The 55,521-nt window shown below is 66.1% G+C and carries 57 protein-coding genes (1 of these 57 only partly in view); 26 read left to right on the plus strand and 31 right to left on the minus strand.

Annotated features, from left to right (window positions below; all coding sequences use genetic code 11):
• A partial coding sequence (locus Q0982_RS22030) for an MFS transporter (RefSeq protein WP_367575455.1) occupies positions 1-661 on the minus strand: 661 nt, incomplete at its 3' end.
• A gap of 253 nt (positions 662-914) precedes the next feature.
• On the opposite strand from Q0982_RS22030, the gene Q0982_RS22035 reads away from it, so the two are divergent.
• The gene (locus Q0982_RS22035; RefSeq protein WP_299399815.1) at positions 915-1,151 is read left to right on the plus strand and encodes a hypothetical protein; all 237 of its coding nucleotides are present in this window, start codon (positions 915-917) and stop codon (positions 1,149-1,151) included.
• Between the two features lie 199 nt (positions 1,152-1,350).
• The gene (locus Q0982_RS22040; RefSeq protein ID WP_299399817.1) at positions 1,351-2,676 is read left to right on the plus strand and encodes a mechanosensitive ion channel family protein; all 1,326 of its coding nucleotides are present in this window, start codon (positions 1,351-1,353) and stop codon (positions 2,674-2,676) included.
• A gap of 159 nt (positions 2,677-2,835) precedes the next feature.
• On the opposite strand, the gene Q0982_RS22045 is transcribed toward Q0982_RS22040, so the two are convergent.
• The 3 genes from Q0982_RS22045 to Q0982_RS22055 all read right to left on the minus strand — a co-directional run bounded on the left by Q0982_RS22045 (position 2,836) and on the right by Q0982_RS22055 (position 6,713).
• A complete protein-coding gene (locus tag Q0982_RS22045; RefSeq protein WP_299399819.1) occupies positions 2,836-4,416 on the minus strand; it encodes an alkaline phosphatase family protein in 1,581 nt (526 codons plus the stop codon).
• 87 nt (positions 4,417-4,503) lie between these two features.
• The gene (locus Q0982_RS22050; protein WP_299399821.1) at positions 4,504-5,991 is read right to left on the minus strand and encodes an ATP-binding protein; all 1,488 of its coding nucleotides are present in this window, start codon (positions 5,989-5,991) and stop codon (positions 4,504-4,506) included.
• Entirely contained in the window at positions 5,991-6,713 is a 723-nt protein-coding gene (locus Q0982_RS22055; protein ID WP_299399823.1) for a response regulator, read from the minus strand. Before Q0982_RS22055 ends, Q0982_RS22050 begins: the two co-directional genes overlap by 1 nt.
• A 219-nt stretch (positions 6,714-6,932) precedes the next feature.
• Here Q0982_RS22055 and Q0982_RS22060 point away from each other — a divergent pair, with 219 nt between their 5' ends.
• The gene (locus Q0982_RS22060) at positions 6,933-7,463 is read left to right on the plus strand and encodes an EF-hand domain-containing protein (RefSeq protein ID WP_299399825.1); all 531 of its coding nucleotides are present in this window, start codon (positions 6,933-6,935) and stop codon (positions 7,461-7,463) included.
• A 135-nt stretch (positions 7,464-7,598) separates the two neighbouring features.
• Here Q0982_RS22060 and Q0982_RS22065 read toward each other — a convergent pair whose 3' ends face one another.
• From Q0982_RS22065 to Q0982_RS22085, 5 genes are all read right to left on the minus strand, one after another.
• On the minus strand, positions 7,599-8,639 hold the full coding sequence (locus Q0982_RS22065) for a patatin-like phospholipase family protein (RefSeq protein WP_299399827.1): 1,041 nt from the start codon (positions 8,637-8,639) through the stop codon (positions 7,599-7,601).
• Positions 8,636-9,418 (minus strand): 3-hydroxybutyrate dehydrogenase, encoded by a 783-nt coding sequence (locus Q0982_RS22070; protein ID WP_299399829.1) that lies wholly within the window; start codon positions 9,416-9,418, stop codon positions 8,636-8,638. The genes Q0982_RS22065 and Q0982_RS22070 overlap by 4 nt, the downstream gene beginning before the upstream one ends.
• Positions 9,419-9,458: 40 nt before the next feature.
• Positions 9,459-10,202 carry an acetoacetate decarboxylase gene (locus Q0982_RS22075; RefSeq protein WP_299399831.1) on the minus strand — a complete coding sequence of 248 codons (744 nt, stop codon included), beginning with the start codon at positions 10,200-10,202 and terminating at the stop codon, positions 9,459-9,461.
• Between the two features lie 268 nt (positions 10,203-10,470).
• Positions 10,471-10,794: an anti-sigma factor gene (locus tag Q0982_RS22080; RefSeq protein WP_299399833.1), complete on the minus strand. Its 324-nt coding sequence runs from the start codon at positions 10,792-10,794 to the stop codon at positions 10,471-10,473.
• Positions 10,791-11,414, minus strand: coding sequence for an RNA polymerase sigma factor (locus Q0982_RS22085; protein WP_299399835.1), 624 nt, complete (start codon positions 11,412-11,414; stop codon positions 10,791-10,793). Before Q0982_RS22085 ends, Q0982_RS22080 begins: the two co-directional genes overlap by 4 nt.
• A 353-nt stretch (positions 11,415-11,767) precedes the next feature.
• Between Q0982_RS22085 and Q0982_RS22090 the strand changes: the two genes are divergently transcribed.
• Complete coding sequence (locus Q0982_RS22090; RefSeq protein ID WP_299399837.1) at positions 11,768-12,454, plus strand: flavodoxin family protein; 687 nt, start codon at positions 11,768-11,770, stop codon at positions 12,452-12,454.
• On the opposite strand, the gene Q0982_RS22095 is transcribed toward Q0982_RS22090, so the two are convergent.
• Genes Q0982_RS22095 through Q0982_RS22105 form a run of 3 tightly spaced genes read right to left on the minus strand, consistent with a single transcriptional unit; the run spans position 12,451 to position 15,688 of the window.
• Positions 12,451-13,500, minus strand: a complete 1,050-nt coding sequence (locus Q0982_RS22095) for an ABC transporter substrate-binding protein (protein ID WP_299399839.1) — start codon at positions 13,498-13,500, stop codon at positions 12,451-12,453. The two genes, Q0982_RS22090 and Q0982_RS22095, sit on opposite strands and share 4 nt — an antisense overlap.
• Positions 13,500-14,915, minus strand: coding sequence for a sensor histidine kinase (locus Q0982_RS22100; RefSeq protein WP_299399841.1), 1,416 nt, complete (start codon positions 14,913-14,915; stop codon positions 13,500-13,502). Before Q0982_RS22100 ends, Q0982_RS22095 begins: the two co-directional genes overlap by 1 nt.
• A gap of 59 nt (positions 14,916-14,974) precedes the next feature.
• Positions 14,975-15,688: a response regulator transcription factor gene (locus tag Q0982_RS22105; RefSeq protein ID WP_299399843.1), complete on the minus strand. Its 714-nt coding sequence runs from the start codon at positions 15,686-15,688 to the stop codon at positions 14,975-14,977.
• 218 nt (positions 15,689-15,906) lie between these two features.
• Here Q0982_RS22105 and Q0982_RS22110 point away from each other — a divergent pair, with 218 nt between their 5' ends.
• The 10 genes from Q0982_RS22110 (at position 15,907) to Q0982_RS22155 (ending at position 27,178) form a co-directional block, all read left to right on the plus strand.
• Positions 15,907-16,896 carry a tripartite tricarboxylate transporter substrate binding protein gene (locus tag Q0982_RS22110; protein ID WP_299399845.1) on the plus strand — a complete coding sequence of 330 codons (990 nt, stop codon included), beginning with the start codon at positions 15,907-15,909 and terminating at the stop codon, positions 16,894-16,896.
• 134 nt (positions 16,897-17,030) lie between these two features.
• Positions 17,031-17,486 carry a tripartite tricarboxylate transporter TctB family protein gene (locus Q0982_RS22115; protein WP_299399847.1) on the plus strand — a complete coding sequence of 152 codons (456 nt, stop codon included), beginning with the start codon at positions 17,031-17,033 and terminating at the stop codon, positions 17,484-17,486.
• Positions 17,487-17,490: 4 nt separating this feature from the next.
• Positions 17,491-19,029, plus strand: a complete 1,539-nt coding sequence (locus Q0982_RS22120; protein ID WP_299399849.1) for a tripartite tricarboxylate transporter permease — start codon at positions 17,491-17,493, stop codon at positions 19,027-19,029.
• Positions 19,030-19,126: 97 nt separating this feature from the next.
• Positions 19,127-20,770 (plus strand): GMC family oxidoreductase, encoded by a 1,644-nt coding sequence (locus Q0982_RS22125; RefSeq protein ID WP_299399851.1) that lies wholly within the window; start codon positions 19,127-19,129, stop codon positions 20,768-20,770.
• Positions 20,771-21,013: 243 nt separating this feature from the next.
• Positions 21,014-22,387, plus strand: coding sequence for an oxygen-independent coproporphyrinogen III oxidase (gene hemN / locus Q0982_RS22130; protein ID WP_299399853.1), 1,374 nt, complete (start codon positions 21,014-21,016; stop codon positions 22,385-22,387).
• A 158-nt stretch (positions 22,388-22,545) separates the two neighbouring features.
• Positions 22,546-23,307 carry a hypothetical protein gene (locus Q0982_RS22135; RefSeq protein ID WP_299399854.1) on the plus strand — a complete coding sequence of 254 codons (762 nt, stop codon included), beginning with the start codon at positions 22,546-22,548 and terminating at the stop codon, positions 23,305-23,307.
• 176 nt (positions 23,308-23,483) lie between these two features.
• Positions 23,484-24,302: a hypothetical protein gene (locus Q0982_RS22140; RefSeq protein ID WP_299399856.1), complete on the plus strand. Its 819-nt coding sequence runs from the start codon at positions 23,484-23,486 to the stop codon at positions 24,300-24,302.
• Between the two features lie 62 nt (positions 24,303-24,364).
• Positions 24,365-25,426, plus strand: a complete 1,062-nt coding sequence (locus tag Q0982_RS22145) for an isocitrate/isopropylmalate dehydrogenase family protein (protein WP_299399857.1) — start codon at positions 24,365-24,367, stop codon at positions 25,424-25,426.
• Positions 25,427-25,612: 186 nt separating this feature from the next.
• Positions 25,613-26,374: a hypothetical protein gene (locus Q0982_RS22150; RefSeq protein WP_299399859.1), complete on the plus strand. Its 762-nt coding sequence runs from the start codon at positions 25,613-25,615 to the stop codon at positions 26,372-26,374.
• 63 nt (positions 26,375-26,437) lie between these two features.
• Complete coding sequence (locus tag Q0982_RS22155; RefSeq protein ID WP_299399861.1) at positions 26,438-27,178, plus strand: hypothetical protein; 741 nt, start codon at positions 26,438-26,440, stop codon at positions 27,176-27,178.
• Here Q0982_RS22155 and Q0982_RS22160 read toward each other — a convergent pair.
• From Q0982_RS22160 to Q0982_RS22190, 7 genes are all read right to left on the minus strand, one after another.
• Positions 27,175-28,152 (minus strand): RDD family protein, encoded by a 978-nt coding sequence (locus Q0982_RS22160; protein ID WP_299399862.1) that lies wholly within the window; start codon positions 28,150-28,152, stop codon positions 27,175-27,177. The genes Q0982_RS22155 and Q0982_RS22160 overlap by 4 nt on opposite strands.
• Positions 28,139-29,155, minus strand: a complete 1,017-nt coding sequence (locus Q0982_RS22165; protein WP_299399864.1) for a stage II sporulation protein M — start codon at positions 29,153-29,155, stop codon at positions 28,139-28,141. Before Q0982_RS22165 ends, Q0982_RS22160 begins: the two co-directional genes overlap by 14 nt.
• Before the next feature lie 67 nt (positions 29,156-29,222).
• Positions 29,223-30,533 carry a DUF58 domain-containing protein gene (locus tag Q0982_RS22170; protein WP_299399867.1) on the minus strand — a complete coding sequence of 437 codons (1,311 nt, stop codon included), beginning with the start codon at positions 30,531-30,533 and terminating at the stop codon, positions 29,223-29,225.
• Positions 30,530-31,486, minus strand: a complete 957-nt coding sequence (locus Q0982_RS22175) for a MoxR family ATPase (RefSeq protein ID WP_299399869.1) — start codon at positions 31,484-31,486, stop codon at positions 30,530-30,532. Before Q0982_RS22175 ends, Q0982_RS22170 begins: the two co-directional genes overlap by 4 nt.
• Positions 31,401-32,693, minus strand: a complete 1,293-nt coding sequence (locus Q0982_RS22180) for a DUF4350 domain-containing protein (protein WP_299399871.1) — start codon at positions 32,691-32,693, stop codon at positions 31,401-31,403. Before Q0982_RS22180 ends, Q0982_RS22175 begins: the two co-directional genes overlap by 86 nt.
• Complete coding sequence (locus tag Q0982_RS22185) at positions 32,690-33,361, minus strand: DUF4129 domain-containing protein (protein ID WP_299399873.1); 672 nt, start codon at positions 33,359-33,361, stop codon at positions 32,690-32,692. Before Q0982_RS22185 ends, Q0982_RS22180 begins: the two co-directional genes overlap by 4 nt.
• A 221-nt stretch (positions 33,362-33,582) precedes the next feature.
• Complete coding sequence (locus tag Q0982_RS22190) at positions 33,583-34,626, minus strand: hypothetical protein (RefSeq protein WP_299399875.1); 1,044 nt, start codon at positions 34,624-34,626, stop codon at positions 33,583-33,585.
• A 308-nt stretch (positions 34,627-34,934) separates the two neighbouring features.
• Here Q0982_RS22190 and Q0982_RS22195 point away from each other — a divergent pair, with 308 nt between their 5' ends.
• Complete coding sequence (locus Q0982_RS22195; protein WP_299399877.1) at positions 34,935-35,858, plus strand: PfkB family carbohydrate kinase; 924 nt, start codon at positions 34,935-34,937, stop codon at positions 35,856-35,858.
• Complete coding sequence (locus Q0982_RS22200) at positions 35,855-36,802, plus strand: pseudouridine-5'-phosphate glycosidase (RefSeq protein ID WP_299399879.1); 948 nt, start codon at positions 35,855-35,857, stop codon at positions 36,800-36,802. Before Q0982_RS22195 ends, Q0982_RS22200 begins: the two co-directional genes overlap by 4 nt.
• A 7-nt stretch (positions 36,803-36,809) precedes the next feature.
• Here Q0982_RS22200 and Q0982_RS22205 read toward each other — a convergent pair whose 3' ends face one another.
• The 5 genes from Q0982_RS22205 to phnF form a co-directional block, all read right to left on the minus strand.
• Positions 36,810-37,487, minus strand: a complete 678-nt coding sequence (locus Q0982_RS22205; protein WP_299399881.1) for a class I SAM-dependent methyltransferase — start codon at positions 37,485-37,487, stop codon at positions 36,810-36,812.
• A gap of 64 nt (positions 37,488-37,551) precedes the next feature.
• Complete coding sequence (gene phnE / locus Q0982_RS22210; protein WP_299399883.1) at positions 37,552-38,379, minus strand: phosphonate ABC transporter, permease protein PhnE; 828 nt, start codon at positions 38,377-38,379, stop codon at positions 37,552-37,554.
• Positions 38,380-38,428: 49 nt separating this feature from the next.
• Positions 38,429-39,250 (minus strand): phosphonate ABC transporter ATP-binding protein, encoded by an 822-nt coding sequence (locus tag Q0982_RS22215; RefSeq protein WP_299399886.1) that lies wholly within the window; start codon positions 39,248-39,250, stop codon positions 38,429-38,431.
• Complete coding sequence (locus Q0982_RS22220; RefSeq protein WP_299399889.1) at positions 39,250-40,134, minus strand: phosphate/phosphite/phosphonate ABC transporter substrate-binding protein; 885 nt, start codon at positions 40,132-40,134, stop codon at positions 39,250-39,252. Before Q0982_RS22220 ends, Q0982_RS22215 begins: the two co-directional genes overlap by 1 nt.
• A gap of 267 nt (positions 40,135-40,401) precedes the next feature.
• Complete coding sequence (gene phnF / locus Q0982_RS22225) at positions 40,402-41,124, minus strand: phosphonate metabolism transcriptional regulator PhnF (RefSeq protein WP_299399892.1); 723 nt, start codon at positions 41,122-41,124, stop codon at positions 40,402-40,404.
• Between the two features lie 222 nt (positions 41,125-41,346).
• Here phnF and phnG point away from each other — a divergent pair, with 222 nt between their 5' ends.
• The 8 genes from phnG (at position 41,347) to Q0982_RS22265 (ending at position 48,396) form a co-directional block, all read left to right on the plus strand.
• Complete coding sequence (gene phnG, locus Q0982_RS22230) at positions 41,347-41,790, plus strand: phosphonate C-P lyase system protein PhnG (protein ID WP_299399894.1); 444 nt, start codon at positions 41,347-41,349, stop codon at positions 41,788-41,790.
• Positions 41,790-42,458, plus strand: a complete 669-nt coding sequence (gene phnH, locus Q0982_RS22235; RefSeq protein ID WP_299399896.1) for a phosphonate C-P lyase system protein PhnH — start codon at positions 41,790-41,792, stop codon at positions 42,456-42,458. Before phnG ends, phnH begins: the two co-directional genes overlap by 1 nt.
• Positions 42,459-42,461: 3 nt before the next feature.
• The gene (locus Q0982_RS22240) at positions 42,462-43,559 is read left to right on the plus strand and encodes a carbon-phosphorus lyase complex subunit PhnI (RefSeq protein WP_299399898.1); all 1,098 of its coding nucleotides are present in this window, start codon (positions 42,462-42,464) and stop codon (positions 43,557-43,559) included.
• Positions 43,556-44,527, plus strand: a complete 972-nt coding sequence (locus tag Q0982_RS22245; protein ID WP_299399900.1) for an alpha-D-ribose 1-methylphosphonate 5-phosphate C-P-lyase PhnJ — start codon at positions 43,556-43,558, stop codon at positions 44,525-44,527. Before Q0982_RS22240 ends, Q0982_RS22245 begins: the two co-directional genes overlap by 4 nt.
• Positions 44,528-44,532: 5 nt before the next feature.
• Positions 44,533-45,303 (plus strand): phosphonate C-P lyase system protein PhnK, encoded by a 771-nt coding sequence (gene phnK / locus Q0982_RS22250; protein ID WP_322097092.1) that lies wholly within the window; start codon positions 44,533-44,535, stop codon positions 45,301-45,303.
• A 68-nt stretch (positions 45,304-45,371) separates the two neighbouring features.
• Positions 45,372-46,061, plus strand: a complete 690-nt coding sequence (phnL, locus tag Q0982_RS22255; RefSeq protein ID WP_322097089.1) for a phosphonate C-P lyase system protein PhnL — start codon at positions 45,372-45,374, stop codon at positions 46,059-46,061.
• Positions 46,058-47,203 (plus strand): alpha-D-ribose 1-methylphosphonate 5-triphosphate diphosphatase, encoded by a 1,146-nt coding sequence (locus Q0982_RS22260; RefSeq protein ID WP_299399906.1) that lies wholly within the window; start codon positions 46,058-46,060, stop codon positions 47,201-47,203. Before phnL ends, Q0982_RS22260 begins: the two co-directional genes overlap by 4 nt.
• Positions 47,203-48,396 (plus strand): alpha-D-ribose 1-methylphosphonate 5-triphosphate diphosphatase, encoded by a 1,194-nt coding sequence (locus Q0982_RS22265; RefSeq protein WP_299399908.1) that lies wholly within the window; start codon positions 47,203-47,205, stop codon positions 48,394-48,396. The genes Q0982_RS22260 and Q0982_RS22265 overlap by 1 nt, the downstream gene beginning before the upstream one ends.
• Before the next feature lie 11 nt (positions 48,397-48,407).
• On the opposite strand, the gene Q0982_RS22270 is transcribed toward Q0982_RS22265, so the two are convergent.
• Positions 48,408-48,956: a GNAT family N-acetyltransferase gene (locus Q0982_RS22270; RefSeq protein WP_299399910.1), complete on the minus strand. Its 549-nt coding sequence runs from the start codon at positions 48,954-48,956 to the stop codon at positions 48,408-48,410.
• Between the two features lie 262 nt (positions 48,957-49,218).
• On the opposite strand from Q0982_RS22270, the gene Q0982_RS22275 reads away from it, so the two are divergent.
• Both Q0982_RS22275 and Q0982_RS22280 read left to right on the plus strand, forming a co-directional pair.
• Positions 49,219-50,262, plus strand: coding sequence for a hypothetical protein (locus tag Q0982_RS22275; RefSeq protein ID WP_299399912.1), 1,044 nt, complete (start codon positions 49,219-49,221; stop codon positions 50,260-50,262).
• A 52-nt stretch (positions 50,263-50,314) separates the two neighbouring features.
• Positions 50,315-50,797, plus strand: coding sequence for a GNAT family N-acetyltransferase (locus Q0982_RS22280; protein ID WP_299399914.1), 483 nt, complete (start codon positions 50,315-50,317; stop codon positions 50,795-50,797).
• A gap of 7 nt (positions 50,798-50,804) precedes the next feature.
• Here Q0982_RS22280 and Q0982_RS22285 read toward each other — a convergent pair whose 3' ends face one another.
• The 6 genes from Q0982_RS22285 to phnC form a co-directional block, all read right to left on the minus strand.
• A complete protein-coding gene (locus tag Q0982_RS22285) occupies positions 50,805-51,194 on the minus strand; it encodes a Crp/Fnr family transcriptional regulator (protein WP_299399916.1) in 390 nt (129 codons plus the stop codon).
• Between the two features lie 90 nt (positions 51,195-51,284).
• Positions 51,285-51,941: a DapH/DapD/GlmU-related protein gene (locus Q0982_RS22290; RefSeq protein WP_299399918.1), complete on the minus strand. Its 657-nt coding sequence runs from the start codon at positions 51,939-51,941 to the stop codon at positions 51,285-51,287.
• An 18-nt stretch (positions 51,942-51,959) separates the two neighbouring features.
• Positions 51,960-52,829, minus strand: coding sequence for a phosphonate ABC transporter, permease protein PhnE (gene phnE / locus Q0982_RS22295; RefSeq protein ID WP_299399920.1), 870 nt, complete (start codon positions 52,827-52,829; stop codon positions 51,960-51,962).
• A gap of 9 nt (positions 52,830-52,838) precedes the next feature.
• Positions 52,839-53,732 carry a phosphonate ABC transporter, permease protein PhnE gene (phnE, locus tag Q0982_RS22300; RefSeq protein WP_299399922.1) on the minus strand — a complete coding sequence of 298 codons (894 nt, stop codon included), beginning with the start codon at positions 53,730-53,732 and terminating at the stop codon, positions 52,839-52,841.
• Positions 53,733-53,854: 122 nt separating this feature from the next.
• The gene (gene phnD / locus Q0982_RS22305; protein WP_299399924.1) at positions 53,855-54,784 is read right to left on the minus strand and encodes a phosphonate ABC transporter substrate-binding protein; all 930 of its coding nucleotides are present in this window, start codon (positions 54,782-54,784) and stop codon (positions 53,855-53,857) included.
• Between the two features lie 113 nt (positions 54,785-54,897).
• Positions 54,898-55,521 carry the 3' portion of a phosphonate ABC transporter ATP-binding protein gene (phnC, locus tag Q0982_RS22310; RefSeq protein WP_299399926.1) on the minus strand. Its footprint extends 264 nt past the window's final position, so the window shows 624 of its 888 coding nt (coding positions 265-888); its start codon lies beyond the right edge, outside the window; its stop codon occupies positions 54,898-54,900.

Here is a 55,521-nt window from a genome sequence, read left to right on the forward strand (position 1 = left end):
CGCGCACGGTGCGCAGCGCCGAGAGGGTGTTCTGCAGCGGGGCGAAGCGATAGGGCGCGGCATCCGGCGCCGGGCGCGCGCTGGGTACGAAGCGCGCGATGACGGAGGCAGCAATCGCGATGCCCAGCAGGCAGGCGACGACCCCTTCGATCAGGCCCTTGGCGGCCAGGAACCCGCCGAAGAGGGTGCCGCCGAGGATCGCAACGAAGGTCGAGGCCTCGACCAGCGCGTTGGCCTTGATCAGCCGGTCCTCGGGCAGGTGCTGCGGCAGGATCGCGTACTTCGCCGGGCTGAAGAAGGCCGACTGGCTGGCGTAGGCGAACATGGCCAGCAGCACCAGGGCGGAGTTGCCGGTGAAGAGCGCGGCGCCTGCGAGCAGCGCCAAGGGGATCTCCGCAAGCCTTGTGACCCGTACGATCGTCGCCTTGTCGCAGGCATCGGCCAGCCTGCCGGCGCTGCCGGAGAACAGCAGCAGCGGCACAACGTAGGCCGCGGTGCCGATCATCAGGGAGATGGCCGGCGGCGCGCCGAAGAGGGAGAGCCCCTGGAAAGCGACCAGGAAGGCAAAGGCGCTCTTCAGCAGGTTGTCGGTGAAAGCCCCGAAGGCCTGGACGCAGAACAGCGGCAGGAAATTGCGGCTCTGCAGAATCGACGCGACCATGACAGTTCCCCTGTTGCGTTGCTGCGGCGCCGGCCGCTGGCCGGAACCGCCGAACCCCCTGGGCCAAACGGTTAATTGAACATCGTTCATTTATTTAGGGTCGAAATGAACGATGTTCAATAAAAATCTTCCAGGCACGTCAATAACTTTAAGATATTGATTATATTGATATCTATAGAGCATTAGAAAATGCTGTTTCAAAGGCCAAGGGCTCGCGCGGGCAGCCGGAGCCCGCTGGATTGGTGGCCGGGGCTTGCTGTCGACCGACGAGCGGGTCGCCGAGACCCCGATGATCAAGGATGCCTGGAACCGTGGTCAGCCGTTGGAGATCCACGGTCTGATTTACGCCGTGAGCGACGGGCACCTGCGCAACCCCGGCTGCAGCCGGCCAGCAGAGCACAACGCCCGGAGCAGCATTCCCGGGAACGTTCTGGTTCATCAGTTTCCCGGCGCCTCTATTCAGACCGGTTGGCTGCCCCTTCTGTCATAGTGGAGAGTGGGGTCACACGAGCCACTTCGGCAGTGGGGTCTGGTTTCATCCCGGCGCCGCCTTCGCTTGCGCCATCCGTTTTTGCCAGATTCCGGCTGCAGCCCGCGCGTGGACTTGCGTGGTCCGGCCCCGGTTATGATGGCGGGGTTGCAGGAGGCGGGGTTGCAGGAGGCGGGGTTGCAGGAGAAGGACACAGCCAATGGAACAGTTTTTCGACCACAGTCGGATCACCGCTGAGCTTCAGGCCCTTGCCGACTGGTTTCTGCACGACGTGGCCAACTTCTGGTCGCTGCTCCAGGTGGTGGTCCTCCTGATCCTGTTTGGTATCGCCGCCATTCTCGGGCGCCGCCTGCGCCCGGTGGTGGCAGCATGGCTCGAGCGCACGGCCATTCCTCCGCGTTTTGCCGCGCAGGTGAGGTCGCTGCCTGCAGTCCTGACGCCGCTGATCTACCTGATCATGCTGTGGCTGGCCATCGGGATCATGCAGCAGAGCACTTGGCCGAGCCGCAGTTATCTGCTGAGTGTCGTTGCCAGCCTGCTGACGGCCTGGGTGGTCATCCGCCTTTTCACCACTTTCGTGCGCAATCCCGCGCTGGCAAAGACCCTCGCGGTCTGCGCCTGGACCATCGCGGCCCTCAACATCACCGAACTGCTCGATCCGACCGTTGCCCTGCTGGATTCACTTGCGATCGCCTTTGGCGAGTTGCGGGTTTCGTTGCTGACGGTCGTCAAGGGTGTGCTGACGCTGGCCGTCTTTCTTTGGGGCGCCGCGGCGCTGTCCCGCTTTCTGGAGAAGCGGATCAACCGTGTCTCCGACCTCACGCCCTCGGTGCAGGTTCTGCTCGGCAAGCTGCTGAAAATCACCCTGATCACCCTGGCGGTCGTCATCGCGCTCAACTCGGTCGGAATCGATCTGACGGCCCTGGCGCTGTTCTCCGGTGCTGTCGGTGTCGGCATCGGCTTTGGCCTCCAGAAGGTGGTCTCCAATCTGATCAGCGGCGTCATCCTGCTGCTCGACAAGTCGATCAAGCCGGGCGATGTCATTGAGCTGGGACCGACCTTCGGCTGGATTTCATCCCTGGGGGCGCGCTACGTCTCGGTCGTCACCCGCGACGGCAAGGAGTATCTGATCCCCAACGAGGATCTGATCACCCAGCACGTGGTGAACTGGTCCTTTACCGACGAACTCGTGCGCATGGAGATCACCTTCGGCGTTTCCTACGGCTGCGATCCGCACGAGGTTCGCCGGATTGCCCGTGAAGCCGCGGCAGCGCCGGAACGGGTGGCGCGGGACCAGCCGCCGGTCTGCCACCTGACGGGCTTCGGCGACAGCTCGCTGGACTTCGTGCTGCGCTTCTGGATCACCGATCCTCAGGACGGTGTGGCCAACATCAAGGGCCAGGTGCTTCTGGCGGTCTGGGATGCCTTCAAGCAGCACGGCATCGAGATCCCCTATCCGCACCGTCATATCATCATCAAGGACGCGGTCCCGCTGGAGACCCGGGCGCAGCCTGCCAGAACCTGATGCCGGAACCTGATGCCGGACCTGATGCCGGAACCGGTGCTGGAACCGATGCTGGACTGGGGCGATCCGGCGCGGGGCCGAGCGGCCCGGTGATCCTTTCCGCCGGCCTGCGCCTTCCTTAGGCCACCACCCGATTGCGGCCCTCTACTCTGCGGCCCTCTACTCTGCGGCGCGCGGGAGGTGCTCCCGTTCGCCGACCGGCATCGCAACGCCGCCGACCCGATGATGCAGGCCGCCTTCGGCGAAGTAGCCGGTCAGGCTGCGGTTGGCATGGGCCAGGCGGCGGGACAGCATGCGCTGCGCCATCTCTGCGACGAATTCCGCAAAGGCCGGATCGCCGGCCAGGTTGTCGAGCTCGTGGGGATCGTTCTCCAGGTCGAAGAGCAGGGGTGGCAGAGCGGCGAAGTGGACGTACTTCCAGCGCTCGGTCTGGTAGACCGCCAGATTGCAGGCGTCCATCTCGATGCCGAGCCGCTGTTCCACGCTCGGGTCCAGCACGTCGCGGAAGTCGAATTCGTAGAGCACGCCGTCACGCCAGCGCTCCGGCTGCTCGCCTGCGCAGAACGGCAGCAGGGAACGGCCGTCGCATTGCCGCGGAACGGGCTGACCCAGCCACTCGAGGATCGTCGGCATCACGTCGACGGACTCGGTGAAGGCCTCCACCACTGCGCCGCGCTGGGCCGGATCGCCCGCCGGATCGCAGACGATCAGCGGAATGTGATAGCTCTCGCGGAAGTATCCCGTCTTGCCGAGCAGGTGGTGATCGCCGAGCTGCTCACCGTGATCGCAGGTGAAGACGATCAGGGTGTTGTCGATCTCGCCGCTCTCTTCCAGTTCGTCCAGGACGCGGCCGATGTTGTGATCGGCCTCGGTGATCAGGCCGTAGTAGTGGGCGCGGACCTGGCGGATCTCGCTTTCGTCCAGCGCGGCAGCGGGCCCTTCTCTGTTCTGCATGAACTTCTTCTGATTGATCCGGTCCAACAGCATGCGCAGAAGCGGATGCTGCTGCGCCTCTGCGGCGCGGTCGCCGGCGCGGACCGGTCCGTCCAGCGCCGCCGCGTCATAGAGTTTCAAGTACTCTTCGGAGGCGCAGAAGGGCGGGTGCGGCCGATAGAGGCCGTAGTGGAGAAACCAGGGGCGGCCGCGGGCATGGCGCAGATAGTCGAGCGCACCATCGGTCATCCAGGCGGTGTCGCTGTGCTGGCTCATGATGAGGGAGGGCAGGTCGAGGCGGCCCTCCACGGACTCGGCGCGCAGCTCCGGGCTCCAGAGGTCTTCCTGGTTCTCCGGAACCGCATAGCCCAGCTGCCGCAGCCAGGAGAAGTAGGGGTCCTTGTTGGGCGTCAGCGAGCGCAGGACGCGCCAGTCGTCCATCAGGTCGCCGTTGGACCGGTAGCGCGGATCGGTGGCGGCGGTGAAGCGCGGGTCCGGGGTCGTCGTGGTGTAACCGGTCAGGGCCGGGTCGTAGCCTGCCCGGCGCAGTTCGCGGGGCAGGGTGGTCAGCATGGCATCCAGCGGCGCACCGTTGCGCACCACCCGGTGGGTCATCAGGTAGGTGCCGGTCAGCAGCGAAGCCCGCGCCGGGCCGCAGGGCACGCCCTGGCAGTAGTGATTGCGGAAGGTGGTGCCGCGGGCCGCCAGGCGGCTGATGTTGGGAGTCTTCACATGGGGATGGCCCAGATGGGCCAGGGTATCCCCGCGCCACTGATCCACGACAATCAAAAGAACAGACTTGCCCATCACAGAAACGACTCCCCTTGGCGAAAACAAAGACAAAGATACAAGAGTAACGCCGATCGGCGGCCGTTTTGTGACAGCTCTGCGGCGTCAGGGCGTGTGTCCGGGCCTTGTACCGTGTCTTTTCTCAGCCGCCTCGGCCGGCAAGGTCAGCCGCGCAAGCAACCCGCCCTCCGGCCGGTTCTCCAGAACCAGATCCCCTCCGTGAGCGTGGGCGATGGAACGGGCGATGGCAAGACCCAGCCCGACCCCGCCGGTCTCCTGGCTGCGCGATCCTTCGATCCGAAAGAAGGGGTCGAAGACCTGCTCCAGGTGTTCGGCTGGGATACCGGGCCCCTCGTCCTCAATCGTGATGAACAGAGCCTGGTCTTCGCGGATCAGCGAGACACGGGCCGCACCGGCATAGCGCAGCGCATTGCCGATGAGGTTGTGCAGCAGGCGCTTCAGGGCGGTGGGGCGGCAGCCATAGCTGAGCGTGCCCTCAATGCCCGCGGTCTGGAACGTGACCTTCTCGCCCTGGTCGGCCAGATCATCGATCTGGCTCTGGATCAGGGCGACCAGGTCGACGCGCCGCGTGGCCTCCGCCGTGGCTTCGTCGCGGGCAAAGCCGATGACGGCTTCGATCATGCCGCTCATCTCTTCCAGGGTTTCCAGGATCTTCTGGCGGGTTTCCGCGTCCTCCACGAACTCGGCGCGCAGCCGCAGCGCGGTGATGGGCGTGCGCAGGTCGTGGCTGATGGCGGCCAGCATGCGCGTGCGGTCCCGGACGAAACGGGTCAGCCTCTGCTGCATGGCGTTGAAGGCCCGTGTGGTGCGGCGCACGTCCGCCGGTCCGGTCTCGGCCAAAGGTTCCAGGGTCTCACCGCGGCCCAGGCGTTCGGCGGCGCCGGAAAGCGCGCGCAGCGGCCGCGTGATGCGCCTGACGGAAAAGATGACGATGGCCAGAATGGCGAGAGCCATGATGCCCATGGAAAGCAGGGGGAACCAGGTCCAGCCCCGGGGCGGCTGCGGCAAGGCGGTCTCCGCATTCAGCCAGCGCCCATCGGTCAAAGGCACCGAAGCCAGGAAGCTGACGGGCAGATTGAGACGCCGAACATGGCGGTGATGATCGTCGTCGTCTTCCTCATCATCCTCATAGTCGCCTGAAGCCCGCCGGATGTCGTCGTTGCGGCTCCAGCGGCGGTGTTCCTGCCAGTTCCGCAGCGACCAGGGCTCGCGGGCGACCAGGCGCACCCGGGCGTCGCGTCCGTCGCCGATGAGATCGCCCATGCGTTGGGCAAGGCGCCGTTCCATCCGGCCGCCGGGGCCCGGCGCCACGGTGCTCTCCGTCGAGACGCTGTAGAAGAGCCGGCGCGAGGAGGCCGCGGCGAGAAGTCCGTCATGCAGATGCGGCGGCGTCTGCTCCAGCAGCCGCACGAGAACGGCAGTGCGCGCCAGCACCTGATCGCGGCTGGCGGCGCGCAGGGCGAAGTGACGCTCGTCGGCGAGGATCAGCAGGGTCGCCACCTGCGACAGAACCAGGGCGATCAGCAGCAGCGCAATGAGCTGCCCGGCCAGGCTGCGCGGGATGAGGCGCACTAGCTTCCCTCCCCCACTGAGGCGGCGAAGAGATAGCCGCCGCCCCAGACCGTCTTGATCAGCCGCGGCTGCTTCGGGTCGGCCTCGATCTTCCTGCGCAGGCGGCTGACCTGGTTGTCGATGCTGCGGTCGAAGACCTGCGCCGCCCGGCCGCTGGTCAGATCGAGCAGCTGTTCGCGCGACAGCACCACGCCCGGGCGCTTCAGGAACGCGGAGAGCAGGTTGAATTCCGCCGTGCTGAGGGGCACCGCGAGGCCGTCCTCAGCGAGCAGTTCGCGCCGTTCCGGATCCAGCAGCCAGCGGTCGAAGCGCAGGCGCCCCTCCGGCAGGCGGTCGCGCGCCTGGGGCACGGCGTTGCTGCGCCGGAGCACGGCCTTGATGCGCGCCAGAAGCTCGCGCGGATTGAACGGTTTGGTGACGTAGTCGTCGGCGCCGATCTCAAGGCCCACCACCCGGTCCATCTCCTCGGTCATGGCGGTCACCAGGATCACCGGTACCGTGGAGGTGGCGCGCAGGTCGCGGCAGAGCGCCAGGCCGTCCTCCCCCGGCATCATGATGTCCAGAACCACCAGGTCGATGGCCGCGGCCCTCATCAGGCGCCGGGCCATGGCAGCGTTTTCGGCCAGGCTCACCCGCAGCCCGTTCTTGGCCAGGTACTTGCCCAGAAGGTCGCGGATGTCGCGGTGGTCGTCGACCACCAGGATGTGCGGTGTTGGCTCCATCGGTCCTGATCAATGCCCGGGTTTGCAACAGTTTCACGAATACCTATAGGGCGGCACGGCGCCGGGGGCCCGGAAAAAGTGTAACGAAGTGTGTCAACGACCGCTTCTGACACCGCTTGCGACAGAGAGGCCGCGGGGCTGGCGAACTTTTGCGACATCCGGGGCTTATCTAGAGAGCAGCCCAATGATCCCGAAAGACCAGAAGTGAGGATGTTCTCGATGAAAAAGGCTACCAAAATCGCCGTTGCCAGTGCTGTTGTTCTTTCCCTCGGCGCCGCCGGTGTCGTTGCCAAGGCCTCCGACGGCTGGCGCGGCCACGGTGGCCCCGCCCAGTTCAGTCAGCAGGCCTACGGCGGCGGGCACGGCTTCAGCGGGCATGGCCGTCGCGGCGGCATGCGCATGATGCTGAATTACTTCGACGGCAACAACGATGGCGCCGTCAGCCGTGCCGAGATCGAGCAGGTGCGCGACAACAGCTTCGCCACCTTCGATACCGACAACGATCAGGCGCTGAGCCTGGCGGAGTTCGAAGGCCTCTGGCTCGACTTCATGCGCGAGCGCATGGTTGACGGCTTTCAGCGGTTCGACGCCGACGGCGACGGGCAGATCACCCTGGCCGAGGTGAACCGGCCGTTGGACAGAGCCATGCAGAGGATGGACCGCAACGAGGACGGGGTCATCGACCGCTCCGACTTCAAGCGCGGCCGCTGGCAGGATGACGACGACCACGACGAAGACGATCGTTCGTAAGGCGGAAGGACCGGTCTCAAGGCGCCCGGGGGCTGCCCCCCTCTCCCCATGAGCTCTCTGGCGCCAGACGCCACGCTGTTTCCCCTTAGACAGCGTGGCGTCACCGCCGTCGCGCGGTTCCTTTGCTTTCCGGTCTCAGGTCTCCCCCTGGTACATGGCCGGCAGGTCGACGGTGGCGCGCTCGCCGAGGTGGTCGAAGTTCTCTTCCAGCCAGGCATCGGCGCGGCGGTAGCCGATCTCGAAAAGGTGCTGCAGAAAGACCCACTCCGCATTCAGTTTGCTGGACGCGCCGAGCGGTTTGATTTCGTCTTCGCCCTCGATTCGGTGCACGAGGACATGCTTGTAGTCCGCCGGGTCCAGCTTGCCCTCGTCCAGCAGGCGCGAGACGAAGTTGATGGCGCGGAACTCCCGCAGCAGGCTGGAATTGAAGGTGATTTCGTTCACGCGGTTGAGGATCTCCCGGGCCGAGCGGGGCGCCCCCTTGCGCATCACCGGGTTGAGCTGAACGATGACGACATCGCTGGAAAGACAATTGTTGAAGAAGGGGAAGAGCACCGGATTGCCCATGTAGCCGCCGTCCCAGTAGGGCACACCGTCGATCTCCACCGCCTGGAACAGGAAGGGCAGGCAGGCCGAGGCCATGACCATGTCCGCGGTCAGCTGCTTGCGGTCGAACACCTTGACCCGCCCGGTCTCCACATTGGTGGCGGAGATGAAGATCTTCATGCGATCGCAGCTCCGCACCCGCGCGAAGTCCACCGTCTCGTCGATCAGATCCTGCAGGGGATTGAGGTTGAGGGGGTTCAGTTCATAGGGCGATGCCAGGCGGCCCAGCAGGTCGAAGAACAGGTAGCTGGGCGAGGTGTCGAGGCTCCAGTTGCCCATGAAGACGTCGACCGGATTGCGCTGGATCGGGCTTGAACGTCCGGCATCGCTGACCGCTTTCCAGAAACGGCGCAGACAGCGGCGCGCACCCTCAGGCCCACCCTCCATAATGCCGTCGGCAACCACGGCGGCATTCATGGCGCCGGCGCTGGTACCGGAAATCGCCTCGATCTGCAGGCGGTCGTCCTCCAGGACGCGGTCCAGAACGCCCCAGGTGAAGGCGCCGTGCGCGCCGCCACCCTGGAGCGCCAGATTGATGGAGCGCCGCCCTTTCCCGGCGGCGGCGTTCATTGCGCGGTCCAGCCGCCGTCCACCGGCAGGGCGGTGCCGGTGATCGACGCGGCAGCGTCCGTGCAGAGGAAGACCGCCAGGCCGCCGAGCTGCTCGGTGGTGACGAACTGCTTGGTCGGCTGCCCGCCGAGAATGACGTCCTTCACGACGGCCTCCTCGCTGATCCCCCGCGCCTTGGCGGTATCGGGAATCTGCTTTTCGACAAGGGGCGTCAGCACGTAGCCGGGGCAGATGGCGTTCACCGTGACACCGTGTTCGGCCGCCTCCAGCGCCACCGTCTTGGTGAGCCCCAGCATGCCGTGCTTGGCCGCGACGTAGGCCGACTTGAAGGGCGAGGCGACAAGCCCGTGAGCCGAGGCAAGGTTGATCACGCGACCCCAGCCCCGTGCTTTCATGTCGCCCAGGGTCAGGCGGATGGTGTGAAAGGCGCTGGTCAGGTTGATGGCCAGAATGGCGTCCCACTTGGCGGTCGGAAACTCCTCGATCGGCTGAACGTTCTGAATACCGGCGTTGTTCACGACCACGTCCACCTGACCGAAGGTGCTGACGGTCTCTTTCACCAGCGCCTCGATCTCCTCCGGCTTGGTCATGTCGGCACCGTTGTAGGCGACCTTCACGCCGTGGCTCTCGGCAAGGCGGCTGCGCAGGGCCTCGATTTCTCCGGCATCGCCGAAACCGTTGAGCATGACGTTCATGCCGGCCGCCGCCATGGCCTCGGCAATACCCAGGCCGATGCCGCTGGTGGATCCTGTGATGATGGCGTTTTTGCCTTGGGTCATGGGTGCTTACTCCTGAAAGGTAAGGGCGCCGAACCGGCGCTTAGGCGAGGTAGTCGTGGACAACGCGGCCGAAGGGCAGCGTCAGATCCGCTTTGTAATGGCGGCCGCCGACGATCTTTCGGACCGGCAGGTCCGCCACCGGGGCATTCACATGGGGAACGAGATGCAGGCGCGCCGGCCCGCCGTAGTGGAACTTCACGTCGATGTCTTCCAGATTGTATGCGACGAGCTGGGCGACCAGGGGCTTGCCGGTCACGCAGGGCAGCAGCTTCAGGTTTACCTGCGTCTTCTTCAGGGCCTCGTTGCGCTTGGCGGGGTCCTTGATGAGGTTCTCATGCTTGTAGCCCATGGTGCCGAGGGCGACCAACTGGCCGGCATAGTGCAGGCTACCGGTCAGGGTGTCGGTCTCCACGCGCAAATGCGGCTCTCCCCAGCGCTTTGGAAATCCCCAGATCTCACGACCTGCCGAGATCGGCGGCTCGTCGTTCAGAAACATCATGGCGGTGTAATTGACCGCCTCGCCCTGGAAACGGCAGGGGATCACCACGCCGGACTCCACGTAAGAGCCGAACCCCGAGCTGTCGGGCATGTTGATCCATTCGTAGTAGACCTGACCGGAGCCGTCGGGCTCCAGCGGTTCCGGCACCAGACGGCGGATCGCTTCGGGATCGCTTTCGTAGATGATCACGAAGTACTCGCGCGAGACAAAGCGGTAGGGACCGGTCGGATAGCTCGGATTGCCCGGCGGCATCGACGGCAGGGCCAGGATCTCATCGGGTGTCATCGGGATCTCCCATAACAGGCGCATCAAGTCGAACGTCAGGGTCCCGCGGACGTTCCGCGGGCGCTCCGAAGGGCAAGATCCTCCTTCTGCGGCCCGCCTTGGGAGCACGGGCTTCTGATGGATTGTGCCGGCGGCAAGTCAGATGGCAGAGCCGCATGCCGGGTTACATCCGGTATTCAAGCCTGGCGCAACGCCCGATACAACGGCTTCCGGCCTGCTGGCCCCCGGATTGGGGTTCAATGACAGTCAGATGACAGGGGTCCCCGGGCTATTTCTCGGAATCCGGGTGCCGCGCCTCCATAACCGCCGTGATCAGGTCCTCCGGCACAGTCTGTGGCAGGACAGCCGCTGGGTCGTCGAAGGCCCGTTTTCCGAGCGCCATGGTCTCCTTGTAGGCCGCCAGATAGTCGCGGCACTCGCGGCAGATCGCCAGGTGAAGGTCGAAGATCCTGCGTTGCCCGCGCGGCAGGTTGCCCTCCAGGTAGTCGAGAAGGAAGTCCTCGAACTCCCGGCAGGTGATCATCAAGGGCAGGTTGCGCAGCATGAGCCCTTTCATGAAGCGCAAGGCCCTGCTTCCGTAGCTGGGCGTCATGGCGCTTCTCCCCGTAGAAGGGGCTCGAGGAGCTTTTTCAACGCGGAGCGGGCGCGGTGCAGGCGCACCTTCACGTTGCCCTCCGTAATACCGAGAGCCTCGGCCACCTCTGCCGTATCAAGCTCTTCGATGTCGCGCAGAACCAGCACGATACGGTAGCTCTCGGGCAGCTCGTCGATCTTCGACAACACCAGCGCACGCTGCTCCGCCTGGCTAAGAATATCCTCTGCTGACAGGCGTTTCGGCCAGGGTGCTTCCAGACGGCAGGCATTTTCGTCGAAGTCGGGCAGCAGAGGATCGATGAGATCTTCCGCAAGGCGCTTGCGGCTGCGCAGCACCATCAGCGCCTCGTTGACCGTAATGCGGTGCAGCCAGGTCCTCAGTTTGGCGCGGCCCTCGAAGCGGTCGATGTTCTTCAGCGCCTTGATGAAAGCCTCCTGAACGCAGTCCTCGGCCAGATCCTCGTCCTTGACCAGGCGCGCCGCCACGGCCCGCATGCGGCCGATGTTGTCGGCGACGAAGCGGGAAACCGCACCACGCTCCCCGCGTTTCAGGCCCGCCAGGAGGTCTTCCTCGTCGTTGAAAGGCCCGTCGCCCCCCGGCTCTTTCTGCAACACCACCCCGGTCCGCCGTCTCGGCTCATTGACTAACCCCGCCGGACAGCCTAGCCCGCAAGACCGGTGGAGAAAACAGCCCAGGCTGATTAGCTGCGTCAGGCCATGGCCGGGATCTGCGGCCGTCGTCGTTCCCGGCCCGGGTTTGCGGTGTTCCGGGTTTGCGGTGTTCCGGGTTTGCGGTGTTGAGGTGTTGCGATGCCGCGGGGCTGCGATGTTACTGTAACCGCCCACAGAGCCGGTGCATCAAGCCGGGGATTCCCCCGCATTAATCAGATCGACTGGGAAAGGGACGGCGGACCATGCTGAACGACCTTCAAGAAAGCTGGTGTGATCAAAAAACATGGGATTTCAGCGGTTTGAAGGCGCTGTTCCTGAACTGCACGTTGAAGCCCAGCCCGGGCCTCTCCCACACCCAGGGGCTCATCGACATCTCCCGCGCGATCATGGAAAAGAGCGGTGTCGGTGTCGAGGCGCTGCGCCCGGTCGACTACGACATCGCCTATGGCGTCTATCCGGATATGACCGAGCACGGCTGGGACAAGGACGCCTGGCCGGAGATCTATGCCAAGGTCGAGGCCGCCGACATCCTGGTGCTGACCACGCCGATCTGGCTGGGCGAGAAGTCCTCTGTCTGCACCAAGGTGATCGAGCGGCTCTATGCCTCCTCCAGCGACCTCAACGAAGCCGGCCAGTACGCCTACTACGGCAAGGTGGGGGCCTGCCTGGTGACCGGCAACGAGGACGGTGCCAAGCACTGCTCCATGAACATCCTCTATTCGCTGCAGCACCTGGGCTATTCCATCCCGCCTCAGGCCGATGCCGCCTGGCTGGGCGAGGCGGGACCGGGGCCTTCCTATATGGACGAAGGCTCCGGCGGGCCGGAGAACGACTTCACCAACCGCAACACCACCTTCCTCACCTGGAACGTGATGCACCTGGCGCGCCTCTTGAAGGATGCCGGCGGCTTCCCCGTGCACGGCAACCAGCGCTCCCTCTGGGACGCCGGCTGTCGCTTCGACTACCCCAATCCGGAATACCGCTAGCGCCGCTCCGTCACCGCGCTTTCCCACTCCGAAAGGAAGGCGCGGCGCTTCATGCCGTCGAGGAAGACCAGCAGGCCGGGGCCGAGGCGCACCGGAATCAACGCGCCGTCGTCGCCTTCCGGCAGGGCCGGGGCCAGGCTCACCTCGCCGGCAATGACGCGCTGGCCCTCCGGCGAGACGAGAAAGTCGATGAAGCTGCCGGCGTCGCCGGGGTTGTCGCTGGTGGTGGGAATGAGCGCCGTGCGCACCATCAGGAGGGTGTAATCCTCCGGATAGACGATGGCGATCGGTGCCCCGGCGTCCCGCCGCGCCTGGGCGTAGGAGCCCAGGACGTTGTAGGCGACCGTGATCTGGCCGGCCTCCAGCATGTCCAGCATCTCCCCCGAGCAGCAGGACAGCCGGGCGGAAAGGTTGCCGAAGACTTCCATCAGCCGCCAATAGGTCTCCGACTGCAGGCTGTCCTGGGTGGCGAAGAGGTAGCCGAGGCCGCTGACCTTCGGGTCGTAGGTGGCGATCCGTCCGGCAAAGCGCCCTTCCTCGCTGCGCAGCAGGCTGAGGAGTTCGAAGCGCGACTGCGGCGGAGCAGCGGCGAAGGCGCGGCTGTCGTAGGCGATCACCGCCGGCTCCCGGGTAAAGCCGAAGATGCGCTCGCGCCAGCTCGCCCAGCGTGGCAGCCGGGCGGTGGCGGCGGAGCGGTGCAGCCGGGCATGGCCGTCGTTCACCAGCTTGATCTGCAGGTCCATGGCCGAGGAGATGGCCAGGTCGTAGGGCTCGCCGTCAGCGGTCTCCGCCTCGGTCACGGCGCGGTAGACGTCGACGCTGGTGGCCTGGTGGTAGACAATGGCGACGTCCGGCTGCTGGGCGCGAAAGGCGCGCACCAGGCCGTCCATGGCATCGGCATCGGTGGTGCCGACGACATGCAGCAGGCTGCGCGGCGTTCCCTCCTGTAGGGCGGGATAGTTGCGGATCTGCTCGATCTCGATCGCCTGTGCTGCTTGCGGAAGGGCGAAAAGCGCGATCAGCGCCGTGAGAACCGCACAACGCATTAAGAACTGGCCTCTCTGGACGGATTGCGGGAGCGCGCCGGCGGAAAGACCAGGCGCGCTTTCAGGCCCTGCGGTACATTCTCCTCCAACCGCACCCGGCCGCGGTGCGCGCGCATCACCTGACGGACGATGGAGAGCCCGAGCCCGGAGCCCAGGGTCTCCGCCCCGACGCTGCCGCGGCGGAAGCGTTCGAAGACCAGATCGCGGTCCCTGCGCGGCACGCCCGGTCCGTGGTCGGCAATGCAGATCTCCGGCGCCGGGCCGGCTGTCACCGTGACGGCGACGAAGTCGTCCGGCGGCCCGTACTTGATGGCGTTGTCCAGGAGGTTGCGGATCGCTTCCAGCAGGGCGATCTCGTCGCCCTCGATCCGGGCAGCGTCGTCGAGGTTCATGCGGAAATCGATACCGCGCATCTCGGCGGCCACCTCCAGGTCGCGGGCGGCGGTGCGGGCCAGCGCCGCCAGGGACAGGCTCTGGCGCTGCGCCCGCTCGGCCCGGTAGGCCACCATGGCCTGAGTCAGAAGCTGGGTGGTCAACTGCGAGGTCTCGTCGGCGGCGCGCACCATGCGGCGCAGGCTTTCGTCGCTGGCTGCCCCGGCGCCGGCCTTCAGGCTCACCTCTGCCTGGGCCTTAAGGGCGGCAAGCGGCGTGCGGATCCGGTGGGCCGCCTCGGCGATGAATTGCTGGCTGGTGTCGAGGGTCAGGCGCAGGCGTTCGACGAAGGCGTTGATGGCATCGACCAGTGGCAGGATCTCCCGCGGCGCAGCGGTTTCGAGCGGCGAGAAGTCGTCGGAGGCCCGGGCAGCGATGGCGCGCTCGATCTCCTGCACCGGTTTCAGGGCCCGGGCGATGGCGATCCAGGCCAGCAGGCCCGCCAGGGCGAGGAAGCCGCCGCCCACCGCGGCTGCTGACAGCGCGATGCTGGTGGTCAGCGCACCGTGGGCTTCGCGGGTCTGGGCGACGGTGATCAGCACGGTCTCGCGCCCGCTGCCGGTGAGGATCGAACGGCGCGCCGTGGCAGTCCTTACCGTATCGCCCCGGTACTGCTGCGTGAAGAAGACCGGCGCTTCTTCGCTGAGCGGCAGCGCTGTGCCGCCGGGAAGGTCGCCATAGCCGGTGATGACCTGCCCGCGGCCGTCGGCGATGCGGTAGAAGACCCGGTCTTCGCCCGCAAGGCCCAGCATCTCCAGCGCTGCGTATGGCAGGTCGACGATGATCTCTCCCTCGGCAACACGCACCTGCTCGGCGATGGCAATAGCCGAGGCGCCCAGGATGTTGTCCTGCGTCGCATCGGCCGCGCGCCCGGCAACCGCCTGGACGGAGAGGTAAAGCAGGACAGCCAGACCGGAAAAAACCAGGAGGAGCTGGCCGAGCAGGCGGCGGCGCAGCGACCAGGTGGCGCCCGCGCCCCCCAATTTCGGTGAGGCCGGCTTTGATGAGGCCGGCTTTGAGGGGGAAGGCGTTCCGATCGAGGTCACGGCTGTTGCCTCTGCGTCTTCTCGCGGGCGTCTTCTTGTACGGCTTCGCGCAGGCGATAGCCCAGCCCACGCACCGTCTCGATCACCACGCCGCTGTCCTGAATCTTCTTGCGCAGCCGCCCGATGTAGACCTCGATCGCATTTTCGCTGGCATCGTCGGCCAGACCGAAGAGCTTGTCCATCAACTGGCCCTTGCTGAAAACCTGGCCGGGCTGGGCGATCAGCACCTCCAGCAGCCGCAGTTCGCGGCTGCGCAGGTCGAGCGGCTGGCCGTCGGCGGTTACCCGCGAGGCCGCGGCGTCCAGTTCCAGGGCACCGACCTGAACCAGGCTCTGAGACTGCCCGTGGCGGCGGCGCACCACGGCGCGGCAGCGCGCGTCCAGCTCGGCCACGTCGAAGGGCTTGGTCATATAGTCGTCGGCCCCGAGATCGAGCAGGTGCACCCGGTCGGTGACCTGGGAGCGCGCGGTCAGCATCAGCACCGGCAGATCGTCCTCCCGCGCGCGGATCTGCTGCAGGATCTCGCGGCCGTCGCCGCCGGGCAGCATGATGTCCAGGATCACCAGGTCGTAGCCGCCGGCCTCGGCGCGCAGGTAGTCTTCGGCCTCCGGCGCGCTGCGGGCCCAGTCGACCGCATGGCCGCTGCCGCGGAAATGGCGGTCCAGGGCGTCGCCCAGATCCTCGTTATCCTCCACTAAGAGCAGCCTCAAAAGCGGGCCCCTTCGTTCTTTTTTGCCGCCACGCCCCCCGGTCGATCCCCCGGTCGATCCCCCGGTCGATCCCCCGGTCGATCCCCCGGTCGATCTCCTGGCCGATTAGGCGTATTTGCCTGGCAGTATCGCGACAGGTTGGCGTCAGGTTCCCGCGCTATGGTCCTCTTCGGGTAAGGCGGGCAATCAACCCGTCGATAATGCATTGGGAGGAAAGAATGCGAAAGTTTCCCATGACCCGCCGCGCCTTTGCGGCGGCGGCCGGTGCTGCTCTGGCCGCGTCCCTCGGTCTGGCTTCGGCCCAGGCGCAAGAAATCGACAAGCTGCACTTCCTGATCCCCGGCGGCGCCGGCGGCGGCTGGGACGGCACCGCGCGGGGCACCGGCGAGGCCCTGACCAAGGCGGGGCTGGTCGGTTCGGCATCCTATGAGAACATGTCCGGCGGCGGCGGCGGCAAGGCCATCGCCCACCTGATCGAGACGGCGGAAAAGCAGGAAGGCACCCTGATGGTGAACTCCACGCCGATCGTCATCCGCTCGCTTCAGGGCGTCTTCCCGCAGTCCTTCCGCGATCTGACGCCCATCGCCTCGACCATCGGCGATTATGCGGCCATGGTGGTGAACAAGGATTCCGACGTTCAGGATTTCGCCGGCCTGGTTGCGGCCTACAACGCCGATCCCACGAACGTCGCCATCGGCGGCGGCTCGGTTGCCGGTGGCATGGACCATCTGGTCGCCGCCCTGGTCATGAAGGGTACGGGGGCAGAGCCCACCGCGGTGAAGTACATTCCCTACGATGCCGGCGGCAAGGCCATGGCCGGCCTGCTCTCCGGCGAGATCAAGGCACTCTCCACCGGTTTCGGCGAGGCCATCGAGCTGGCCAAGCAGGGTGAGGTGCGCATTCTCTGCGTCACCTCCATGGATCGCCTGGACGCGGCTCCGGACGTGCCGACCTGCGATGAAGCCGGCTCCAAGGGCACCCAGTTCGTGAACTGGCGCGGCTTCTTTGCCGCCCCCGGTCTCTCGGAGGAAAAGAAGGCCGCCTATGTCGACGCCTTGAAGAAGATGTACGACACGCCGGAGTGGGAGACCGTCCGTGCCCGCAACGGCTGGGTTAACATCTACAACCCCGATGCGGAGTTTGTCGGCTTCCTGGAGACCCAGGAAAAGCAGATCGGCGATCTGATGAAGGAACTGGGCTTCCTGTAAGCGCCTGAGGCGCGTTCCGGAAGTATCCGAGAAGGGGGAGCCCCCGGACCCCGGCTCCCCCATTTCTCCTTGCCGCAGGCCGGTGCTGCCCGGCACAGTTTTCCGGCGCGTGAGCCGGATGGGGGGATCTGGACATGTTGACCCGCGACCGCATCGGCGCCCTGCTGATGCTCGTCTTCAGCCTCTTCTACTGGTTGCATATCGACGATATCAGGGTGCTTCCCTTTCAGGCGTCCTCCGCCATGACCGGACAGACGATCCCCGAGATCCTGGCCGTGCTGGGCATCGGCCTTTCGGTGCTGGCGCTGCTGCGCCCATCCAGTTCCGAAAAGCTTGTGCTCACCGGCTTTCAATGGCGCCGCGCTGCGCTGATCTGCCTGCTCATGATCGCCTATGGCTTCACCGTCCGGCCCGTCGGCTTCCTGATTTCCACGAGCCTCTTTCTGATCGGCAGCATCGTGGTGCTGGGCGAGCGCCGGCTCTGGGTCATCCTGGTGGCTTCGGTGCCGCTGGTGGTTCTGTTCTGGGCGCTGATGACCCAGGTGCTGGGGGTCTTCATCGAGCCCTGGCCCGAGTTCCTGGGGGAGTAAGGCCATGCTCGAAGGCATCTGGTCCGGCCTGACCACCGCCGCCTCGCCCATCAACCTGCTGATGGTGGCGGTCGGCTGTTTCGTCGGCACCTTCATCGGCATGTTGCCGGGATTGGGGCCGATCTCAGCCATCGCGCTGATGATTCCCATCACCTACGGCTTCGATCCGGCCACCGGGCTGATCCTCATGGCCGGTGTCTACTACGGCGCCATTTTCGGCGGTTCGACCTCCTCGATCCTGATCAACGCGCCGGGTGTGGCCGGTACGGTGGCGACCGCCTTCGACGGCTATCCCTTGGCGCGCCAGGGCATGGCCGGCAAGGCGCTGGCCATCGCCGCCTATTCCTCCTTCTCCGGCGGCACCATCGCCGCCATCCTGCTGCTCATCGCCGCGCCGTCGCTGGCGGTGGTGTCGCGCGCCTTCCAGTCGACCGACTACTTCGCGCTGATGGTGCTGGGACTGACGGCGGTGGCGGCCTTTGCCGGCAAGGGCAACGTCATCAAGGCGCTCTTGATGACCGTGGTCGGCCTGATGCTGGCGACGGTGGGCAGCGACCCCAGTATGGGCGTGCCGCGCTTTACCTTCGGCATGATCGACTTGGCCGACGGCATTTCCTTCCTGCTGCTGGCGATGGCGACCTTCGCGCTCTCCGAAGCGCTGATGGGAATCATCCGGCCGAAGTCGGACGCCGACCGCCTGCGGGAGATGGAGGCCCAGAAAAACCTCGGCTCCATGAAGGTGGAAAAGTCCGAGATCAAGGAAATGGCGCCGGTCATCGGCCGCTCCTCGGTGCTCGGCTTCTTCGTCGGCGTGCTGCCCGGGGCGGGCGCCACCATCGCCTCTTTCCTCGCCTACGGCATCGAGCAGCGCCTCGCCGGGCCAAAGAAGGGGGCGCTCTTCGGCAAGGGCTCGGTGCGCGGCCTTTCGGCGCCGGAGACAGCGAACAACGCGGCCTGCTCCGGTTCCTTCGTGCCGTTGCTGACCCTGGGCATCCCGGGCTCCGGCACCACGGCGATCATGCTGGGAGCGCTGATTTCCTACGGCATCCAGCCGGGCCCGCAGCTCTTCGAGCGCAACCCGGAGGTCTTCTGGTCGGTCATCATCTCGATGTACATCGGCAACGTGATCCTGCTGGTGCTGAACCTGCCGCTGATCCCCTACATCGCGCGGGTCCTGGCCGTGCCCTCGACAGTGCTGCTGCCGATGATCGTGTTCTTCTCGCTGATCGGCGTCTACTTCGTCTCCTTCAACACCTTCGACATCCACCTGATGGTGCTTTTCGCCGTGGTGGCGGTGGCGCTCAGGCTGCTCGATTTCCCTATGGCACCGATGCTGCTGGGCTTCATTTTGGGCGGGATGATGGAGGAGAACCTGCGCCGCGCCCTGTCGATCTACAACGACAGCTGGTCCTTCCTGTGGGAGCGCGGCCTGACCCTTTCCATCCTGATCATCGCCGCGCTGGTGCTCTTCGTGCCCATGATCGGCCCCAAGATCACCGCCGCCCTGGCCCGCCGCAAGGAAACCGCCGGCGAGGGGGGGTGACGCCAGGGACTCATGGCAGGGGCTGACGGGGGGCTGTACCCCGGTGCTATAGTCCCGCTCCAACAACGAAGAGACTTCACAGGGGCGGGACCGGCTTATGGCGGCGGAGACGGAGCGGCAGGACGCCGGAACCTATGACTATGTGATCGTCGGCGCGGGCTCGGCCGGCTGCTGTCTGGCTAACCGGCTTTCCGCCGATCCCGACGTCTCGGTGCTGCTGCTGGAGGCCGGCGGCAAGGACTCCTGGCACTGGATCCACATCCCCGTCGGCTATCTCTACACCATGAACACGCCGCGCACCGACTGGTGTTTCAAGACCGAGGCGGAGGCGGGGCTGAACGGGCGGGCGCTGGCCTATCCGCGCGGGCGGGTGCTGGGCGGCTGTTCCTCCATCAACGGCATGATCTACATGCGCGGCCAGGCGCGCGACTACGACACCTGGCGCCAGGCGGGCAATGTCGGCTGGTCCTGGGACGAGGTCCTGCCCTACTTCAAGCGCTCCGAGGATCACTTCCAGGGCGGCGACGACCATCACGGGGGTGAAGGGGAGTGGCGCGTCGAGGAACAGCGCCTCTCCTGGGAGATCCTGGATGCCTTCCGCGAAGCCGCGGCCCAGTCCGGCATCCCCCCGACCGAGGACTTCAACCGCGGGGACAACGAGGGCTGCGGCTATTTCCAGGTCAACCAGAAGAAGGGCGTGCGCTGGAACACCGCCAAGGCCTTTCTGCATCCGGTTGCCGGGCGCCCCAACCTCACGGTCCTCACCCATGCCCAGGCCGAGCGCTTGGTGCTGGAGGGCCGGCAGGTCACCGGCATCGACTTCGCCCAGGCCGGGCAGCCGCGGCGCGCCACCGCCCGCGGCGAGGTGATCCTGGCCGCCGGCGCCGTGGGCTCGCCGCAGCTTCTGGAGCTTTCGGGCATCGGCCAGGGCGCGCTGCTGCAGAGCCAGGGCATCGCCGTGGCCCACGACATGCCGGATGTTGGGGAGAATCTGCAGGACCACCTGCAGATGCGCATGATCTTCCAGGTGGAAAACACAGTCACCCTGAACCAGCGCGCCGGCAGCCTCATCGGCAAGGCGCTGATGGGGGTGGAGTACCTGCTGTTTCGCCGCGGGCCGCTGGCCATGGCGCCCAGCCAGCTGGGCGCTTTCGTCAGGTCCGACGCGGCGCGGGAGACGCCGGATCTGCAGTACCACGTCCAGCCGCTCAGCCTCGACAGGTTCGGCGAGCCGCTGCACGACTTTCCGGCCTTCACCGCCTCGGTCTGCAACCTGCGCCCGGAAAGCCGCGGCAGCATCCATATCGGCAGTGCCGACTACCGCGCGGCGCCGGTCATCAAGCCGAACTACCTGACCGCGCCCGGCGACCGCGCCGTGGCGGCCTCCGCGATCCGCCTGACCCGCCGCATCTGTGCGGCCCCGGCGCTGGCGCGCTTTCGCCCGCGCGAGTACATGCCCGGGCCGGAGATCGAGGGCAACGAGGAGCTGGCGCGCGCTGCCGGGGATATCGGCACCACCATCTTCCATCCGGTCGGGACCTGCCGGATGGGCGGCGACGACCGGGCGGTGGTGGACGCCCGGCTCAGGGTCCGGGGCCTCGGGGGGCTCAGGATCGCCGATGCCTCGGTCATGCCGACGATAACCTCCGGCAACACCAATTCCCCCACCATCATGATCGCCGAGAAGGCCGCCGACATGATCCGCGAGGACCGGCGCGCCGCCGCCGCCTCGGCCGCCTGACCATAGCGGGAGTCCTGGAATCTCCGGCGTCCCATGCTTCGAGACGGGCCTGCCGGCCCTCCTCAGCATGAGGCGGGAAGCAGGCAAGGGACTCCGTCCTCATCCTGAGGTGCGGAGCGAAGCGCAGCCTCGAAGGATGGGACACTTGGCGCCGTCTCGGCCCCATCGGCGTGAACCGCCCTTCGCCGGCTGGTCTTGATCGAGGTCAATGGCGCGGGCTTTCAGGGGCCTTAGTGTGCCGGAATGACCAGCATTCCGACCCGCCTGGCCGAAGCCCAGGCCCCGCGCTACACCAGCTATCCCACAGCGCCGCACTTCAGCGGGGCCGTCGATGGCGCGGCCTATCGGCGCTGGCTGGCGGCCCTGCCGCCGGAGACGCCGCTGTCGCTCTATCTCCATGTGCCCTTCTGCCACCAGCTCTGCTGGTACTGCGGCTGCCACACGGGGGTCGCCAACGACTACAAGCGCGTGGCCGCCTACGTCGACCTGCTGCAGCAGGAAATCGGGCTGCTGGCCAGCGCCCTGGGCCAGAAGGGAACGCCGCGCCGCCCGGTGACGGCGCTGCACTGGGGCGGCGGCACGCCCTCCATCCTCTCGGCCGAGGACTTCGCGGCGGTGATGGACCACCTGAAGCAGGTCTTCGACTTCCAGCCGGGCGCCGAACTCGCGATCGAGATCGATCCGCGCCACCTGACGGCGGAAAAGGCTGCGGCGCTGGCCGCGGCGGGGATCAACCGGGCGAGCCTCGGCGTGCAGGACTTCAACCCGCACGTCCAGGAGGCCATCAATCGGGAGCAGTCCTTCCAGACCACCGTGGATGCGGCGCGCCGGCTGCGCGCAGCGGGGATCGAGGCGCTCAACGTCGATCTCATGTACGGCCTGCCATATCAGGGGCTGAACGACGTAAAGCAGACGGCATCCCTGACCGCCGACATCCGGCCCGACCGGGTCTCGGTCTTCGGTTACGCCCATGTGCCCTGGATGAAGAAGCATCAGCGCATGATCGACACGGCGGCCCTGCCGGGCGTCGAAGAACGGCTGGCTCAGGCCGATATGGCCGAGCGGGTGCTGCTGCTGCGCGGCTACCGGGCCGTCGGCCTCGACCACTTCGCGCTGCCGGGCGACCCGTTGTTCCGGGCCGCCGGCGAAGGAGAACTGCGCCGCAACTTCCAGGGCTATACCACCGATCAGGCTGAGGTGCTGCTGGGGCTCGGCGTTTCCTCCATCGGCACCCTGCCCCAGGGCTACGCCCAGAACGAGAAGGATCTCATCGCCTACGCCAAGGCCTTGCGCGCCGGGCGCCTGCCGGTGGTCCGCGGCGTCGCCCTCTCGTCGGAAGACCGCCTGCGCCGCGACATCATCCAGGCGCTGATGTGCGATTTCACCGTCGATCTGGAGCGCCAGGCCGCGCTCCACGGTCTGCCCGGCTTCGACTTCTCTGAGGATCTGGCGCGCCTGCGGCCGCTGGCCGCCGAAGGTCTCGCTGCCGTCGAGGGCGCCCGGGTGCAGGTCAGCGCCGAGGGGCGCCGGGTGGTCCGTCTCATCGCCGCCTGCTTCGATGCCTATCTCGGCGCCGCCAAGGCCGGCGGCACCCAGCGCCACAGCCAGGCGGTCTGAGGCGGCAGTAAAAGAGAATTCTTGGCGAGTTTTATCTACCTTTGATTGCGGTTTGTTAACGCCTGCGGGTGCAGACTTCGGCTCCATTCGGCTGAGCCGGAGGGCGGGCCCTTTGTGGCAGACCCTCCCGGCGCAGGCGTGGGGAAGGAGGAGCCGCAATGAAACTTGCCGTCTTCGGAACGCTGGCCACGACTTTCATCTTCGGCCTCCGGCATTTCCCCGCTTTCTACCTGCTGTGTCTGCTGACCAGCGTTCCGCGCTATCTCTATGGCGCCCTCTCCGGCCGGAGCCTCGAAGATCAGCTCGCGACTCCGGCAACCTGGGGCGACGATCTTCTGACCGCGGTGGAGGTCGTGCTCGCCGGCTTGGTGACGGCGGTGATGGTCTGGACTCTCATCCGCGATCAGAGCGGAGAACGCTGGACGGTGATTCCGGCTTTTCGGGACGTCTTCGAGCACCTGCCCATGATCTTCGGCGTGGGCGGCTGCGTGGCTCTGATCTCCATGCTGTTTTCGGTGATGTTCGATCTCGCGATTGCCCTGGCGCCGCTTGCGATCATTGTGCCTGCACTGCTGATTGCCGTTCTGGCATTGGTCTTCGCCGTGGTGCTGCCCTGCGCCGCCGTCAGCGAGTCCGGTATCCTGGAATGCTTTGCGGAAAGTGCGGCGCTGACGGCAGGATCGCGCCTGCGCATCCTGATGCTCTATGTTCTGGTTTCGATTCCCCTGGTCATCGTGAGTTTTCTGGCGCTCGTGATCCTGCAGCCCGACGCCCGGACCGGCCTGCCTGCGGAGTGGGCTTTCCTGGGAATGGCAGCCCTCAACGTCTTCCTCTTTGCAACCCCGGTGGCGATCCACAACGCCCTGGCCGAACCCGACAGCGGCGGCGTCCTCGTGGAGACCGCGGCGGTTTTCGACTAGGCGCTCCGGAGCACTTGCCTCGCTCTGAGAAGCATAGATGTTGCTAATTTGTTCTTGCATCAATAGCGTTTATGTTGTTCCATTTCGGCAGTTTTTCATTTTCTGGTTGATTGATCCCGGACCGGGCGGGGACGCGTAGTATGGCTCATAAACAGAGGGTTGGAAGCGGCCAAGGGATGAGGCGGCTCGAGATCTCAGCTTCGATCTTCGGGGCCCTCGGCTTTGGCCTGCGCCATGTCGTAGCCTTCTTCGTGCTGGGCCTATTGCCGGGACTGCCGAAGTACCTGCACAGCTTCCTGCCTCGCGAAGATCTCGGCGCGCAGTTGCAGGAGGTCTGGCCGCAGGGGCAGGCCTTCCCGGAGGGCATGCGCAGCTTCCTCCTGCCACGCCCGGAATGGGAGACGGAGTTCGCGGTGCCGCTGGCCGAGACTTTTCTGTTCGGTATTGCTTTGGCGGTGGTCGTGCAAACCTTGGCGGGCGACCGGCGCGGCGCGACCTGGTCGGTGTTTTCAGCACTTGGCGCCGTTCTGCGGCACCTGCCGACAGTGCTGGGCGTCAGCCTGGTCTGCGCCCTTGCATTGGCCACCGCCAACTACCTGAGCGCTGTCATCCCCTATGCCGCACTCCCGCTTGGGCTTTTCGCGCTTTTTCTGAGCGTTGTCTTCTGCGTCGTGATTCCCTGCGCGGCCGTCGAGAATCACGGGATGGCAGATTGCATTGAGTACAGCGCCGAGTTGAGCAACGGATCGCGCTGGCGCATCGTCGCAGTTTTCGTGCTCAGTTTCCTGCCGATCTTCGGCGTCGGTTTTGCGACGGCTCTCGTCCTCCAATATGCGTTCGACGTGAGAAGTCTCGACATTGCGCCGCATTGGCGCCTTGTCGGCGGCGCCCTGTTTGCCGTCTACTTCCTCCCCCTGATGGCCGTCATCCACGAGGCCTTGGTTGCGTTGAAGGAGGGGCCGGACCCTGGTGCCGCCGCAGCGGTTTTCGACTAGGGCCGCCGCGCGCCGCCCCCTATAGTGCGGGCCGACTGCAATACGGGTGATAGGGAGCGGCGGTGAAGATTCTGGTTATGCCGGGCGATGGGATCGGCGAGGAAATCACCCGGTCGACCCTGACGGTGTTGGAGGCCGCCGACCGGCGCTTCGGCCTGGGCTTGGTTTTCGAGAAGGCGGAGATCGGCCTCAAGGCCCTGGCGCATCATGGCACCACCCTGCCGGAAGGCGTGCTCGAACGCGCCCGCGCCAGCGACGGCATCCTGCTCGGCCCCATCTCCCACCTCGACTACCCCCCGGCGCAGGACGGCGGGATCAACATCTCCGGTGTGGTGCGCGTCCAGCTCGACCTCTACGCCAACGTGCGCCCCGCGCGCACCCGGCCCGGCCTGCCCAACAAGGCCGGCGACTTCGACCTCGTGATCATGCGTGAGGCGACCGAGGGCTTCTATCCCGACCGTAACATGTATGCCGGCAACGGCGAGTTCATGCCCGATCCGGACACCGCGCTTTCGCTGCGCAAGGTCACCCGCCGCGCCTCCGAGCGCATTGCGCGCCGGTCCTTCGAACTGGCGGCCAAGCGGCGCGGCAAGGTGACCGCGATCCACAAGGCCAACACCTTTCGCATCACCGACGGCCTCTTTCTGGAGGCGGTACGTGCGGTGGCCTCGGACTATCCCGCGATCGAACTGGAGGAGGTCATCGTCGATGCCATGGCCGCGCTGCTGGTGCGCGAACCGCAGCGCTTCGATGTGGTCTGCGCCACCAACTTCCACGGCGATATTCTCTCCGACCTGGCTTCAGAGCTCTCCGGCGGCCTGGGCCTCGCCGGCTCGGTCAACGCCGGCGACGATCTCTGCTGTGCCCAGGCCCAGCACGGCTCGGCGCCCGATATCGCCGGACAGGACCGCGCCAATCCCACCTCGCTCATCCTCTCCGCCGCCATGCTGCTCGACTGGCTGGCGCGCCGGCACGGGATGCCGGCCCTCGGAGAGGCGGCGGCGGCCATCGAGCGGGTGGTGGACCAGGCCCTGGCGCGGCCCGAGACCCGCACCGCCGATCTCGGCGGTACGCTCGGGACCCAGGCCTTTGCCGCCGCCATCGCCGAGTCGCTCGATGGGTGAGTCGGCTGGGCCCGGCACCTCTTAATGGTGCCCGGTCGATCAGCCGTCGAGGGATCGACCCGAGATTGCACTCCCGCTATAATTGATGCGGCCGCCGAGGCGGTCTCGCGCGCGGGTTCCGGGGGGACAAGCAGGCAATCCGCTGGTGATCTGAAAGCAACCAACGTCTTTTGGGGGATTCATTTCATGAGTGATTCGACAGCTGCCGGTGGCGGCGATCCCGCCATCGCCATTTCCATCGGCGCCGTGGTGAAGCGCAGCTTCGCCATTTTTTTCGCCAATCTCATACCCTTCGGAGTTCTGGCGCTTATTCTTCTTTTGCCGAACCTTTTCTTCAATTTCGCCCTCTTAAGTCCTGTGGGCGTTGGCGTAAGCGGCGTACAGATATTCCTCTACCTCGCCGTCTACCTGGTTCTCTACTACTTGCTGATGGGAACCTTGGTCTATGGGACGGTGGCGCAAATGCGCGGTCAGCCAGCCGGTATGGGACTGATCGTCTCCCGGGGTCTGGCGTCGCTTCTCCCGCTCGTTGTCATTGCCGTTGCAACCGTTGTGGCCACGCTCATTGGCTTCATGCTTTTGATCGTTCCCGGCATCTTCCTGATCGTTGTTCTTTCTGTGACCATCCCTGCCTACGTCGTCGAGCGACCGGGTATCGTCAACAGCTTCAAAAGAAGCATGGAACTGACCAAGGGGAATCGCTGGCGGGTTCTCGGTGTTTTGGCGGTGCTTGTTGTCATCTTCGCGGTCGTTGGTTTCGTGGTCTCCTTCGTCACAAACATCCTCGCCGCGATCGGTCTTGGGCTGACCCTTGGCGTCATTGCGAACTATGTTGTTTCGGCCCTCACGACGGCCGTTGGGGCGGTTGCGGCGGCGGTGCTCTACCACGACCTTCGGATTGCCAAAGAAGGGGTAAGCACCGACCAGATCGCGGCCGTCTTCGACTAGCCGGGATGCAGCGCAGGCCGGGCACGGCACCTTTCCAACACTCTCGCGCGGACGGTGGCTAGGATGGCCGCCGCCGCGCCGAAGGAGCTTCTTGGCATCGGGTCCGTGCTCGGCACCTCCCTGAAGGTGCTGGGCAGCAACCTTCTGCCGTTCTTCACCATTGCGATCCTGACGATCTCCCCGGTCTACCTCTTTCTCTACTGGTGGGCCTGGAGCGAGAGCGTCTTCGTCTCGCTGAACCTCTGGCAGCTGGAAATCGGCATCGTCCTGGGCGAGATCCTGCTCGGCTTCGTCACCCATGCTGCGGTGGTCTACGGCACCTTTCAGCAGCTCCGGGGGCGGCGAGCGGGCTTTGTCGAGATCGTCCTGACCGGGCTTCGCAATGCTCTCGCCGTGCTGGCTGTGGCCGTGGTCTCAAGCATGCTCGTGATGCTGGGGTTCCTGGCGCTGGTGGTGCCGGGCATCATCCTGGCCACCATGTACTGGGTCGCCATCCCGGCGGCGGTTGTCGAGAAGACCGGCATCGCCGACAGTCTTGCACGCAGCTCCGATCTGACCAGGGGGCACCGCTGGCCGGTGTTCGCTCTCTTTCTGATCTTCTGGGTCGGTCAGGGCCTGTTCGACAGGCTGGTGGAGTCCATGTTCGATTTTGATGGCGACTACAACTTCGCCTTGGCCGTGACCTGGCTGATGTCGGCGGCCATAACGGCCCTGGGCGCCGTCGTCAGCACGGTGACCTACTACCACCTGCGCCGCCTGAAGGAAGGCATCGGTATCGACGAGATCGCCGCCGTTTTCGACTAGCCTTCACCGCCGCCCGCGGGCGGCGCCTTGCGGTCATGCTGGCTCTCGCGCCGCTCGCCGAACAGCATGCGCGATTCCAGGTGGGCGCGCAGCGCTGCATAGAAGGCTTCGAGGAAACGGCGGGGCGAGGGGTCTTCCACGCCGGTCCAGCCGATCTTGCGCTGAATGCGCTTGGTAACCTCCTGCAGCGTGTCCTCGGTTTGCGGTCCCTTCTGGCGCAGGACCTCTTCCAGAGTCTGCAGTTCGTAAATGCCGTAGATCTCCAGCTGGCTGCGGCTGAAGGCGAACTCCGGGTCGACCGCCTGATGGCTGCCGGCCGGGGTCTCGGCCTTGGCAGCGACATCGGTCAGAAGAACGGTTTTCGGCGCCGAGACGACCCAGGTTCCGGCGACGATGTCGCCTGCCCTGAGGCGGTCCTTGTTGAAGAACGGCAGCAGGACGAAGACTCCCAGCCAGCCGAGGGTCAGCAGGTGCACCCAGCCGGCACTGCCGCCTTCCGGCCCGGCGAGCAGCAGGAGCGCGGGCAGGAACAGTTCGACCTCGCGCATAATGTTGCGGGCGAAGACAGAGTCCGGTCGCAGGTAACCGCCCTTGCGGTCGATGACGCGCAGCCCCAGCGCCCGCTTGCCCGGCGTCGCGCCTTGCCAGCGCAGTTCGAAGTAGATGAAGTAGAAGGTCCTGATCAGGAAGAAGGTCAGCAGGATCACCGCAACGGCGATCTCGGTAATGCCGATCTCACTGAAAATGAAGACGATCGCCAGCACCAGAAGCGTGATGGCCACGGCCATGATCACCAGGTCGATCAGCACCGCCGCAGCGCGCTCGCCGCGCTCGGCAAGCTGAAAGGTCAGCGCCACACCCTCCGGCGTAACGATGCGCCGCTCACTGCGCGAGGCTGTCGTATTGGGCGCCTTCTTCTTGGGATCCGGGGCGGCGCCGGAATTGGCGGGCGGTGCCGTGCTAGTCGTCGCCATGGTAACCGCCCTCGTGGCGTCCACGCCCGGCCAGCGTGAAATAGGTGATCCAGAACACCAGGAAGGTGCCGCCGATCACGTACCGGGTCGTGATGTCGGTGACCAGTTGGCGGGCGAAGCCCTCCAGCAGGCCCGCGACCAGCAGCATCACCACGGCGCCCACCGCCAGGGTGCCGGCGGCGCGTCCCCGGCGGGCCAGGCTGTCCAGGCGGCTGTGCTGGTCCGGGAAGACAATGGCGCGGGCCAGTACCAGACCGCCGCCGCCGCAGAGGATGATGGCCAGCAATTCCGTTGTGCCGTGCACCGACAGCCAGGCCGCCAGTTCCCACACCAGCCCCCGGTCGTCGTAGAGCGCCAGAAAGGCGCCGAGGATCAGGCCGTTGTAGAACATCAGCAGGATGGTCGGCACGCCAAGCGCAAACCCCAGAGCAAAGGCCATGAGCGCGACGCGGGAGTTGTGGGTGAAGAGGTAGGTCGCGAAGGTGTAGAGCCGCTCGGCCGTATCGGCCCCGTCATAGAGCGCGCCCTGCAGGCTTTCTGTGGAACTGGCCGGCGTGCGGCCGCCGGCCAGATCGCTGGGAACGAAGCTGTAGAACCACTCGCCCGAGGCCTGCACCAGGAAGAACCCGACGGCGGACCCCAGTACCATCCAGAAACCGGCAATCACGATGGGCCAGAAGGCGGCGCGCACGGCCGCGGGGAAGCTGTGCGAGAAGAAGCCGCCGACCGCTTCGAAGAAGTTGGCCCGCGAGCCATAGACCTGAAAATAGGCGCGCGCACAGAGGCTGTCCAGATAACTGACCACGTTCTGGTCGAGCGAGATGCTGCGGGCGACCGACAGAGACGAGAGCGCGGCCCGGTAAAGGCTGGGCAGCCGAAGAAGCTGTTCCGCCTGCAGCGACTTCAGACCGCTCTTTTCGGCCTTGGCGATCAGGGTCTCGAGTTCGCGCCAGCTCGCCTCGCGTTCGCGGCGGAACTCGTAGCTCTTCAGAGGAGCGGACATGGCATCCCTCCTGGCCAAAGGCGCTGCTGCGAGACTGCGATCCCAGTCCTCTTCAAGTGTGCTGTCATCAGATCAGTTCCCGCCGCTTGATCTCAAGATAGCGGTTGATGATCTCGGGGCCCATCTGCTCGGCGGTTACATCCAGGCAGAGCACGCCCATGCGCCGCAACCGCTCCATCACCAGTCGCCGCTCCCGCAGAAACTCGTCAGCAATGACCGACTGCGACATGGCATTCACCGTGAAGGGCTCCGCATCGACGGTTGCAAGCAGGCCGGGGTCCTGCAGGCAGACGAAGAGCACCAGGTGACGTGACGCGAGGCGTTGCACGTTCTCGACCATCAGCTCTGCGGTAATGGTGTCGACGAACTCGGTCTGCAACACCACCAGGGAACGCCGATCCAGTCGCCCTGCAAGCGCGGAAAGGCCGAGGGTGAAGTTTGTCTCGTCGTCGCTGTAGTCCAGCTCGGCGGCCGCCTTTTGAAGGCGCCAGAAAGTGCCGACGCCGCCGCTCGGGCGGCTGAAGAGCCGCACGCGCGAATCGAAACCGAAGACCCCGATCCGATCGCCGGCGCGCAGGGAGACGTAGCCGAGCTGCAGCCCGGCGTTGACCGCCAGATCCAGCTTGGTGATGCCCTGAAGCGGCTCCTTCATCAGATAGCCGGTATCGAAAGCCAGGATGATCTGATGGTTTCGCTCGCTGTGATACTCCTTGCAGACAAGGCTGCGGTGCCGGGCCGAGTGTTTCCAGTCGATCGAGCGATGATCGAGCCCCGGCACATAGTCGCGCAGCGCTTCGAACTCCGAGCCCTCGCCCTGTTGGCGCTGCGGTTTGACACCGTGCATGGCGTTGGGGTCGGAGAAGGTGACAGCGGTCTGGCGCACGGCGCGGATGTTGGCCGTCACGGTGACCGGCTCCTCGATGGGAACGACATGCACGCGGCTCATCAGGCCCATGGGCCCGCGCCAGCGCAGCCACAGCCGCTCGACCTGAGCGACGCCGCGGCGCAATGGCCGCAAGGGGATGGGCAGCAGGGCCTCCCCCTCGGCGTTCAGGGCGGCGCGCAGCCGCGGCGGGCGTTCCAGAAGATCGCCGAGATCGCAGGCGGCTTCCAGCACGGTGCGCCGCTGAGAGCCTGCTGCGATCCGAACCAGCAGCACATCCTCCTCGCCGATGTAGAGAACCTTCGGCACCTTGGCATCGATGGTCACCCGGGCCGGCGAGAGCATCAGCAGAAGGTCGGTCAGCAGCGCAAAGCCGCAAAGGAAAAGAAGCGCGATGGTAAAGGGCCAAAGCGTCTCGTCCGTCAGCAGAACAGCAAAGCCGACCGGGATGCTCGCAGCGAAGACTGCGACGGCGCGGAAGGTGGGACGGATCATCTGGGCGCCGGCACCTGATCCAGGATCTGCCGGGTCAGAACGTCCGCCTGCAGGCCCTCGATCTCCGCACCGGGTGCCAGGACGATGCGATGGCGCAGGGCCGGCATGGCGATGAACTTCACGTCATCGGGGATCACGTAGTCGCGTCCGTTCATCGCGGCATAGGCCCTGGATGCGGTGGCGATCATGTTGGCCGAACGCGGGGAGGCACCGAACTCCAGCGACTCGTGCTCGCGGGTCGCCCGGACGATGTCGACGATGTAGTCGATGATGTCGTCCGACAGACGCAGTCCGGCAATGGTCGCGCGCATGCTGGCAAGCGCCGCCGGGTCCGCCACCGGCTCCAGCCCGAAGCTGGCAACCTCCGGCATCACACTGCGGTGCCCGTGGCGGGTCACGATGGCGCGCTCCTCGTCGCGCGCGGGATAGTCGAGAATATGCTTGAAGAGAAAGCGGTCGAGCTGCGCTTCCGGCAGCGGATAGGTGCCCTGTTGTTCAATCGGGTTCTGCGTTGCGATGACCATGAAGTTCTCACCCAGGCTATGGGTCTCGCCGTCGATGGTGACGGCACGCTCGTGCATGGCCTGCAGCAGCGCCGCCTGGGTTTTCGGCGGCGTCCGGTTGATCTCGTCGGCCAGCAGGATCTGGGTGAAGATGGGACCTTTGGTCAGGACGAAGCCGCTGGTCTGAAAGTTGAAGATGTTGGTGCCCAGGACATCGCCGGGCATCAGATCGGGGGTAAACTGAATGCGGCCGAAGCTCAGCGAGACGGCGGCGGAAAAGGATTGCGCCAGAAGGGTCTTCGCCGTGCCCGGCACGCCTTCCAGCAGGACATGCCCTTCGGAAAGAAGGGCGGCGATCATCAGATCAAGCGCGGCGTCCTGGCCGACCACGGTTTTGCGGACCTGCTCGCGGATCTGAGCGCAAACCGTCTGAATCGGCGCGATGTCCATGAATCATCTCCTGTTTCCATCGATAAAGGCGCCGCGCGGCGCGTAGAAAGTGTGGCAGCGGCGGGTTCAGCTGCTGCTGCGAGGCGGCGGCCTCGCTGTTGACCTCGCTGTAGCGCAGGTTTGTGCCGCGTGCTTCACCGACCCGGTCCAGCCAACGGCTCCGCCCCGGCGGGTCCAGGTCGCGCGGAATGTTCATATAGCGGCCCAGATCGCGCAGGCAGGCATCGTGGTAGCGGCGCAGAATGTCCGGCAGGTCGCCGGCATACTCGAACAGGCTTGCCGTATTCTCGATCAGGCCGCGTTTGCCCGCCTCCAGCCGCTGCGCTGTCGGCCTCGGCGCGCCAAAGCGTCCGGCGGCTGCCCAGACCAGGATGCCGACGGCGGCGAGCATCTGCAGGGCCGCGAGATTGAGCGGAAAGGTGAGCAGCGCCCGCCAGAGATCCGGCGCCGAGGTGAAGCCGTGGATCGCCTCGTCGAAGATCACTGTTCCGCCGGCGGGCGTGAGGGTCTGTGCCAGCGCCACCGCCAGCAGGGCATTGTCCCCCTCGTCGATGCCGCTGTTGGAGATCACGTCAGGATCCGAAAGGATCCAGTAGGTTGTCCCTTCGCTCCAAAACTCCCCCAGGAGGACACCGTCCTTGCCCTCGATGACCGGAGTCAGGGCGGCGGAGAGAATCAGTTGAGGGTCGGCGATCTCGGGCATGATGTCCCAGTCGGAACCGCGCCAGTCCTGCGGATCTTCGCTGCGGACCACGACCGCCTCGTCCAGAACCTGTTCCAGGACGCGCTCGACCGCCGAGGTCTTGATGAGGCGCATGTCCGCGAGCCACTGCCGCCTGCGGAAGTCCGGCAGGCCCTCCCACTTGGGCAGGACCAGCAGCACGGTCCAGGCTTCCGGCATTTCCCCCATAACCTCGATCGCCTCTGCGCTGTCGTGCGGCTGGGCGATCACCAGGAGGTTGTCGCGGCCCGCCCTGAGCGCGGAGTCCTTGCGGCTGATGACGACCGGCAGATCGGAGTCCCGCAGAATCTCGGTCCAGGCCTTATGGCCGATGGCGGAGTGGGAATAGGCGTTGGCGCCGAAGCTGTTTTCGCTCTGCGGGTCGGAGAACACGGAGATCAGCGCCGCTGCCGTGAACGAGAGAATGCCGACGATCACCAGAATCGCCACCGCGCGAAATGAAAACGTCCCCACGCCCTCGTTCATTGCGGCGCCTGCCCGCTGAAGCGGAGAAAATCCGCGCGGCACTGATCATAGTCGGGTGCTGCGGCATCCCGGCCGCCGAAATGCTTGATCTCCGACAGCGAGACCATGCGCTCCAGCGGGGCCGCCGCTGGGGCCGGGACCGGCGCCAGCCGCAGAACCTCGCGGCTGGTCAGGGCGGGCGGAACCCGGGCTCCCAACTCGCGGCGCAGGCGATCCATTGCGACCAGAAGGAGCAAATGGATGGCTTCCGCGAAGCGCCCCTCAGCCGCCAGCTTGTCCGCTTCCTCCAGAGTCCGGCTGTCGATTGCCCTTTGCCGCGCGCCCAGCGGCGTCTCAACGGTTATCGACTCTTCGTTGCGCCGGTCGCGGTTGAGCCTGAGGCCGGAGCGGTTTTGCAGGGCGTTGTAGAGGAAAATGCCGATCATGACGGCTACGATGGCGGCCACAATCCAGAGGATCGTTTCGATCAGCCACCCGGGAATTGTCATCGGCGTGCGGACCGGCTCTACCTCCGGCGGCGTCGGGCGTTCGGTCTGATAGCGCCCGGCGTCCAGCACCCGGTCACGGGTCTCCTCGACTGCCTGTGGCTCTTGCAGGACTTGGGCAGGCACCGGCCTGGCGAACAGGAGCGCACCGAACAGGGCCGGGCAGACAAGCAACAGCGCCATTGCGGCGGCCCGTCTCCAGCCGAACCCTTTGCGGCGCCCGGCACGGCTCCGGTCAGGCGGGGTGTTCAACTCATAGTTCATCGACTGTCGGATATAACCCGGCGCGCCGCGGCAGGCTATCGCGAAGTTCGGCCCGTGGCCGTCCGGGGCTAGGAAATGGCGCACAACCATCTTCAGCGGCGGCCATCTTCAGCGGTGGCCGTCTTCAGCAGTGGCCGTCTTCAGCAGTGAAGGTCCTGGATCCCCTGTAGGCCGTGGCGAAGATCGCTGAGGATAAACTCCACCTGTCGGCTGGGGCCGCAGGCGCGGTGGTTGGGAAAGCGCCTGGTCCAGGCATCCATCTTCACGGTCACCGCACAGAGGGCGCCACCGACCTTCGTCTGGTAGCCGATAACCATGTCTTCCATCTCGTGGAAGGAGTCGGCGGACATGTCGTCCCACATGTCGGCCGTACGCAGGCGGAACATCTCCAGGATGTTGCTGACGTCGTAGATGACTCCGCGAAGCTTGTCATCGAGCTCCTTCAGGATCTCCAGGAGCGGGCGGTCCTGCCGTACAATGGTGTCCTGCCGCAGATCTTCCAGACTGCCCAGAAAGTCGGATACCCGAACCATGTTTTCGTCCAGGCACCACTGGTAGTAGGCGAGCGAGAGGTAAACGTCGCCGTAGTCTTCCAGGAACTTCGGGATCGCGGTCACGGGGATCCGCAACTTTCGCGCCAGGCGGTTGAGGTTGCGGCGCGCCACCGCGGCGTCCGGGTCCATGAACAGCGCGAAGAGATCGCGGATGTTCTCGCTGTCCTGCTGGCCTCTGCCGTAGACCGCGGCCACCAGGGGGCGGGTGAAGGCGCGCATCTGGGGCGCCAGTTCGCGCACCTTCGGTTCCGAGAGCCGCAGGTGGCTGTGGGCGTCGATCTCGATTCCCAGGCGGCGCATCTCGACCCTCAGGCTATAGACGTCATAGCTTGAAAGCTGGCTGAGGATCTTTACAAGTTGCACGTCTTTCTGGTTTCGCGAGTCGAACTCGAAGATCCCGGGCAGATCGGTCGGGGCGATCTGCCCGCTGCCGGTATGGGTGCCGGCGAAGAGCTCGACCATGCCTTCCAGTTTGGCGTTCTTGACCAGCCGCGCCCGCCTCAGCCCGGGCGTGACAAGCGGCACGATCGAAAGGGGAAGGATATGCAGCGAGTCCCGGTCTTGCGCTCCTTCCGCGCTCTCTCCGGCGAAGGTTGGTCTGGTCTGCTGGGTGGCGAGGGGACTGTTCATCGGGTCCGGTTGGGCGCTGAAGGTGTCGGTGAACAACCTATTGGAGAAACTTCGGGTCCAGAGAGGCTGAATTCCCGGTTGCGGGGTGCTGACAGGCTGCCACGGCACGGGTCCCTGGATCTCAGGGGATACCGCGGTCTTTGGCGGTGTTCGCGTCTTACCGGGCCAAAGCATAAGGACGACATGGTTAACGTTTTCTTTCTTTGCCGGCCGCCTGTATCAACTGAAGCGCTAGCACGACCGTGCCGCCGGCGCGGGGCCGCCGCCTGTGAGGGCTCTCGCTTTTCGATTGGGCAGGATTTTCGGTTTTGAACGCACCAAGTCCGCGGGTCCTCTGTATCGGTGGCTGCCATGTGGACCGCAAGGCCTCCGCGGCCGTCACGGTGCAACTGGCCGTCTCCAACCCGGTTTCAATCTCGACCTCTTTCGGCGGGGTCGCCCGCAACGTGGCGGAAAACCTCTGTCGTCTGGAAACCGCGGTCACGCTGGTCAGCCGGGTCGGCGCCGACAGTGACGGAGCGGCGATCCTGGAGGCCCTGCGCCGGCTTCCGCTTCGGCTCGACCATCTCGGCATCGCTCCGGACAGGCCGACCGCCTTTCATCTGATCGTGCTGCAGCCCGATGGCGAAATGCTGGTCTCCGTTGCCGACATGCGCATCTACGATGACCTCACGCCGCAGCGCCTGGCCGCGCTGCCGGCCGGCATCTGGGCGGCGGACGCCGTCTTTGCCGATTGCAACCTGCCGGCCGAGAGCCTGACTTACCTGGCCGGGCAGCGCAGCGCCGAGCGGCGTCTCGCGGTCAACGCCGTGTCGCCGGCCAAGGCCGTCCGGGCGGAAGGCATTCTGCCCGCGACCGACTATCTCTTCGTCAATGCTGCGGAGGCGGCCGCCTTGATTGGGCTAGGCCAAGGGGACCCTGGCCCTGAGGCTGCGGCCGGCGCCCTGCTGGAGCGCGGCGTCGGCGAGGTGGTTGTGACGCTGGGCGCCGAGGGGCTGCTGGCGGCGACGCCGGACGCAGTCCTGCATCTCCAGAGCCTGCCCGGCCCGCTGTGCGACGTGACGGGTGCGGGTGACGCTCTGGCGGCCGCCTTTCTCGACGCGCGGCTGCGCGGCCTGTCCCTGGATGCCGCGGCGCGGCGGGCGCTTGGCGCGGCGCGTCTGACGGTCGAGTGCGCGCAGAGCGTAAACGCGACCCTTACCCCGGAAACCCTGGATCAGATGATGTCATGACAGAGCGCAACGGCAGGCCCGACGCAATGCAGTTTCTCGAAGTCTCACCGGAGGTCGCTTCGGCTCTGGCGGAGCGGCGGCCGGTTGTGGCTCTCGAGTCCACCATCATCACCCACGGCATGCCCTTTCCGCGCAACCTGGAAACGGCCCTGGCGGTGGAGGGAGATATCCGCGCCGCCGGCGCCGTGCCGGCCACGATTGCGGTTCTTGAGGGCCGCATTCGCGTGGGGCTGGACGAGGCGGCACTGGAGGCACTGGCGGAGCGGGCCGAGGTCGCCAAGGTCAGCCGGGCCGATCTGCCGGCGGTGCTCAACGGCGGCGGCGCCGGGTCCACGACCGTCGCGGCCACGATGATCGCCGCCGATCTCGCTGGCATCCGGGTCTTTGCCACCGGCGGCATCGGCGGTGTCCACCGCGGCGCCGAGAACAGTTTCGACGTCTCCGCCGATCTGCAGGAACTGTCCCGCACCCCTGTGGCGGTGATCTGCGCCGGCGCCAAGGCGATCCTGGACCTGCCGAAGACTTTGGAGGTTCTGGAAACGCTCGGCGTCCCGGTCGTCGGCTTCGGTTGCGACACCCTGCCGGCCTTCTACAGCCGCGACAGCGGCTTGCCGTTGGCCCTGCGCTGCGATGCCGCTGCCGAGGTCGCCGCGTTGATGATGGCTCAGTGGGATCTCGGCCTTGGCGGCGGGCTCGTCGTGGCCAACCCGATCCCTATGGCCGACGAGATCCCGGCGGCGACCATGGAGGAGAAGATTGCCGAGGCGCTGAGCGAAGCAGCGGCGCAGGGGGTACAGGGCAAAGCGGTTACGCCCTTCCTGCTGCAGCGCCTGGAGGCACTCACGAAGGGTGCCAGTCTCGATGCCAACGTCGCCCTGGTGCGCAACAATGCCCGCCTGGCGGCCGCGGTCGCCGCCGCCTACGCCGAACGCCCCGCGCCCTAGATCAGCTTCAGGGCCGCTCGGCCACCAGATGCCAGTGGTAGGACCCGGGGCGGCTGTGTTCCTTGTCGGCGAGGCTGAGCAACTCGAAGTCCTCGAACAGGCGCAGCAGCTCAGTGGCGTTGCAATAGAAGTGCGGATGGTTCTTGTCCCCGTCGCCGGAATCCGAAGTGACGAAGGTGTTGGGGGCGATCTCGGTACCGACACCGCAATTGGCGTTGCGCTTCGACAGCATGGTGCCCTGGAACATCCCGCCCGGTTTCAGGACGCGGTGGATCTCCGCAATGGCCCGGGACACGACGCCGCCGTCACCGTGATAGATGACGTTGAAGGAAAGGACATAGTCGAAGCTGCCGTCTTCGTAAGGCAGGTCGGTCATCAGGCCTTCGCGAAAATCGATCGCAAGCCCGTGGTCCTTGGCCTGCCGTACCGCGAACTCCAGGCCGGCGGGGCTGGCATCCATGCCGTGAACACCCAGCCCTTGGCTTGCCAGATAGCAGGCGTGACGGCCGACGCCGCAGCCGAGGTCGAGCGCCCGCAAAAGACCACGCGCTTTCAGCGTCGGAATCAAGGCCGCGACGTCAGGGTCGGGGTCCAGCCAGTCCGCCCGGCCGCTTTCGCTCTGCCAGCGGTGGTCCCAGGCGCGGTGGGCCGTTGCCGAGTCGTCTGAGGGAAGAGTGCTGGGCATCGCGGGCTGTTCCTCCAAGGTAATGATGGGCAAGAGCGGCGGCCGCCTTTCGTTGCGGCTCTGCCTAGATGATGCGGTGGCGCAGGTAGCTGCTGAGGCGCTCGACCAGCAGAACCAGCGCGAAGATGCAGATGATGATCGTCGCCGCCGTCGGGTATTCGAAGAGGTCCATGGCGACTTTCAGTTCGATGCCGATACCGCCGGCGCCGACCAGCCCGAGGACCACCGAGGACCGTGTCGCCTTTTCCAGGCTGAAGAGCGCGGTGTTGATAAAGGAGGGCAGGGCGGCCGGGAAGACCGCGGAGCAGATAACGCCGCTGCGGCTGGCGCCGAGGGCGGAGAGCGCTTCCTGCGGTCCCGGTTCGGTCTCCTCCATCGCCTCGGCGAAGAACTTGCCGCAGAACCCCATGGTGTCGACCATGAGGGCCAGGGTCCCGGCGAAGGGGCCGAGGCCGACGGTCACCACGAAGAACAGCGCCCAGACGAGGTCGGGTACCGTGCGGAACCAGGAGATCAGGCCGCGGGCGAGATAGTAGACGGCAGGGTGGGGGGAGAGGCGGCTGGTCGCACAGACTGCCAGAGGCAGGCTGAGCGCCACGCCCAGCGCCGTGCCCACCAGAGCCATCTGGAAGGTCTCCAGCAGGGCCTGCCCGATGGGCGCGATGCGGCTGAGGTCCGGCGGGATCATGCGCACGAAGAGGTCGCCCATGTGGGGCAGCCCTTCCAGGAAGCCGGTGACCGAGATCCTGGAGCCTTCGATGGCCAGTACGAAGAACGCCAGCGCCACGACGTAAATCAGAAAGGCCAGAGCCCCGGGGCGTTCGAAGCGGGGCGGCAGCGCCGCCGTCGGGCGCGCCGCCGCTGCCGCCGGGATCGGGCCGCCGGGTGTCAAAGCGCTGCTCCGGTTTGACGGCGTCCAATGGGGTTCACGCAACGCGCGATCATGTGTAGATCGCCTTCAGCGCCGCCATGTCATGGTCGCTGCTGGCGCCGTCGATCACCTTGCGGCCGCCGCGCAGCGCAACCAGGTGGTCGGCGTAGTCGAGGGCATGGCGCAGGTGGTGGGAGGTGAAGAACAGGGTGACGTTCTTCTCGCGCATCAGGTCGCTGAAGAGCTTCATCACCTCTTCGCCGGCGGCGGGGTCGAGACTGGCGACGGGTTCATCGGCAAAGACCATCTGCGGCCGCTGCATCAGGGCCCGTGCGATGGCCACCCTCTGCGATTGCCCGCCGGACAGCCGGTCGGCGCGCTTGCCCGCCTGGTCGGCCAGGCCGACCCTTTCCAGGCAGTGCATGGCTTCGTCCCGCAGCGTTCTGGGAGCAAGGCCCTGATACCAACAGCGCGGGCCGCCGTGGCGCGCCTGGGCGCCGTGCAGTACGTTGGTCAGGGCGGAGAGCCGAGGCACCAGGTTATGCTTTTGAAAGACGAAACCGACCCGCGCACGCAGCCGCCGCAGCGGCGCACCGCGCAGCGCCGTGATCTCCTGGCCCAGCAGCGCAACGCTGCCTTGGCTCGGCTCCAGCAGCCGCAGACAGCAGCGCAGAAGGGTCGACTTGCCGGAGCCGTTGGCGCCGATCAGCGCCGTCGAACAGCCCGCGGTGATATCGAGGTCGACGCCCTTCAAGACCTCCGCCGCCCCAAAGCGCTTGGCGAGGCCACGAACGGCCAGATCGCGTGCAGTCTTGTCCGAACCGGGACGAGCGGTCCCCGTGGGGACCGCCCGGACCGCGACCTCTCCGGCATCGACGGCGGTAAGCGCCATCAGTTGCCCACGAAGTCGGAGTACTGGGGATAGCCGATGGTGGCATAGGCATCGCGGATGTACTGGTAGTCGGCATCCTGGACGCCGGGCAGGAACTTCATGCCCGCGTACTTCTGGTTTTCTTCGCCTTCCAGGATCGCAGCCACCAGCGCGTCGGACTGCTCGCCGAAAACCGTGCGCACCTTATCGACCACGGCCTTGTCCACATGGGGACCGGCCACGAGGACATCGTTCGGCAGGTCCGGGCCGCGGGCGATCACCTTGAAGGCGCCGGCCGGCAGGTCCGGGTCCTTCGCGCGCACCTTGTCGGTCCAGCTGCGGTAGTTCACGCCAAGGCCGGCGACATCACCGCGCTTGAGGGCTTCATGGCCGACATTGCGGTGGACATGCAGGGGTTTCAATTCCTTGCTCGGGTCGAGGCCGTAGTCGGCGAGCAACTGCATCGGTCCGAGATGTCCGGAGGTGGAACCGACGTCGCTGAAGGCCACGGACTTGCCTTTCAGATCCGCCGGCGCGTTGATGCCGCTGTCGGCCATGACAACGATGGCCGAGAAGTAGTCGGGCCGGCTGAAGGCGACGACGGGAAAGGCCTCGGTCAGCTTGCGCATGACCACGTATTCGGCCGGACCGGTGAGGACGAAGTCGACTTTCTCAGCCCGCATGGCTTCGGCGGCGGCAGTGCGGCTGGTGACCGGAAAGAGTTCGACCTCCATGCCGCTTGCTTCGCGCAGCACGTCGGCGAAGGGGCCGTACTCGCGCTGCAGCATCTCCAGCCCTTCGACGTCGGTGACGGCGAAGCGGACGGTCTCCGCCGCCTGTACGGAGGTTGCGGAGACGGCAATGGCCGTGGCGAGACCGGCGGCCTTTAGGACTGTTTTCAACATGGCGGAAACTCCCCCTGCTTTCGACATGGCCAGGTTGCGCTTCGGCCCGGGGTCGGCCCAGGGTCGGCCCGGGGCTGCGGCGCGGCGGAGCTTGCAGCCCGACAATGCGGGCTTTGCCTGACCGTTGACGTCAATTCCAACGCAAGGGCGATGACGCGCGCATGATGCGGCCGTGAAGCTGCCGTTACAAAAGCTGGACGAAGCCCGCCATTGGTCGAGGCCTTGGTCGGGGCCGCCGCGCGGGTGTAGGGCGGGAAGGCTTTGGTTTTAGGGCTGGACGACCAGTTGGGCGCGCTCGGCCGCCATGCGGCCCCAGCCGTATTCGATAACCCGTCCTTCCGGATCGATGTTGACCGACTCGGTGACCAGGACCGGCTGGCTGCGCGGCAGTTCGAGAAGCCGGCTCTCCGTCGTCGTCGGCAGCCGCGCCGTGATACGGGTTTCCTTGCGGGTGTAGTCCGTAACGCCGTACTGCGCCAAAGCCTTGGTCACGGACTGTTCGCGCTTGTACGCCTCGATGATGTCGGGAAAGCGCTTGGCCGGGAAGTGGTGGGCGGCAATGGAGATGGGACGGCCGTCCACCTTGCCGACACTTTCGATCAGGGCGACCTGCGCGCCCTTGCGCAGGTGCAACTGCTTGGCCACGGTGGCATCGGCGGGAATGAGCTGGGCCCTCACCAATTCACCGGAGGGGATCCGCGACTGCTTTTGGATGTTCTCGGTGAAGCGGGTGCGCTTGCCCAGCTTGTAGTCGACGACGCGCTCCTGGACGAAGGTACCGCGGCCCTGCTCCACCCTGACGATGCCTTCCTGTTCCAGAAAGGCGATGCCGCGGCGCACCGTGTGGCGGTTGACGCCGAAGCGGCTGGCGAGCTCGGCCTCCGTAGGCAGTCTCTTGCCGCGGTCGAAGACCTCTTCCTTGATGTCCGACTCGATGGATTCGGCGATCTGTCGCCAGAGAGCGACGCCCGCGCGGCGCTGCAGTGTCATGCTCTCTCTTCTCCTGTCACGCAAGTTTCACCAAGTAGCCCTTTACAGGGTCATGAAGGGTATTCTAACCTCCGGATGTATCAACGTCTAGACAAATTGTGGACTTGTCTAATGACAATGCGTTCCGAGAACGGCGCCGGGGTAGGGGCTCCTGCTGAAGGTGCCGGTTTGGAGTCTTTGCCCGGATCGGGGTCTCCACCGGGTGGAGTCCCCGCCGAGGCGGTGCAGGCCGAACGCCAGCGCTGGATGTCCGTTTTGGCAAAGGCGCAGCTTTCCGAGCTGGAGCAGGCCTGGGATCAGGTCGAAGAGCGGCCGGCCTTTCAATGGCTGCGCCCGCCCGAGATCGGCATGGTCATGGTGCGCGCGCGCAGCGGCGGGACCGGCGGCCAGTTCAATCTCGGCCAGATGACCGTGACGCGCTGTGCTCTGCGTGTTGACAGCGGCGCCACCGGCCTGGGGTACGTCCAGGGGCGCTCGAAGCGCCATGCGGAGTTGGCCGCGATCTTCGATGCCCTGCTGCAGGATGGCGGCCGCCGCGCGGTACTGGACGAGGAGGTCATCCGGCCCCTGGCTGCGGCCTACGACCGCCGCCGCGACGAGCGCAGCCGCAAGGCCAATTCCACCAAGGTCAACTTCTTCACCCTCGTACGCGGGGAGAACGACTGATGGCACTCACTTCAACACCGAACGGCACCACGGTTGATAAGACCACGGTCCTGTCCAGCGGTGCGCGGGCGGGCATCGATACAGCGGACCTGAAGCCCGGCCTTGCCGACCCGGTTCACGAGTCCCAGACGCTCTTTCGGCATCTTCTGGACGCGATGGCGCGGCCTGGACGGGCGGTCGACCTGGAGACGGCGCTGGATGCGCCGACCCCGCTGGACCCTGCGACGGCGGCTGTCGTGCTCACCCTCTGCGACTACGACACGCCGCTGTGGATCGACTGGATCGCCGATACCCCGCCGGTGCGCAGCTATTGCCGCTTTCACTGCGGCAGCGCCCTGGTGGAGCGCCCGGACGAAGCGGCCTTCGCGCTTGTCAGCGATGCGGAGAACATGCCGCGCCTCGGCCTCTTTGCCCAGGGCATCGACCAGTATCCGGACCGCTCGGCGACCCTCGTGGTTCAGCTGCCCGACCTGGAGGGCGGACCGGAGCGGGTCCTGAAAGGACCGGGCATCGCCACGCAGGCAGTCCTGCGGGCGGGCGGCCTTCCGGACTGGTTCTGGAACGACTGGCGTTTGAACGCCGCGCAGTTTCCGCTCGGCGTTGACATCTTTTTCACCTCGGGGCGCCGCATCGTCGGCCTGCCCCGGACCGTTCTCGTGGAGGGCTAGGCCATGTACGTCGCAGTCAAAGGGGGCGAGCAGGCGATCCTCAACTCTCACAAGGTGATCGCCGAGGAGCGGCGCGGCGACCCGGCAGTGCCGGAGTTGACGCTGGCGCAGGTCAAGGAACAGATGCAGCTAGCCGTCGACCGCGTGATGACCGAAGGCTCGCTCTATGACCGGGATCTGGCGGCGCTCGCCATCAAGCAGGCCCAGGGCGACCTGGTGGAGGCGATCTTCCTGCTCCGCGCCTACCGCACGACCCTGACCCGCTTCGGTGCGACGCTGCCGATCGACACCGCGAAGATGGCGGTGCGGCGCCGCATCTCAGCCGCCTATAAGGACCTGCCCGGCGGCCAGGTCCTGGGGCCGAGCTACGATTACACCCACCGCCTGCTGGACTTTGCCCTCGCGGCAGAGGAAGGGGTCGGTGCACCGCAGGTGGATATGGCGGAGGAGCCGGTGGACGAAAGCATCCCGCGCGTCACCGACATCCTCAACCACGAGGGCCTGATCGAGGAAGAGGTGGCGGCCGACGACGAGGCGCGGGTCGCGGACCTGACCCGCGAGCCCATGGAGTTCCCGGCCGAACGGGACATGCGGCTACAGAACCTGGCCCGCGGCGACGAGGGTTTTCTTCTCGCGCTCGGCTACTCGACCCAGCGCGGCTACGGGCGCAACCACCCCTTTGCCGGCGAGATCCGTTTGGGCGAGGTCGCGGTGGCGTTCGAGCCGGAGGAACTGGGCTTTCCCATCGAGATCGGCGAGATCACCGTCAGCGAATGCCAGATGATCAATCAGTTCGCCGGCTCCGCCGAGCGTCCGCCCCAGTTCACCCGGGGATACGGGCTGGCTTTCGGCCACTGCGAGCGCAAGACCATGGCGATGGCGTTGGTTGACCGGGCGCTGCGCGCGCGCGAGCTGGATGAGACCGTCGACTATCCGGCGCAGGACGAGGAATTCGTGCTGTATCACTCCGACAACGTCGAGGCTTCCGGCTTCGTGCAGCACCTGAAGCTGCCGCACTACGTCGACTTCCAGTCGGAGCTGCAGCTCATCCGCAGCCTGCGCCGGCGCCACGACGAAGAGCAGATGGAGGCCGCGGAATGACCGGCACACAGACGGCCGCGGTTGCCGAAACGGCGGCCCCGGCCGCCGCAGAGACCACAGAGGACGGCTACAACTTCGCCTATCTGGACGAGCAGACCAAGCGCATGATCCGCCGCTGCATCCTGAAAGCGGTGGCCGTGCCCGGCTATCAAGTGCCCTTCGGCGGGCGCGAGATGCCTTTGCCCTATGGCTGGGGCACCGGCGGCATGCAGGTCACCGCCAGCATCATCGGTGCCAACGACACCCTGAAGGTCATCGACCAGGGCGCCGACGACACCACCAACGCCGTGAACATCCGCCGCTTCTTCGCCCGTACGGCTGATGTGGAAACCACCGAGACCACGGGCGAGGCGAGCATCATTCAGACCCGCCACCGCGTGCCGGAAGACCCGATGACGGAAGACCAGATTCTGGTGCTGCAGGTGCCCCAGCCGGAGCCGCTGCGCAGCCTCGAGCCGCGGGAGATCGAGTGCCGCAAGATGCATGCCTACAAAGAGTACGGGCTGATGCAGGTCTCGCTCTACGAGGACATCGCCCGCTTCGGCGAGATCGCAACCTCCTACTCCTATCCGGTGATGGTGAACGACCGCTACCTGATGTCGCCGACGCCGATCCCCAAGTTCGACAACCCGAAACTCGACTCCTATCCGGCCCTGCAGCTCTATGGCGCCGGGCGGGAGAAGCGGATCTACGCCATCCCGCCCTACACCAAGGTGAAGAGCCTGGATTTCGACGACCACCCCTTCCAGGTGCAGCAGTGGGAGGAGAACTGCGCCCTCTGCGGGGCCGAGGATACCTTCCTGGACGAGGTGATCCTGGATGACCGCGGCGGCAAGATGTACGTCTGCTCCGACTCCCACTACTGTGCGCGCCGGCGGGCGGAGGGCCATAGCGGGAAACTCTCCGGCTCTGCGGCGGCGGCCTATGCCGCTGCGGTGGGGGCCGATCAGCCGGAGAAGGGAGCATGAACGCCATGTCGCCCCTGCTGCGGGTGCACAACCTTTCGCACGCCTTCGGTTCGCTGCTGGCCTGCTCCGATGTCAGTTTCGAGCTCCACAGCGGCGAGGTGCTGGGCGTGGTCGGGGAGTCCGGCTCCGGCAAGACGACCCTGCTCAACTGCCTTTCAGCGCGTCTGGTTCCCACCAACGGCATCGTCGAGTACGACCTGCGCGACCGCGGCCTCACCGACATCTACAGCCTGTCGGAACCGGAACGCCGCTTTCTGCTGCGCACGGACTGGGGCGTGGTGATGCAGAACCCGCGGGATGGCCTGCGCATGAGCATCAGCGCCGGCGGCAACGTCGGCGAGCGGCTGATGGCGGTCGGCGCGCGGCACTACGGTGAGATTCGCGGCACGGCCGAGGAGTGGCTGGAGAAGGTCGAGATGGATCTAGGCCGCATCGACGATGCGCCCAAGCACTTCTCCGGCGGCATGCAGCAGCGTCTGCAGATCGCGCGCAACCTGGTCACCAAACCGCGCCTTGTCTTCATGGACGAGCCCACCGGCGGCCTCGACGTTTCCGTGCAGGCGCGCCTGCTCGATCTTTTGCGTGGACTTGTCCGCGAACTGAAACTTTCCGCCATTATTGTCACTCACGATCTGGCGGTGGCGCGCTTGCTGGCCGACCGCCTGATGGTGATGAAGGACGGCAAGGTGGTGGAGACAGGGTTGACCGACCAGGTCCTGGACGACCCGCATCATCCCTATACCCAGCTTCTGGTCTCCTCCGTGTTACAGGTATGATCATGAACGACCCTCAGAGACCATCGGTCCAAGCGTCCGAGACGTCCCAGACGGAAGAGCGGCTCCCGGTGATCCGCGTCGAAGACCTCGGCAAGACCTTCACCCTGCATGTCCAGGGCGGCGCCCGTATCCCGGTGTTCTCCGGCCTCAGCCTCCAGGTTGCGGCCGGCGAATGCGTTGCGCTGTTCGGGCCTTCGGGGACCGGCAAGTCGACCCTGCTGCGCTCGCTCTACGCAAACTACAAGCCGGGCCAGGGCCATATCTGGCTGCGCCACGGTGAAGACTGGGTCGACATGGCGACCGCCGCCCCGCACCGGGTGCTGGCGGTACGGCGGGAGACCCTGGGCTACGTCAGCCAGTTCCTGCGGGTCATTCCGCGCATTCCGGCGCGCGACATCGTCGCCGAGCCGCTGCACGCCCTGGGGAGCGACCTGGCGGCCGCGCGGCAGAAGGCGGAAGGCCTGCTGGCCCGGCTCAACATCCCCAAGGCGATGTGGGATCTGGCGCCGGCCACCTTCTCCGGCGGCGAGCAGCAGCGGGTGAACATCGCCCGCGGCTTTGCGGTCGACTATCCGATCCTGCTGCTCGACGAGCCGACCGCCTCGCTCGATGCCGGCAACCGCGCCGTGGTCATCGACCTGATCCGGGAGGCCAAGGCCCGTGGGGCCGCCGTGGTCGGCATCTTCCACGACGACGAGGTGCGTGCTGCAGTGGCCGACAAGATCTTCGACGTCCAGACGGGAGCACTTGCGGCATGACGGCGGAGAAGGTTTTTTCCAACGCCCGCCTGGTGCTGGAGGACGAGGTCGTGCACGGCAGCCTTGCCGTGAGGGATGGGCGGATCAGCGATATCAGCGCCGGCGGCACCGCTGTGCCGGGTGCCGAAGACCTGGACGGCGACTTTCTGCTGCCCGGCCTCATCGATCTGCACACCGACCACTTCGAGAAGCACGTTCTGCCGAGACCGGGCACGCGCTGGAATGCGGTCACCGCGGTCATGGCCCATGACGCGCAGATGGCTGCCGCCGGCATCACCACCGCCTACGACTGCATCTGCGTCGGGGTGAGCATCCGCAATCCGGAGCGCGTGGAGATCCTCGCGCCGATGATCGAGGCGGTGACCCAGGCCGGGGCGCAGGAGATGCTGCGCGCCGATCACATCATTCATCTGCGCTGCGAGGTGACCGACGAAAGGGTTGTGGACCTCTTCGACTCCGTGGCCGACCAGGCTGCGGTCGGCATGATGTCGCTGATGGACCATGCCCCCGGGCACCGCCAGTACCCGGATGTCCAGCGCTTTCGCGAGCGCACCATGAAGAACCAGAAGATGACCGAGGCGGAGGCCGATGCCCACATCGACCGCCTGCTCGCCGCGCTGCAGACCGTGGCGCCGAAAAACCGCGCCGAACTGGCCGCGCGCGGCCGGGAACGCGGGCTGGCGGTCGCCAGCCACGACGACGAGACGCTGGCGCATGTGGAAGAGGCCGCGGGCCTGGGGATCACGGTTTCCGAGTTCCCCACCACCGCCGCGGCGGCGCGGCACGCCCGCGACCACGGCATGCATGTCGTCATGGGCGCGCCCAACCTGATCCGCGGCGGCTCCCACTCCGGCAATGTCTCCGCCGGGGAGCTGGCGGCGGAGGGCCTGCTGGACAACCTGGCCTCCGACTACGTGCCGGCGGCCATGCTGCAGGCCGCCTTTCGCCTGACCCGGGGGCCGCACGACCTGGCGCTGCCGCCGGCCGTGGCCAAGGTGACCAGCAATCCGGCACAGGCCGCTGGCCTGGCGGATCGCGGGCGCCTCTCCCCGGGGCTGAAGGCGGATCTGCTGAGGGTTGCCATGATTGACGACAGGCCTCATGTTCGCACGGTCTTTCGCGACGGAAAGCGGGTAATGTAATGCTGCAGGACCATCTTCTCGAGGAACACGCAGGCCCGGCCGCGGAGGCGGAACCGACGTTGGTGCTGGCCAACGCCCAGGTGGTGACGGCGGCGGACAGCTTCCGCGGGGCCGTCACCCTGCAGGCCGGCAGGATCGCCGAGGTGGCGGACGGCGGCGCAGTGCCCTCGGGCGCCATCGATTGCCAGGGCGAATTGTTGTTGCCCGGGCTCGTCGACCTCCACACCGACCACTGCGAGCGCCACGCGGTGCCGCGCCCGGGCGTCCAGTGGGACCCGCTGGAGGCCGCCATCGCCCATGACGCCCAGGTTGCCGCCGCCGGCATCACCACGGTCTTCGATTCCCTGGTGGTCGGCCTGCGCGATGCCGACCAGACGCGCCGCGACCTGCTCGGCCAGATCATGGCGGCGGTGGAAAAGGGAGAGACCCTCGGCCTCTTTCGCAGCCAGCACTTCCTGCATCTGCGCTGCGAAGTGACCGACCCGACCCTGCTGGACCAGGTGGAACCCCACATGGACCACCCGCTGCTGCGGCTGGTCTCGGTCATGGAGCACACGGTCGGCCAGCGCCAGTTCCCCGATGCGGAGAAGTACCGGGAGATCCTGATCAAGCTGTTCCACGTGCCGCCGCAGCAGGTGGACGAGCGCTTCCGCCGCGATGCCGAGGCCTCGCGCACCTTCGCGCCCACCTACCGCGCCGCCATCTGCCGCATGGCGCACGCGCGGGGCATTCCGGTTGCCGCCCACGACGACGAGACCCTGGAGCACGTGGAAGAAGCCGCCCACCTGGGCATGGCGCTCTCGGAGTTCCCCACCACCCTGGTCGCTGCCGAGGCGGCACGGGAATGCGGCATGGCCACCATCATGGGGGCGCCCAATGTCGTGAAAGGCGGCTCCCAGACCGGCAATGTCTCGGCCGTCGCGCTGGTGAAGGCCGGGCTGCTCGACATCCTCGCCTCCGACTACGTGCCGGTCTCCATGCTCTCGGCGACCCTGCGTCTGACCGAGGATGACATCGGTCTTTCTCTGCCCCAGGCGGTGAAGATGGCGAGCCTCGCCCCGGCCAAAGCGGCCGGTCTGGACGACCGCGGCGAGATTGCCGTCGGCAAGCGCGCCGACCTGCTGCGCGTGCGCCTGGTGGAGGGGCACCCGGTGGTCCGCACGGTCTACGCCGCGGGCGACCGGGTGGCGTAAAGCCGCCGTTATCAGTGCTCTGAGGCCGCTTGGCCGCGCGTCATCGCGAAGACGTCCTCGGTGCAGGGTTCGCCCTGAAACACCACCTGCTGCGTCCGGATCTTCTCCATCCCCAGCCGCTCCATCAGGCGCAGAGAGGACAGGTTGCGGGTGTCGGTGATGCCGACGATGCGCTCGACCGCGGTCTGGGCAAAGACCAGGCGCAGCGCCGCCGTCACCGCTTCGTGCGCGAAGCCCTGGCCTTGTGCGCTGAGCGCCAGGGTAAAGCCGATCTCGGCCTCGCGGGCGTCTTCGGCGACGCAGAGACCGATGTCGCCGATCAGCCTGTCGTCTGACGCCAGCGCGATGGCGATCTGGTCCCAGCGGCCGGGCTGCAGCAGCGCGGCGCTGTTCACGTCGGCCAGAAAGGCACGGGCCTCGGCATCGCTCATCGCCTGCCAGCCCTGGAAGCGGCCGACTGCCGGATCGCAGCGATAGGCTTGGAAGGCGGCAAGGTCGCCCGGGCACAGCCGGCGCAGGACGATGCGCTTGTGTGCAGAAGGAAGAGGCTCTTTGGGCATGGGTCTCTCTCGTCGCGGCACTTTTCTTGAGGGAGTGGACGAAAGCTTGGAGGTGTCCATAGGGCGTCGGCGGATTCCAGCTTCGATGAGGCCGCCCTGAAACACAAGCCGCGCCGGCTCTGCAACCGCATAGGCACCGTTGACACAGCTCCGCTCTTGCGCGGGGCGGCGGCCTGACGGACCATGATGCCTGTGGGGAGTTTTGCCGCAGCGGCCGCGGCCGTATGTGGCGGACAACAAGGGGTAAGCCGAAGTGTTCGGGATGCTGCGGGCCGTTCAGCGGGGCCTGGCCGGGTTCGTGCTTTCTGGTGCTGTCGCCCTGGTCGCCGGGCCGGCGCTGAGTCCGAGTTCAGCCTGGGCCGCCGAGCCCTGTCTGGGCGGGCCGGACTGCTGGGCGTTGTTTCCCCTTGGGGGCGGCTTGCAGCTTCCGCTATACACCAGCCATGCCCTGGACGAAGCGGCGCCTGAGATCCGCCGCGCCGTCGTCGTTGTGCACGGCATCAGGCGCAATGCGCACCAGTACTTTGCAATGATCACGGCGGCTGCGGGTATCGAGGGGGAGCGCACGCGGACCCTTGTCGTTGCCCCCGGCTTTTCCATCGAAAGCGATGACCGGCCGCACCGCCGCACCGGCGAGGTCTACTGGGCAGGAAACCGCAACTGGCGGCACGGCGATGCCTCCGTCAGTCTACCGCGGGGGCGCATGAGTTCCTTTGGCGCGGTCGAGCGGCTGCTGTCTCATCTCGGTGACCGCAGCCTGTTTCCGAATCTTGACAAGATCACCCTGGCGGGCCACTCCGCTGGCGGACAGTTCGTCCAGCGCTTCGCGGTGGGGCATGCGCCGCTGGCCGCTCTGTCCTCGGTCAGGCTGCGCTACGTCGTCGCCAACCCCGGCACCTATCTCTACCTGGGGCCGGAGCGGCCCGGGCCGGACTTCGACGGCGACTTCGGTGTGCCGTCGGCGGCGGACTGCGCCAAGTACGACCGCTACCAGTATGGGCTCGGTCAGTTGAACGGCTTCATGGCGCGCGCGGGCAAGGATATCCTGAGGGCGCGGGCACGGGACCGCGATGTGGTCCTGCTCCTGGGGCGCAACGACAGCGACCCCGACCACGAAACCCTGAACCGCAAGTGCGCCGCGGCTTTACAGGGCCGTCACCGCCTGGAGCGCGGCCGGCTGTTCAAGGCCCATCTTGACCGCCTCTTCGGCCGCCACGGCACGCGGATCGTCGAGGTTCCGGGCGTTGGCCACGAAGGCGCGGAAATGTTTGCCGCACCGGCCGGGCGCGAGGCAGTATTCTTCTAGAAGCGACTCCGCTGTTTCATTCGCATTCGAACACCAGCCGATACGACAGGACATGATCATTCGCGAAGACGATCTGCGTGGGCACGAGATCGCAGCACTTCTGACGGCGCATCTGGACGTGATGGCCGAGCACTCGCCGCCAGAGAGCCGCCACGCCCTTGATCTGGAGGGTTTGCGGGTGCCGGAGGTCACCTTCTGGACTGCCTGGGAGGATGCGCAGCTGCTGGGCTGTGCGGCCTTGAAGGAACTCTCGCCCGAGCATGGCGAAGTGAAGTCCATGCACACCGCGCAGGCCGCGCGCGGCAAGGGGGTGGCCCGGCGGCTGTTGGAACACCTGATCGCGGCGGCCCGGCAGCGCGGCTACCGGCGGCTCAGTCTGGAGACCGGCAGCATGGAGGGCTTCGCCCCGGCGCGGGCGCTCTACAGCGGCTTCGGCTTCGAATACTGTCCGCCCTTCGCCGACTATCACCTGGATCCCCACAGCGTCTTCATGACCCTGGCGTTGCCGGAGGCGGCAGGGCTCGAGCGGCCCTGATCCGCGTTCAGACCGTCAGCAGCTTTTCGTTCATGCGCCTGACTCGCGCCGCCATGGTGCGCATGACGTCGAGGGCGAAGTAGGGGGTCTCGTGGACGAGGAAAAGGAAACTGCGTTCGGCGACCGGGACGACCTCGCAGGGCTCCAGTGCGACCACGGTGGCGCTGCGCGGCGCACCGTCGACGAGGCCCATCTCGCCAAAGAAGCCGCCGGCATTGATCTCCTCGATGGTCGCCCCATTGATCACGATGGCGGCGCGGCCCGACTGCAGCACGAACATCTCCGTGCCGACCGACCCCTGTTCGATGATGTGCTGGCCTGCGTCGAACCGTAGGACCTTGACCCCTATGCTGGTGAGCATGGTCAGGTCCATGTCCCTGTGCTCCGGGAATTCCATGGCGTTGCCCCCTCCTGATCGCGGCCGCCGCACCATGCATGATTTGCATGACGATTTTGTTGCGGCGCATTGATTTGCTTTGGATGGATGTCAGCCGCCGTACTTCTCCAGGAAGGCCTCGATGCTGAGGCTGCGGAAGTCGGGCAGGGCCTGACGCAACTTGGCGTGGTCCCAGTCCCACCAGGCCAGAACCTGCAGCCGCGCGGCGATCCGGGCGTTGAAGCGCGGCCGGATCGGCCTTGCCGGCACCCCGGCGACGATGCTGTAGGGCGCGACCGCCTTGCTGACCACGGCACCGGCGCCGATCACCGCCCCGGTGCCGACGGTTACCCCGGCCAGAACCGTTGCGCCGTGACCGATCCAGACGTCATGGCCGATGGTGACCGCATGGGCCTGCCGCCAGGCGAAGACCTCGCTGTCATCCTCCTCCGCCAAGCCATACTGGCGGCTGCGGTAGGTGAAGTGATGCTGGCTCGCCCGCCAGGTCGGGTGGTTGCCCGGATTGATCCGCGTCTGATTGGCGATGGAGCAGAACTTGCCGATCGCGCTGCCGATCACATGGCAGTCGGACGTGATGTAGCTGTAATCGCCGAAGCGGCTGTCCATCATGGTGCTGCGCGCGCCCACCTCGGTGTAGATGCCGAGCGTGGAGCCGACGACCGTAGCGGTCTCGTGAATCAGCGGCGACTCGCCCAGCATCTTTTTGGGCGGGCGTTGCACGTCGAAAGGCTTGGCAGCTTCGCTCATGGTCGGGGCCGTTTACTTTCAGGGTCTGTAGTCGTTCTTGCCGATGATTTTGCCGCGCAGCCAGCCGGAGAGGCTGTCGATGGCATAGACTGTGATCAGGATGAGAATGACGATGGACATCACCTCGTCCCAGTTGTTGGCGCTGATGCGGTCGTAGAGCAGGAAGCCGACCCCGCCGGCGCCGACGATACCCAGGATGGTGGCGCTGCGGGTGTTGGATTCCAGGTAGTAGAGCACGTTGGACAGCATGACCGGCAGCACCTGGGGCAGCACCGCCAGGCGCAGGGTCTGCAGGGGGCCGGCGCCGGTCGCCTGGACCCCCTCGATCTGCTTCTTCTCGACGTTTTCGATAGCCTCAGCGAAGAGCTTGGAAAGCGAGCCGATGTCGGAGACCATGATGGCGAAGATACCGGCGAGGGGACCGAGGCCGAAGGCGCGGATGAAGATCAGCGCCAGCACCAGTTGCTCGAAGGCGCGCAGGGTGTCGAAGCCGCGGCGCACGCCGAAGCGCAGCCACTCCACCTTCAGGATGTTTTTGGCGCCGAGAAAGCCGAGCGGCAGGGCAATCAGGGTGGCCCCCAGGGTGCCGAGAAAGGCCATGGCCAGGGTCTCGCCGATGGCGATGACCGGCTCCATGAACAGTTCCCAGCTTGGCCAGACATAGGGCGGCAGCATAAAGCTCAAGACGAAGCCCAGCTTGCCGAGCCCGTGCCAGATGCGCTCCGGCGAGAAGTTGAAGGCGATCAGGGTGTAGATCGTCAGCGCCGAGAAGATACTCCAGCCGACCAGCTTGATCAGCTTCTGACGCGGCGTCTCGGTGAAGGCGAGCGTCAGACGGGCCTTGGCGGCGGCGATCTCCTGCGGTGTCACGTGGCTCGGGTTTCGCATCTCGGTCCTCTAAGCCAGGCCTTCGCGGCCGATAAAGCGGTGGCGGACGCGCTCGCAGATCAGGTCGATGCTGGCGACGGTCACCAGGATGATGAGGAAGAGCGCGGAGATGTCGGTGTAGTACTGGAACGAGATCGCGGTGCGGATTTCCTGGCCCAGGCCGCCGGCACCGACGAAGCCGATGATCGAGGACGAGCGCACGTTGATTTCGAAGCGCAGCAAGGTGTAGCTGACGTGGTTGGGCAGCACCTGGGGCACGACCGCATAGCGGATCATCTGCACCCAGTTGGCCCCGGCAGCCCGCAGACCCTCCGGCGCCTTCATGTCGATGTTCTCGTTGACTTCCGAATAGAGCTTGCCGAGGGCGCCCATGGTGTGGACGGCGATGGCCAGGACACCGGCCATGGGGCCGATGCCGAAGCAGAAGACAAAGATCAGCGCGTAGACCAGTTCCGGCACCGTGCGCGCGATTTCCAGCAGGCGCCGGCAGGTAAAGAGGATGACGCGGTTGGGCATCAGGTTGCGTGAGGCGGGGAAGCTCAGCACAAAGGCGCCGATGATGCCGAAGACTGTCGCCAGGAAGGCGATCAGAATGGTCTCGACCAGCAGCTTCAGCCACAGCTTCACCGGCAAAAACCACTCGGCAAGGTCGGCGCCGAAGCTCTCCCAGCGCAGGACCGGCAGGATCTTGACGATGAATTCATGGAGCCGCGGCAGGCCGTTCCAGATCTTCACCGGGTCCAGGTCGCCGATCACGGCGGCGATGCAAAAGCAGACGATGAAGGCCAGCGCGAAGAGCGCGTCCATCAGCCGCTTGCGGCGCCGTGCCGCGGCGTAGGCTTCGTGGAAGCGCGCGACCGCGTCGTTGGATGCTGCAGAGGGGGAGAGCGTGAGGTCGGTCACGTCGGCCTGTCGCGAAGCGCAGCCTTGCCGGCTGCCGGAAGATCGAAAAGAGTGACCACCGGAGCGGGGGAGAGTGCTTGGGGGCGCCGCCCCCCGCACCGGCGGTCAGAGAGGCACGTGATTCAGCTGCCGCGGTTGCGGCGGATCTTGCGGATCTCCTCGCGCATCTCGACGATCCAGTCGTAGCGCTCGTGGTTGACGCGGATCCAGCCGACCTGTTTGGGATTGGCGGTCATGGCGGCGAAGGCTTCCGGGTCCTTCTGCGGAATCTCCATGAGCATCGTCGCCACGTCTTCCTTCATCGCGCCCGGCAGATTCTTGCGCGCGGTGAAGGGGCCCGAAGTGATCTCAGGCGACTTCCAGATCGGACAGACGACCCCTTCCTGGAGCATGCCCTTGTTCACCATGCGTTGGATAATGCCGGACTCTTCGTTGGTCATATAGGTGGCCGCGGCGTCGAACTGGCCGTTGCTGACGCCAAGAACGCCGGTCTCATGGGCGCCGGAGAAAGGCGTCGCGGCGAAGTAAGTCTCCGGATCGTAGCCCTGCTTCAGAAGGTTGTAGTAGGGCACGGCATAGCCCGATGTGGAGTCGGGGTCGGCGAAGGCCAGGGTCTTGCCCTGCAGGTCCTCGATCTTCTCGTAACCGCTGTCGCAGCGCACGGCGACGATGGAGTAGTAGCCCGTGCTGCCGTCGGCCTGCTTGCGCGAGACCAGCGGTTCGACGCCGCCTTCGGTTTCTGTGTAGGCCGCGGCGTAGGAAGAGGAACCGAAGAAAGCGAATTCGATCTGGTCGGCGGCGATGGCCTGGATCACGCCGTCATAGGACGAAGCGGTGTAGATCTTCACCGGCAGGCCGGTTTCCTTCTCCAGGTACTCCTTGAACTTCGCGTAGCGCTGGATGCGGTCCTTTTCGTTCTCGCCCGAGAGGATGCCGAAGCGCAGTTCCTTGAAGTCGGATTTCCAGTCGGCAGCCTCAGCGGTCTGCAGGGTAACGCCGGCGATGAGAGCGGCGGCGAGGGCCGTGCCGCCTAAAAAGGCTCTGCGAAGCATGGTTGGAGTCTCCTTTGCGATTTGGGTCGGATGCCAGTCGGGGCCCTGGCGGGTTTCCGCAGGGAAAGCCTGGGTGCCGGAGAACGGCGTTGCGGCGAAGCGGTCGCCGGCCATCAGGCCGAGAGGGCGACGCGGTCGCCGCCCTTGTCGCTGTGCCCGGAAGTCTGTGCAGCGATGCCGTTCATCTGGTTGTGATCCTGGTCTTGGTCTTCGTCCTGGCCCGGCAAGGCGGTCGAGGTCACGGCCTCGGAGATCGCTTCGTGCTCGCCGGCAGCGCCATAAACCTCGCGCACCGCAGCCTGGGTGAGAGCCTCGGGACGTCCGTCGAAAACGACTGCGCCGCCGGCCATGCCGACGATGCGGTCGCAGTAGCTGCGCGCCGTATCCAGCGTATGGAGGTTGCAGATGACGGTAATGCCGTCCTCGTGATTGATGGTCTTCAGGGCTTCCATCACCCGCGTCGCGTTGCGCGGATCGAGGGAGGCAATCGGCTCGTCGGCCAGGATCAACTTAGGGTCCTGCAGCATGGCGCGGGCGATGGCCACGCGCTGCTGCTGGCCGCCGGAAAGCGTGTCCGCGCGCTGCAGGGCCTGGTCGGCAAGGTCGAGCCGGTCCAGCGCCGCGATCGCCAGGGCGCGTTCTGCGGCGGAGAAGCGCTTCATCATGGACGACAGCGTTCCGTGCCTGTTGATCCGCCCGATCAGCACGTTGGTCAGGACGTCCAGGCGATTGACGAG

The sequence above is a fragment of the Pelagibius sp. genome, from assembly GCF_028281305.1.
Taxonomy (GTDB): Bacteria; Pseudomonadota; Alphaproteobacteria; order Kiloniellales; family Kiloniellaceae; genus Pelagibius.

Coding starts and splice junctions, on each gene's coding strand:
- Q0982_RS22110 (WP_299399845.1), top strand. CDS start 15,907: ATGCGAAAGTTTCCCATGACCCGCCGCGCCTTTGCGGCGGCGGCCGGT.
- Q0982_RS22290 (WP_299399918.1), bottom strand. CDS start 51,941: ATGAGCGAAGCTGCCAAGCCTTTCGACGTGCAACGCCCGCCCAAAAAG.
- hemN (WP_299399853.1), top strand. CDS start 21,014: ATGACCAGCATTCCGACCCGCCTGGCCGAAGCCCAGGCCCCGCGCTAC.
- Q0982_RS22275 (WP_299399912.1), top strand. CDS start 49,219: ATGCTGCGGGCCGTTCAGCGGGGCCTGGCCGGGTTCGTGCTTTCTGGT.
- Q0982_RS22190 (WP_299399875.1), bottom strand. CDS start 34,626: ATGAACAGTCCCCTCGCCACCCAGCAGACCAGACCAACCTTCGCCGGA.
- phnH (WP_299399896.1), top strand. CDS start 41,790: ATGGCACTCACTTCAACACCGAACGGCACCACGGTTGATAAGACCACG.
- Q0982_RS22040 (WP_299399817.1), top strand. CDS start 1,351: ATGGAACAGTTTTTCGACCACAGTCGGATCACCGCTGAGCTTCAGGCC.
- Q0982_RS22140 (WP_299399856.1), top strand. CDS start 23,484: ATGAGGCGGCTCGAGATCTCAGCTTCGATCTTCGGGGCCCTCGGCTTT.
- Q0982_RS22245 (WP_299399900.1), top strand. CDS start 43,556: ATGACCGGCACACAGACGGCCGCGGTTGCCGAAACGGCGGCCCCGGCC.
- Q0982_RS22180 (WP_299399871.1), bottom strand. CDS start 32,693: ATGAACGAGGGCGTGGGGACGTTTTCATTTCGCGCGGTGGCGATTCTG.
- Q0982_RS22115 (WP_299399847.1), top strand. CDS start 17,031: ATGTTGACCCGCGACCGCATCGGCGCCCTGCTGATGCTCGTCTTCAGC.
- Q0982_RS22170 (WP_299399867.1), bottom strand. CDS start 30,533: ATGATCCGTCCCACCTTCCGCGCCGTCGCAGTCTTCGCTGCGAGCATC.
- Q0982_RS22095 (WP_299399839.1), bottom strand. CDS start 13,500: ATGCGTTGTGCGGTTCTCACGGCGCTGATCGCGCTTTTCGCCCTTCCG.
- Q0982_RS22080 (WP_299399833.1), bottom strand. CDS start 10,794: ATGACGCCCAGCTACGGAAGCAGGGCCTTGCGCTTCATGAAAGGGCTC.
- Q0982_RS22150 (WP_299399859.1), top strand. CDS start 25,613: ATGAGTGATTCGACAGCTGCCGGTGGCGGCGATCCCGCCATCGCCATT.
- Q0982_RS22165 (WP_299399864.1), bottom strand. CDS start 29,155: ATGTCCGCTCCTCTGAAGAGCTACGAGTTCCGCCGCGAACGCGAGGCG.
- Q0982_RS22265 (WP_299399908.1), top strand. CDS start 47,203: ATGCTGCAGGACCATCTTCTCGAGGAACACGCAGGCCCGGCCGCGGAG.
- Q0982_RS22185 (WP_299399873.1), bottom strand. CDS start 33,361: ATGGCGCTGTTGCTTGTCTGCCCGGCCCTGTTCGGTGCGCTCCTGTTC.
- phnD (WP_299399924.1), bottom strand. CDS start 54,784: ATGCTTCGCAGAGCCTTTTTAGGCGGCACGGCCCTCGCCGCCGCTCTC.
- Q0982_RS22065 (WP_299399827.1), bottom strand. CDS start 8,639: ATGAACGCCGCCGCCGGGAAAGGGCGGCGCTCCATCAATCTGGCGCTC.
- Q0982_RS22155 (WP_299399861.1), top strand. CDS start 26,438: ATGGCCGCCGCCGCGCCGAAGGAGCTTCTTGGCATCGGGTCCGTGCTC.
- Q0982_RS22280 (WP_299399914.1), top strand. CDS start 50,315: ATGATCATTCGCGAAGACGATCTGCGTGGGCACGAGATCGCAGCACTT.
- phnE (WP_299399920.1), bottom strand. CDS start 52,829: ATGCGAAACCCGAGCCACGTGACACCGCAGGAGATCGCCGCCGCCAAG.
- Q0982_RS22200 (WP_299399879.1), top strand. CDS start 35,855: ATGACAGAGCGCAACGGCAGGCCCGACGCAATGCAGTTTCTCGAAGTC.
- Q0982_RS22175 (WP_299399869.1), bottom strand. CDS start 31,486: ATGGACATCGCGCCGATTCAGACGGTTTGCGCTCAGATCCGCGAGCAG.
- Q0982_RS22055 (WP_299399823.1), bottom strand. CDS start 6,713: ATGGAGCCAACACCGCACATCCTGGTGGTCGACGACCACCGCGACATC.
- Q0982_RS22215 (WP_299399886.1), bottom strand. CDS start 39,250: ATGGCGCTTACCGCCGTCGATGCCGGAGAGGTCGCGGTCCGGGCGGTC.
- Q0982_RS22220 (WP_299399889.1), bottom strand. CDS start 40,134: ATGTTGAAAACAGTCCTAAAGGCCGCCGGTCTCGCCACGGCCATTGCC.
- Q0982_RS22045 (WP_299399819.1), bottom strand. CDS start 4,416: ATGGGCAAGTCTGTTCTTTTGATTGTCGTGGATCAGTGGCGCGGGGAT.
- phnK (WP_322097092.1), top strand. CDS start 44,533: ATGTCGCCCCTGCTGCGGGTGCACAACCTTTCGCACGCCTTCGGTTCG.
- phnF (WP_299399892.1), bottom strand. CDS start 41,124: ATGACACTGCAGCGCCGCGCGGGCGTCGCTCTCTGGCGACAGATCGCC.
- Q0982_RS22240 (WP_299399898.1), top strand. CDS start 42,462: ATGTACGTCGCAGTCAAAGGGGGCGAGCAGGCGATCCTCAACTCTCAC.
- Q0982_RS22070 (WP_299399829.1), bottom strand. CDS start 9,418: ATGACCCAAGGCAAAAACGCCATCATCACAGGATCCACCAGCGGCATC.
- Q0982_RS22270 (WP_299399910.1), bottom strand. CDS start 48,956: ATGCCCAAAGAGCCTCTTCCTTCTGCACACAAGCGCATCGTCCTGCGC.
- Q0982_RS22205 (WP_299399881.1), bottom strand. CDS start 37,487: ATGCCCAGCACTCTTCCCTCAGACGACTCGGCAACGGCCCACCGCGCC.
- Q0982_RS22060 (WP_299399825.1), top strand. CDS start 6,933: ATGAAAAAGGCTACCAAAATCGCCGTTGCCAGTGCTGTTGTTCTTTCC.
- Q0982_RS22075 (WP_299399831.1), bottom strand. CDS start 10,202: ATGACACCCGATGAGATCCTGGCCCTGCCGTCGATGCCGCCGGGCAAT.
- Q0982_RS22160 (WP_299399862.1), bottom strand. CDS start 28,152: ATGGCGACGACTAGCACGGCACCGCCCGCCAATTCCGGCGCCGCCCCG.
- Q0982_RS22260 (WP_299399906.1), top strand. CDS start 46,058: ATGACGGCGGAGAAGGTTTTTTCCAACGCCCGCCTGGTGCTGGAGGAC.
- Q0982_RS22285 (WP_299399916.1), bottom strand. CDS start 51,194: ATGGAATTCCCGGAGCACAGGGACATGGACCTGACCATGCTCACCAGC.
- Q0982_RS22125 (WP_299399851.1), top strand. CDS start 19,127: ATGGCGGCGGAGACGGAGCGGCAGGACGCCGGAACCTATGACTATGTG.
- Q0982_RS22135 (WP_299399854.1), top strand. CDS start 22,546: ATGAAACTTGCCGTCTTCGGAACGCTGGCCACGACTTTCATCTTCGGC.
- Q0982_RS22120 (WP_299399849.1), top strand. CDS start 17,491: ATGCTCGAAGGCATCTGGTCCGGCCTGACCACCGCCGCCTCGCCCATC.